Annotated in this window: 59 protein-coding genes (2 of these 59 running past the window's edge); 6 read left to right on the plus strand and 53 right to left on the minus strand. The window is 63.9% G+C overall.

What is annotated here, in order from left to right:
- Positions 1–408, minus strand: partial view of a flagellar hook-length control protein FliK gene (gene fliK / locus WN73_RS25555; RefSeq protein ID WP_028171402.1) — the start only. Its footprint begins 1230 nt before the window's first position; 408 of the gene's 1638 nt are visible here — the first part of the coding sequence; its start codon is at positions 406–408; the stop codon falls past the left edge of the window.
- Positions 409–465: 57 nt separating this feature from the next.
- Positions 466–1260, minus strand: a complete 795-nt coding sequence (locus WN73_RS25560) for an ATP12 family chaperone protein (protein ID WP_028171401.1) — start codon at positions 1258–1260, stop codon at positions 466–468.
- 76 nt (positions 1261–1336) lie between these two features.
- Here WN73_RS25560 and WN73_RS25565 point away from each other — a divergent pair, with 76 nt between their 5' ends.
- Positions 1337–1783, plus strand: a complete 447-nt coding sequence (locus WN73_RS25565; RefSeq protein WP_028171400.1) for a hypothetical protein — start codon at positions 1337–1339, stop codon at positions 1781–1783.
- A gap of 186 nt (positions 1784–1969) precedes the next feature.
- Here WN73_RS25565 and WN73_RS25570 read toward each other — a convergent pair whose 3' ends face one another.
- The 3 genes from WN73_RS25570 to WN73_RS25580 are packed head-to-tail and all read right to left on the minus strand — an operon-like array spanning position 1970 to position 5980.
- Positions 1970–3187, minus strand: a complete 1218-nt coding sequence (locus WN73_RS25570) for an RluA family pseudouridine synthase (protein WP_028171399.1) — start codon at positions 3185–3187, stop codon at positions 1970–1972.
- Between the two features lie 52 nt (positions 3188–3239).
- On the minus strand, positions 3240–4577 hold the full coding sequence (locus WN73_RS25575; RefSeq protein WP_011088123.1) for a replication-associated recombination protein A: 1338 nt from the start codon (positions 4575–4577) through the stop codon (positions 3240–3242).
- A complete protein-coding gene (locus WN73_RS25580) occupies positions 4574–5980 on the minus strand; it encodes a DegQ family serine endoprotease (RefSeq protein WP_028171398.1) in 1407 nt (468 codons plus the stop codon). Before WN73_RS25580 ends, WN73_RS25575 begins: the two co-directional genes overlap by 4 nt.
- Before the next feature lie 313 nt (positions 5981–6293).
- On the opposite strand from WN73_RS25580, the gene WN73_RS25585 reads away from it, so the two are divergent.
- Positions 6294–7925, plus strand: a complete 1632-nt coding sequence (locus tag WN73_RS25585; protein WP_028171397.1) for an OprO/OprP family phosphate-selective porin — start codon at positions 6294–6296, stop codon at positions 7923–7925.
- Between the two features lie 41 nt (positions 7926–7966).
- Here WN73_RS25585 and WN73_RS25590 read toward each other — a convergent pair whose 3' ends face one another.
- Positions 7967–8353, minus strand: coding sequence for a winged helix-turn-helix transcriptional regulator (locus WN73_RS25590; RefSeq protein ID WP_011088126.1), 387 nt, complete (start codon positions 8351–8353; stop codon positions 7967–7969).
- 133 nt (positions 8354–8486) lie between these two features.
- Here WN73_RS25590 and WN73_RS25595 point away from each other — a divergent pair, with 133 nt between their 5' ends.
- Positions 8487–9500: a zinc-binding alcohol dehydrogenase family protein gene (locus tag WN73_RS25595; protein WP_028171396.1), complete on the plus strand. Its 1014-nt coding sequence runs from the start codon at positions 8487–8489 to the stop codon at positions 9498–9500.
- Between the two features lie 106 nt (positions 9501–9606).
- On the opposite strand, the gene WN73_RS25600 is transcribed toward WN73_RS25595, so the two are convergent.
- Positions 9607–9915 carry a DUF1330 domain-containing protein gene (locus WN73_RS25600; RefSeq protein ID WP_028171395.1) on the minus strand — a complete coding sequence of 103 codons (309 nt, stop codon included), beginning with the start codon at positions 9913–9915 and terminating at the stop codon, positions 9607–9609.
- A gap of 10 nt (positions 9916–9925) precedes the next feature.
- Complete coding sequence (locus tag WN73_RS25605; protein ID WP_028171394.1) at positions 9926–10714, minus strand: SDR family NAD(P)-dependent oxidoreductase; 789 nt, start codon at positions 10712–10714, stop codon at positions 9926–9928.
- A gap of 187 nt (positions 10715–10901) precedes the next feature.
- Between WN73_RS25605 and WN73_RS25610 the strand changes: the two genes are divergently transcribed.
- Positions 10902–11879, plus strand: coding sequence for a Bug family tripartite tricarboxylate transporter substrate binding protein (locus tag WN73_RS25610; RefSeq protein WP_011088130.1), 978 nt, complete (start codon positions 10902–10904; stop codon positions 11877–11879).
- 80 nt (positions 11880–11959) lie between these two features.
- On the opposite strand, the gene rplQ is transcribed toward WN73_RS25610, so the two are convergent.
- The 31 genes from rplQ to rpsL form a co-directional block, all read right to left on the minus strand.
- Positions 11960–12376 carry a 50S ribosomal protein L17 gene (gene rplQ, locus WN73_RS25615; RefSeq protein WP_011088131.1) on the minus strand — a complete coding sequence of 139 codons (417 nt, stop codon included), beginning with the start codon at positions 12374–12376 and terminating at the stop codon, positions 11960–11962.
- Between the two features lie 191 nt (positions 12377–12567).
- Entirely contained in the window at positions 12568–13599 is a 1032-nt protein-coding gene (locus tag WN73_RS25620; protein ID WP_011088132.1) for a DNA-directed RNA polymerase subunit alpha, read from the minus strand.
- A 112-nt stretch (positions 13600–13711) separates the two neighbouring features.
- Entirely contained in the window at positions 13712–14101 is a 390-nt protein-coding gene (rpsK, locus tag WN73_RS25625; RefSeq protein WP_007603045.1) for a 30S ribosomal protein S11, read from the minus strand.
- A gap of 123 nt (positions 14102–14224) precedes the next feature.
- A complete protein-coding gene (gene rpsM / locus WN73_RS25630) occupies positions 14225–14593 on the minus strand; it encodes a 30S ribosomal protein S13 (protein WP_011088133.1) in 369 nt (122 codons plus the stop codon).
- 185 nt (positions 14594–14778) lie between these two features.
- Positions 14779–15672 (minus strand): adenylate kinase, encoded by an 894-nt coding sequence (locus WN73_RS25635; protein ID WP_028171393.1) that lies wholly within the window; start codon positions 15670–15672, stop codon positions 14779–14781.
- Positions 15673–15951: 279 nt separating this feature from the next.
- Entirely contained in the window at positions 15952–17283 is a 1332-nt protein-coding gene (gene secY / locus WN73_RS25640) for a preprotein translocase subunit SecY (RefSeq protein WP_011088135.1), read from the minus strand.
- 148 nt (positions 17284–17431) lie between these two features.
- Positions 17432–17917 carry a 50S ribosomal protein L15 gene (gene rplO / locus WN73_RS25645; RefSeq protein WP_011088136.1) on the minus strand — a complete coding sequence of 162 codons (486 nt, stop codon included), beginning with the start codon at positions 17915–17917 and terminating at the stop codon, positions 17432–17434.
- Between the two features lie 75 nt (positions 17918–17992).
- Positions 17993–18187 carry a 50S ribosomal protein L30 gene (gene rpmD / locus WN73_RS25650; protein ID WP_011088137.1) on the minus strand — a complete coding sequence of 65 codons (195 nt, stop codon included), beginning with the start codon at positions 18185–18187 and terminating at the stop codon, positions 17993–17995.
- Positions 18188–18211: 24 nt separating this feature from the next.
- Positions 18212–18805: a 30S ribosomal protein S5 gene (rpsE, locus tag WN73_RS25655; RefSeq protein ID WP_008136332.1), complete on the minus strand. Its 594-nt coding sequence runs from the start codon at positions 18803–18805 to the stop codon at positions 18212–18214.
- Between the two features lie 44 nt (positions 18806–18849).
- Positions 18850–19212 (minus strand): 50S ribosomal protein L18, encoded by a 363-nt coding sequence (gene rplR / locus WN73_RS25660; protein ID WP_007603036.1) that lies wholly within the window; start codon positions 19210–19212, stop codon positions 18850–18852.
- A gap of 11 nt (positions 19213–19223) precedes the next feature.
- On the minus strand, positions 19224–19757 hold the full coding sequence (gene rplF, locus WN73_RS25665) for a 50S ribosomal protein L6 (protein ID WP_011088138.1): 534 nt from the start codon (positions 19755–19757) through the stop codon (positions 19224–19226).
- Positions 19758–19773: 16 nt separating this feature from the next.
- Complete coding sequence (gene rpsH, locus WN73_RS25670; RefSeq protein WP_011088139.1) at positions 19774–20172, minus strand: 30S ribosomal protein S8; 399 nt, start codon at positions 20170–20172, stop codon at positions 19774–19776.
- Positions 20173–20186: 14 nt separating this feature from the next.
- Complete coding sequence (gene rpsN, locus WN73_RS25675) at positions 20187–20492, minus strand: 30S ribosomal protein S14 (protein WP_011088140.1); 306 nt, start codon at positions 20490–20492, stop codon at positions 20187–20189.
- Between the two features lie 46 nt (positions 20493–20538).
- Complete coding sequence (gene rplE, locus WN73_RS25680; protein WP_011088141.1) at positions 20539–21096, minus strand: 50S ribosomal protein L5; 558 nt, start codon at positions 21094–21096, stop codon at positions 20539–20541.
- Positions 21089–21403 carry a 50S ribosomal protein L24 gene (gene rplX, locus WN73_RS25685; protein ID WP_011088142.1) on the minus strand — a complete coding sequence of 105 codons (315 nt, stop codon included), beginning with the start codon at positions 21401–21403 and terminating at the stop codon, positions 21089–21091. Before rplX ends, rplE begins: the two co-directional genes overlap by 8 nt.
- Positions 21403–21771 (minus strand): 50S ribosomal protein L14, encoded by a 369-nt coding sequence (gene rplN, locus WN73_RS25690; protein ID WP_007603030.1) that lies wholly within the window; start codon positions 21769–21771, stop codon positions 21403–21405. Before rplN ends, rplX begins: the two co-directional genes overlap by 1 nt.
- Before the next feature lie 84 nt (positions 21772–21855).
- Positions 21856–22104 (minus strand): 30S ribosomal protein S17, encoded by a 249-nt coding sequence (rpsQ, locus tag WN73_RS25695; protein ID WP_011088143.1) that lies wholly within the window; start codon positions 22102–22104, stop codon positions 21856–21858.
- 13 nt (positions 22105–22117) lie between these two features.
- Positions 22118–22324 (minus strand): 50S ribosomal protein L29, encoded by a 207-nt coding sequence (rpmC, locus tag WN73_RS25700; protein ID WP_011088144.1) that lies wholly within the window; start codon positions 22322–22324, stop codon positions 22118–22120.
- Between the two features lie 5 nt (positions 22325–22329).
- Positions 22330–22743, minus strand: a complete 414-nt coding sequence (gene rplP, locus WN73_RS25705) for a 50S ribosomal protein L16 (protein WP_008549252.1) — start codon at positions 22741–22743, stop codon at positions 22330–22332.
- A 30-nt stretch (positions 22744–22773) separates the two neighbouring features.
- Positions 22774–23499 carry a 30S ribosomal protein S3 gene (gene rpsC, locus WN73_RS25710; RefSeq protein WP_011088146.1) on the minus strand — a complete coding sequence of 242 codons (726 nt, stop codon included), beginning with the start codon at positions 23497–23499 and terminating at the stop codon, positions 22774–22776.
- 18 nt (positions 23500–23517) lie between these two features.
- Positions 23518–23907: a 50S ribosomal protein L22 gene (rplV, locus tag WN73_RS25715; RefSeq protein ID WP_011088147.1), complete on the minus strand. Its 390-nt coding sequence runs from the start codon at positions 23905–23907 to the stop codon at positions 23518–23520.
- A gap of 10 nt (positions 23908–23917) precedes the next feature.
- Positions 23918–24196 (minus strand): 30S ribosomal protein S19, encoded by a 279-nt coding sequence (rpsS, locus tag WN73_RS25720; protein ID WP_008136357.1) that lies wholly within the window; start codon positions 24194–24196, stop codon positions 23918–23920.
- A gap of 12 nt (positions 24197–24208) precedes the next feature.
- On the minus strand, positions 24209–25042 hold the full coding sequence (rplB, locus tag WN73_RS25725) for a 50S ribosomal protein L2 (protein ID WP_011088148.1): 834 nt from the start codon (positions 25040–25042) through the stop codon (positions 24209–24211).
- 12 nt (positions 25043–25054) lie between these two features.
- On the minus strand, positions 25055–25357 hold the full coding sequence (locus tag WN73_RS25730) for a 50S ribosomal protein L23 (RefSeq protein ID WP_011088149.1): 303 nt from the start codon (positions 25355–25357) through the stop codon (positions 25055–25057).
- The gene (rplD, locus tag WN73_RS25735; protein ID WP_011088150.1) at positions 25354–25974 is read right to left on the minus strand and encodes a 50S ribosomal protein L4; all 621 of its coding nucleotides are present in this window, start codon (positions 25972–25974) and stop codon (positions 25354–25356) included. The genes WN73_RS25730 and rplD overlap by 4 nt, the downstream gene beginning before the upstream one ends.
- 1 nt (position 25975) lies before the next feature.
- Positions 25976–26692, minus strand: a complete 717-nt coding sequence (gene rplC, locus WN73_RS25740) for a 50S ribosomal protein L3 (RefSeq protein WP_011088151.1) — start codon at positions 26690–26692, stop codon at positions 25976–25978.
- Between the two features lie 52 nt (positions 26693–26744).
- Positions 26745–27053, minus strand: coding sequence for a 30S ribosomal protein S10 (gene rpsJ, locus WN73_RS25745; RefSeq protein ID WP_002712302.1), 309 nt, complete (start codon positions 27051–27053; stop codon positions 26745–26747).
- Positions 27054–27134: 81 nt separating this feature from the next.
- Positions 27135–28325: an elongation factor Tu gene (tuf, locus tag WN73_RS25750; RefSeq protein ID WP_011088152.1), complete on the minus strand. Its 1191-nt coding sequence runs from the start codon at positions 28323–28325 to the stop codon at positions 27135–27137.
- 40 nt (positions 28326–28365) lie between these two features.
- On the minus strand, positions 28366–30438 hold the full coding sequence (gene fusA, locus WN73_RS25755) for an elongation factor G (protein ID WP_011088153.1): 2073 nt from the start codon (positions 30436–30438) through the stop codon (positions 28366–28368).
- 33 nt (positions 30439–30471) lie between these two features.
- Positions 30472–30942: a 30S ribosomal protein S7 gene (gene rpsG / locus WN73_RS25760; protein WP_011088154.1), complete on the minus strand. Its 471-nt coding sequence runs from the start codon at positions 30940–30942 to the stop codon at positions 30472–30474.
- Between the two features lie 15 nt (positions 30943–30957).
- Positions 30958–31329, minus strand: a complete 372-nt coding sequence (gene rpsL / locus WN73_RS25765; protein ID WP_007603006.1) for a 30S ribosomal protein S12 — start codon at positions 31327–31329, stop codon at positions 30958–30960.
- A gap of 687 nt (positions 31330–32016) precedes the next feature.
- Between rpsL and WN73_RS25770 the strand changes: the two genes are divergently transcribed.
- Positions 32017–33264 (plus strand): FAD-dependent oxidoreductase, encoded by a 1248-nt coding sequence (locus WN73_RS25770; RefSeq protein ID WP_028171392.1) that lies wholly within the window; start codon positions 32017–32019, stop codon positions 33262–33264.
- Here the strand turns inward: WN73_RS25770 and WN73_RS25775 are convergent.
- From WN73_RS25775 to WN73_RS25840, 14 genes are all read right to left on the minus strand, one after another.
- On the minus strand, positions 33183–35210 hold the full coding sequence (locus WN73_RS25775; protein ID WP_028171391.1) for an ABC transporter ATP-binding protein: 2028 nt from the start codon (positions 35208–35210) through the stop codon (positions 33183–33185). The genes WN73_RS25770 and WN73_RS25775 overlap by 82 nt on opposite strands.
- A gap of 133 nt (positions 35211–35343) precedes the next feature.
- A complete protein-coding gene (locus WN73_RS25780) occupies positions 35344–37404 on the minus strand; it encodes an FAD-dependent oxidoreductase (protein WP_011088157.1) in 2061 nt (686 codons plus the stop codon).
- A gap of 192 nt (positions 37405–37596) precedes the next feature.
- Positions 37597–41793 (minus strand): DNA-directed RNA polymerase subunit beta', encoded by a 4197-nt coding sequence (gene rpoC, locus WN73_RS25785; protein ID WP_028171390.1) that lies wholly within the window; start codon positions 41791–41793, stop codon positions 37597–37599.
- 131 nt (positions 41794–41924) lie between these two features.
- Positions 41925–46043: a DNA-directed RNA polymerase subunit beta gene (gene rpoB, locus WN73_RS25790; RefSeq protein WP_011088159.1), complete on the minus strand. Its 4119-nt coding sequence runs from the start codon at positions 46041–46043 to the stop codon at positions 41925–41927.
- A gap of 483 nt (positions 46044–46526) precedes the next feature.
- Positions 46527–46904: a 50S ribosomal protein L7/L12 gene (rplL, locus tag WN73_RS25795; protein WP_011088160.1), complete on the minus strand. Its 378-nt coding sequence runs from the start codon at positions 46902–46904 to the stop codon at positions 46527–46529.
- A 54-nt stretch (positions 46905–46958) separates the two neighbouring features.
- A complete protein-coding gene (gene rplJ / locus WN73_RS25800; protein WP_011088161.1) occupies positions 46959–47477 on the minus strand; it encodes a 50S ribosomal protein L10 in 519 nt (172 codons plus the stop codon).
- Between the two features lie 581 nt (positions 47478–48058).
- Positions 48059–49012 (minus strand): 2-hydroxyacid dehydrogenase, encoded by a 954-nt coding sequence (locus WN73_RS25805; protein WP_028171389.1) that lies wholly within the window; start codon positions 49010–49012, stop codon positions 48059–48061.
- Positions 49013–49119: 107 nt separating this feature from the next.
- Positions 49120–49812 carry a 50S ribosomal protein L1 gene (gene rplA / locus WN73_RS25810; protein WP_011088163.1) on the minus strand — a complete coding sequence of 231 codons (693 nt, stop codon included), beginning with the start codon at positions 49810–49812 and terminating at the stop codon, positions 49120–49122.
- Positions 49813–49818: 6 nt separating this feature from the next.
- Positions 49819–50247, minus strand: coding sequence for a 50S ribosomal protein L11 (rplK, locus tag WN73_RS25815; RefSeq protein ID WP_011088164.1), 429 nt, complete (start codon positions 50245–50247; stop codon positions 49819–49821).
- 133 nt (positions 50248–50380) lie between these two features.
- A complete protein-coding gene (gene nusG / locus WN73_RS25820; protein ID WP_007602985.1) occupies positions 50381–50935 on the minus strand; it encodes a transcription termination/antitermination protein NusG in 555 nt (184 codons plus the stop codon).
- On the minus strand, positions 50935–51126 hold the full coding sequence (gene secE, locus WN73_RS25825; RefSeq protein WP_007611620.1) for a preprotein translocase subunit SecE: 192 nt from the start codon (positions 51124–51126) through the stop codon (positions 50935–50937). Before secE ends, nusG begins: the two co-directional genes overlap by 1 nt.
- A gap of 358 nt (positions 51127–51484) precedes the next feature.
- Entirely contained in the window at positions 51485–52753 is a 1269-nt protein-coding gene (locus WN73_RS25830) for a class I SAM-dependent methyltransferase (RefSeq protein ID WP_271555310.1), read from the minus strand.
- Positions 52754–52838: 85 nt separating this feature from the next.
- Positions 52839–53825 carry a lysylphosphatidylglycerol synthase transmembrane domain-containing protein gene (locus WN73_RS25835; protein WP_271555323.1) on the minus strand — a complete coding sequence of 329 codons (987 nt, stop codon included), beginning with the start codon at positions 53823–53825 and terminating at the stop codon, positions 52839–52841.
- A gap of 48 nt (positions 53826–53873) precedes the next feature.
- A complete protein-coding gene (locus WN73_RS25840) occupies positions 53874–54461 on the minus strand; it encodes an SIS domain-containing protein (protein ID WP_231166508.1) in 588 nt (195 codons plus the stop codon).
- A gap of 160 nt (positions 54462–54621) precedes the next feature.
- Between WN73_RS25840 and WN73_RS25845 the strand changes: the two genes are divergently transcribed.
- Positions 54622–55247, plus strand: partial view of an SDR family oxidoreductase gene (locus tag WN73_RS25845; RefSeq protein WP_011088169.1) — the 5' portion only. The gene runs 403 nt beyond the window's last position; the window shows 626 of its 1029 coding nt (coding positions 1–626); the start codon lies at positions 54622–54624; the stop codon falls past the right edge of the window.

Consider the following 55247-nt stretch of genomic DNA (forward strand, 5'->3'; position numbering starts at 1 on the left):
CTCGGCCGAAGCCGTTGTGACAGCAAGCTGCTCCGATGGCGTCAAGGTGTTGCGGGCGGCGGTTGCGGACGGCGCGAGCGGCGGGCTCTCTACCAGCGAAGCCGCGGCCGGCGTCAGCGTGACCTGGTCGGCCGCCGCCTCGCCTGCGCCGTTGACGACGGCGAGCCGGATCGTGCCGTCGTTCTGCGACACCGCGAGCTGAAGATTTTGTCCAGGCGACAGCGCGACTTCCGACATCACGTCGAGGGAGAGGTTTGCGATCGCGATCCGCACCAGATTGTCGGCGAGCACGCTGACCACTCTGGCGTCGACGACGCTGCCGGCCTGAAGCACGAGATCGGGCGTCGCCGCATCAGCCACGGGGCTGGCAGCACTGACGGGAACGATCGAGCTTATCGGCGTCGGCATCTCGGGGGGCCCAGGGAACGCTGGTCCCACCCTAAGGCCGCCCTCGTAAACCTCTCGTTAAGGACCTTTGACCGCAGGTACCTTCACCGCGTCTAGAACCGCCACGGCAGCCTCGAAATCCTGCGCGCGGGCGGCCCGGCGTGCCGCAGCTTCCTCGTCCACGCCCCATTGGTCGATGTTCCAGTCCTCGTCGACATGGGCGGCGGCCCAGACCTGGCCGGCATCGCGCACGCCATGAGCCAGCGCCAGCGCCAGCAGCGCCGAGCCGGTCAGGGTCGTCACCACGTGGAGCGCGGCGACCGACCAGGCGTCGCCCGGCAGCGCCGCGCGCGCGGCCTCGACCGCCTCGTCCGGCTGCTTCACATGCATGACGCCCTCGGACAGGATGAAATGCGCGCCCAGCGTCTCCGCGGCCCAGAACAGCACGGGGTCCCAATGCGTGGCCTCGCGGGCCACGAGCGCCTCGGGGTGACCAGCGCGATAGAACAGCAGGTCGGACTCGAAATATTTCGCAAGGTCGTCGCTGACGAGCTCGACGCGGTCGACCACGCCCTCGACCACGCTGTTGGCGATCCGCGTCAGCGGCATGGTCACGGGATCGATCGTCTCGCCCTGGGCCGCCCATTCGGCGGCGACCGCGTCGGCCAGCGCGCGCGAGGGGATCACGACCTGGCGGCCGGACGGCGTGCGGATCGGCCTGCCGTCGAGTGTGATGGCGAAGCCGCCTTCGGCCTCGGCGACGCCGGCCTCCTTGTAGAAGCGCTTGCGCTGCGGCGTGCGCGCGGACTGGCGGGCCGATTCCCGCGGATCGCGCGGAGACTGGCCCGCAGCTTCATCGAACAATTCACGCATCTTGGGTTTTCGGTCTCCGCGGCTGGATGCTAGGCTTTTAAGCTAAGACCTGTGGCCGATAAAGCGAGCGGCGGGCATGAGGGAACTTACGGGCATTGTCGCCCTATATGCGGGACTTGGACTGGCCGCGGCGGAGGCAGGCTTTCGTAGCCCGGAATCGCTGGTTCGCAATGTCTACGCCCATTACGGCCAGGGCGCGCCGGAACTGTCAAAAGGCCTGCCGCGGGATGGCGCCACCGCCCGGCAGTTCTTCGATTTCCCGCTGCGCAAGGCCTGGAGCACGCCGAGGGCCGAGCCCTATGATTTCCTGGTGCAGAGCCCGAGCTGGAAGCTCGGCCCGGTCGCGATCGCGGTGGCCCGCAGGCAATACGACAAGACCTATGTCGCGGCGAATTTCGACAATCACGGCCGCCGGGTGACGCTGAACTTCATCCTCGTCAACGGACCCGAGGGCTGGCTGATCACCGATGTCGAGAGCTCGCACGACAGCTTGCGGATGTTTCTGGAGCAGTTTCGGAATTGAGGGGGTAAGCCGCTCGCCAAACACCTGATGTCGTCCTGGCGAAGGCCAGGACCCATACCGCGTGATCTATCGATCGCGAGAGGTCGGAATACCGAACGAGGAGTCTTCGCCAAACCCCTCCCTGGGGTAATGGGTCCTGGCTTTCGCCAGGACGACGTCGCGGAAACTCCCTAGCCTACGGATTCACTATTCCTCCGGCGCGTTCTCGATCGGATCAAACCGGCTTGCATCGAGCCCGAGCAGATTCCACGACTGCTGCATGTGCGGCGGCAGCGGGGCGGTGGCGTCGATCACGCCGCCGCGCGGATGCGGAATGACGATGCGGCGCGCCAGCAGATGCAGCCGGTTTTGCAGGCCGCCCGGCAGCTGCCAGTTCTCGATGTTGAAATATTTGGGATCGCCGACGATGGGATGGCCGATATGCTCCATATGTGCGCGGAGCTGGTGGGTGCGGCCCGTCACCGGCTTCAGCGACACCCAGGTCAGCTTGTTGCCGGCGGTCTCGACCACGGCGTAATAGGTCACCGCGTGGCTGGCGCCCTCATCGCCGTGCTGGGCGATACGCATGATGGTGTCGTCCTCGCTCTCCTCTTTCGCGAGAAAGGTCGAGATGCGGCCCTGCTTCGGCTTCGGCAGCCCCGGCACCAGCGCCCAATAGACCTTTCGCGCCGACCGCGAGCGGAACGCGCCGGTCAGGTGCGAAGCAGCGAAACGGGTCTTCGCGATCAGGAGGCAGCCCGACGTGTCCTTGTCGATCCGGTGCACAAGCCGCGGCTTCTGCCCCTTGGAGTCGCGCATCACCTCCAGCATCTGGTCGATGTGCCGCGTCGTGCCGGAGCCGCCCTGCACCGCAAGCCCAAACGGCTTGTTAAGCACGAGGACGTCGTCGTCCTCGTAGATCGTCATCTCCTTCAGCGCCTTGAGCGTCTTCTGCGCAGCCTCCGAGAGCTCGCCGACGGCCTTGGGCGCGTCGAGCTTCAGCGGCGGGATGCGGACGCTCTGCCCCTCCTCCAGCCGGTCCTTGCTGTCGACGCGCTTGCCGTCGACGCGGAGCTCACCTTTGCGGACGACGCGCTGGATGTGGGAGAACGACAGGCCGGGAAAGCGCGCCTCGAGGAAGCGATCGACCCGCATGTTGTTCTCGTCGGCGGTCACGGTGACGGTCTGCACCTTGGTCGGCAGCAGCGCCTCGACCGGCTTTTCGGGCGCAGGCCTTTCCTGTGCAGCAGCCTTGGGCGGCCGCCGCTCGGCGCGCTCGCCCGCAAAGCGCGGCGGCTTCGTCCCCGGCTTGCCACCCGGCCGCGGTCCCGCTTTCTTTGCGGTGCGCGCCTTGAACGGACGCGAATCGTCGCGCTCGTCACGCGAACGGGGCTTTGGATTCATTCTCTTGATGCGGCGGCTCATGGCTGCCTGCGTACCCTAAAAGCCGGCTCCCGTCACGGCGAAATGGCCGTTTCTAGCGCGAGCCGCCCCGCTCCTTCCGCAGCTTGGCCCAGTAATCCAGCCGCTTCCGGATCTCCCGCTCGAAACCGCGCTCGGGCGGATCGTAGAAGGTCTGGCGGCCCAGGGCTTCCGGGAAATAATCCTGGCCGGAGAAGGCGTCGGGGGCGTCGTGGTCGTATTCGTAGGCTGCGCCGTAGCCTTCCGACTTCATCAGCTTGGTCGGGGAATTGAGGATGTGCTTTGGCGGCAGCAGCGAGCCGGCCTGCTTTGCGGTCTGCATGGCGGCCCCGAAGGCGGTGTAGACCGCGTTCGATTTCGGCGCAGTGGCGAGATAGACCACCGCTTGCGCGATGGCGAGCTCGCCTTCGGGATGGCCGAGGAAGTCGAAGGCGTCCTTGGCGGCATTGGCGATGACGAGCGCCTGCGGATCGGCAAGCCCGATGTCCTCGACCGCCATGCGCACGACGCGGCGGGCCAGGAACAGCGGGTCCTCGCCGGCATCGAGCATGCGCGCGAGGTAATACAGCGCCGCGTCGGGATCGGAGCCTCGCACCGACTTATGCAGCGCCGAGATCAGGTTGTAATGGCCATCGGCCGACTTGTCATAGATCGGGGCGCGGCGCTGCAGGATGTCCTGCAACTGCGCGGCATTGAAAATCTCGTCAGCCCGTGCAGAGCGCCAAACCTCTTCGGCAAGCGTCAGCGAGGCCCTTCCATCGCCGTCGGCCATGCGCACCAGCACCGCGCGCGCCTCCGCATCGAGCGGCAGCTTCTTGCCCTCCACCTCTTCGGCATGCGCAAACAGCTTCTCGATCGCGGCAGCATCGAGCGAGCGAAACACCAGCACACGCGCGCGCGACAGAAGCGCCGCGTTGAGCTCGAAGGACGGATTCTCGGTGGTGGCACCGACCATCACCACCGTGCCGTCTTCCATGACAGGCAGAAACGAATCCTGCTGGGCGCGGTTGAAGCGGTGCACCTCGTCGACGAACAGCAGCGTGCCCTTGCCCATCTCGCGGCGGGCACGCGCTGCGTCGAATGCCTTCTTCAGGTCGGCGACGCCGGAGAACACGGCGGAGATCTGCTCGAAATGCAGGTCGGTCGCGTCCGCCAGCAGCCGCGCCACCGTGGTCTTGCCGGTGCCGGGCGGGCCCCAGAACACCAGCGAGCCGAGCGTGCGCGTCTCCAGCATGCGCGTCAGCGCGCCGTCGGGGCCGAGGATGTGATCCTGGCCGACGACCTCCGACAACGCGCGCGGGCGCAGCCGGTCCGGCAGCGGATGCGGAGCCTCGTGATCGAGCCCCGCCGCGGCAAAGAGAGTTGGCGTCTCCTGTGGTCGCTTCGGACTCATCCGCCCAGCGTGACGTTGATCTGCTGCCCGCCGCGCACCAGCGTGATGCGCCAGATCCGCGGGCGCTCACCCGCAGCCTTTTCGAGATCGCCGGTCGTGCTGATCTTCTGATTGTTGACAGCCAGGATGATGTCGCCCTTCTGGAAGCCGACATTCGCGGCCGCGCTGTCGCCGCCGAGATCGGCGATCACGACGCCTTCGGTGTCGGCGTCCAGATGCAGCTCGTCGGCAACCGCCGGCGTGATGGTCGAGACCTTCGCGCCCTGGAACGGCGAACGCGCAGTGATGACGAGCTCGTTGCGGCCGGCGTCGGGTGCGGTCTCCAGCGCGATCGCGAGCTTGAGCGGCTTGCCGCCGCGCTGCACGTCGATCTGCGCGGAACCGCCGAGTGGACGCGTCGCGAAGCGGTAGTCGAAGGCATTGGGATCATCCACGGTCTGGCCGTCGATCCCGGTGATGAGATCGGAGGATTTCAGGCCGGCCTTCGCTGCGGGACCGTTCGAGACCACGCTCGCGACCAGCGCGCCGGTCGGCGAACGCAAGCCGAGGCTTTCGGCGATCTCGGGCGTCACCGCCTGCAACTTCGCGCCGAGCCAGGGACGCTTCACCGCCTTGCCGCCGCCCTTGGCGGAAGCGACGACCACGCGCACCATGTTGGCGGGGATCGCAAAGCCGATGCCCTGCGAGCCGCCGGAGCGCGAATAGATCGCGGTGTTGATGCCGGCAAGCTTGCCGCTCATGTCAACCAGTGCACCGCCGGAATTGCCGGGATTGATCGCCGCATCGGTTTGGATGAAGAACTGGTAGTCGGTGATGCCGACCTGCGTGCGCGCCAGCGCCGAGATGATGCCGTGGGTCACGGTCTGGCCGACGCCGAAGGGGTTGCCGATCGCGAGCACGACGTCGCCGACCAGCAGCTCGTCGGAATTGGTGAAGTCGAGCGTTGGAAATTTCTCCTTGGTGTCCTTCAGGCGCAACACGGCGAGATCGGTGCGGGGATCCTTCAGCAGGATCTCGGCCTCGAACTCGCGCTTGTCCGACAGCGACACCTTGACCTGGTCCGCGCCCTCGATGACGTGGACATTGGTGACGACGAGGCCCGACGCATCGACGATGACGCCGGAGCCGAGCGAGCGCTGCATCTGCTCGGGCTGCTGGCCGGGCACGCCGAAGAAGCGGCGGAAGATGGGATCATCCAGCAGCGGATTGCGGTTCTGCACCACCTTGGCGGCATAGACGTTGACGACCGCCGGCTGCACCCGCTGCACGATCGGCGCATAGGACAGCCGCAGCTCGGCCGGCGACGACGGGGCCCGACGGTCCTGCGCCGCTGCCGGATTGAAGTGGGTCGAAAAGCCTATGCACAATGCCGTGACGACGGCGGTCCAGGTCGATCGAAACATTCCTACCTCTTGGAAAAGACGCCGGAATATAGGCGCGTTCGCCCCCCAATAGAAGGGCGCGGGATGGCAATATTCACCCCCCTTCCGGCGCCCGCCGCATACCGGCCCGGTGTGCGAAATGGCAATTTGCCCGGCGCTACGGATTGGCATGATACGCGTCATCTTGCATGGTGATGCAAGGCGGATTCGGTTGCGGCGAATTTGCATCAGTGGGAACCACGCAACCGGACGCAGCGTCGCGGGGCAGTCATCGATCCTTCCTAGGCTCTCCGTTCGCGACTTGGGGAAGTTCGTCAAACGATGGAGGCGTAACGTGAGCAGGACAAGAATTGCAGCCACGGCGATTGGTCTCGCCGGCGTGCTGGCGGCATCGCAAGCCCAGGCCCAATCGGCCAGCAACAGCGAACAGGAGATCGCACTCCTGAAGCAGCAGCTGAAGATGCTCGAGCAGAGGCTCGACAAGCTCCAGAGCCAGACCGCAGCGAACACCGCAGCGACGGCGAAAGCCAAGGCTGAAGCCAAGGCCGAAGCAAAAGCCGAAGCGCGCTCGGAGGCGAAAGCGGTCGTCGCCAATGCCAATGCGGCGATCCCGCTCAAGGGCCCGGCGCCGGCTTCCGGCGTCGTTGTGACGATGCCGAACAACCGGCCGACCATCTGCACGGCCGACGGAGCGAACTGCGTCGCGATCACGAGCCGCGTGCACTGGGATGTCGGCGGCTACGATTATCGTCCCAATACGGCAGGCACCGTGCCGCAGAAACTCGACAGCGGCGAGAACGTCCGTCGCGCACGCATCGGCGTCGTCGGCAAGTTCCTCGAAGACTGGAATTTTGCCCTGATCTACGACTTCGGCGGTTCGGCTGACGGCTTCGGCGGCACGGGGGCCGCCGGCGCTACTCCTGTCGGCTTCCTGCCCGGCGGTGGCACATCCGGCATCGAGAACGCGTATGTGAGCTACACCGGGCTGAAGCCTTTTGGCGGCAAGATGGCGATCGAGGCCGGCATCATGGACCTTGCCTGGACCCTCGATGAGTCCTCGAGCTCCAACGACATTCCCTTCATGGAGCGCGCCTCGGTCGGCGTGATCGCGCAAAATATCGCCGCCGGCGATTTCCGTTCTGCCGTCGGCGCCCGCTGGTACAACGACGTGTTCTGGGCCGGCGCGTACGTGACGGGTCCGACCACGGGTGCGATTCACTCAGCGTCGAGCGTCTCACCTCCGGGCACCAGCGAGCAGTACGGCGCGACGGCCCGCGTTGCGGGCCAGCTCGTCAGCGGCAAGGATTATTCGCTGCATCTCGGCGGCGACGCACAGTGGCTGATTCAGCCGCCGCGCAATCTGGTCGCCAACACGCAGACGCTCACGCTCAGCGACCGGCCTGAGCTGCGAATTGACCCTACGACACTGATCTCGACCGGTGCGATTGCCAATGTCGCGGGCGCGCAGGTTTATGGTGTCGAAGCCGCCGCGACCTATGGATCGCTGTTCCTCCAGGGCGAATACTACTGGTTCAACATCGATCGCAACGCGAACACCAGCGTGCCGTTAATCGGAGCGCCAAGCCTGAAATTCCAGGGCGGCTACGCGGAAGCGGCCTACGTCTTGACCGGGGAATCGCGCAAGTACAATCCAGCGAACGCCTCCTATGGCGGCGTGAAGCCCGATCATCCGTTCTCGCTCGATGGCGGTGGCTGGGGCGCCTGGGAGATCGCCGGCCGCTATTCCACTATGGATCTGAATAATCAGCTCGCGACTGCCGCCGGCATCGCCGGCGGACGCCAGACGGTCTACACGCTCGCGCTCAACTGGTACGTCAACGGCAATGTCCGCTTCATGCTGGACTACCTGCATGGCACGGTGTCGAAGCAAGCCTCGCCGGTCTCGACCGCCGACGTCGGCTCGAAGTTCGACGCGGTCGCGATGCGCACGCAGTTTGCGTTCTGACGCAATCTTGTCCGGGAGCGGCGCAGTCCGCTCCCGGACATTCACGCTGCTCGCTTCGGCTTCTTGACCGGTTCCGCCGCCTCGGGCGCCGGCGCGCAGGACAGCCGTTGCTGATGGCTCTCGCCCCACGCCTTCAGGATGTCGATCACCGGCCTGAGGCTCTCGCCGAGCTCGGAGAGGCAATACTCCACCCGCGGCGGCACCTCGGCATAGACCTTGCGGATGACGAGCTTGTCCTCCTCCAGCGCGCGAAGCTGCTTTGTCAGCATGCGCTGGGTGATGCCGGGCATCCGGCGGCGTAGTTCGCCGAAGCGCTGGGTGCCGTCCTGGAGGTGGTAGAGGATCACGCCCTTCCACTTGCCGTCGATCAGGTCCAGCGTCGCCTCGACCGAGCAGCCGGGACGCCGGGTAAAATCTCGCCGCTTCATGCGTGTTTTCCCAATAGTATCCAAACAGGGACTATATCCCCGAATTTACAGTACTTGCCAAACCGGGGCCAGCGGGACAGTTAGCAGGCCGGGCGCACGTCACAAGCTGCGCGCTATCTGATGGAGACAAGCCATGAAGGCCGTTGGCTACAAGAAATCGCTTCCGATCGAGGATCAGGACGCGCTGTTCGATTTCGAGACCGCAAAGCCCGAGCCCAAGGGGCGCGACATACGCGTCGCCGTGAAGGCGATCTCGGCCAATCCGGTCGACTACAAGGTGCGCAAGCGCGCCGCTCCGCCCGAGGGCGAGACGAAGATCTTGGGTTATGACGCAGCCGGCGTGGTCGACGCCGTCGGGCCCGAGGTCACGCTGTTCAAGCCGGGCGACGAGGTGTTTTATGCGGGCTCGATCCTGCGCCAGGGCACCAATGCGGAATTCCACCTGGTCGACGAACGCATCGTCGGCAACAAGCCGAAGAGCCTGTCGTTCGCGCAGGCCGCCGCCCTCCCCCTCACCTCCATCACCGCGTGGGAATTGCTGTTCGACCGCCTCGGCGCGGTACCGGGCAAGAGCGTCGATCCGCGCACGCTGCTGATCACGGGCGGCGCCGGCGGCGTCGGCTCGATCCTGATCCAGCTCGCCCGCCGCCTCACGGGCCTCACGGTGCTCGCGACGGCGACGCGGCCGGAATCCCAAAAGTGGTGTCTCGATCTCGGCGCACATGCGGTGATCGACCACGGCAAGCCGATGAAGGAGCAGATCGAGAAGCTCAAGCTGCCGCCGGTGGCGCTGGTGGCGAGCCTCACCTTCACCGATCAGCACTACAAGGCGATCGCCGAGTTCATGGCGCCGCAAGGCCGGTTCGGCCTGATCGACGATCCGCCCGAGTTCACCATGAGCACGTTCAAGGGCAAGGCGATCTCGGTGCACTGGGAATCGATGTTCACGCGCTCCTCGTTCCAGACGCCTGACATGATCGCGCAGCATCATCTGCTCAATGACGTCGCCGACCTCATCGACAAGGGCGTGTTGCGCACCACGCTCGACCAGACCTTCGGCACGATCAACGCGGCCAACCTCAAGCGCGCGCATGCGCTGCTCGAGAGCGGCAAGTCGCGCGGCAAGATCGTGCTGGAGGGGTGGTAGGCGAGCACAGCGCCGCTGCCTAGGGTGGGCAAAAGCGCGCTTGCGCCGTGCCCACCATCACGCAACGGGCGCAGAAAGGTAGTGGGCACGCTTCGCTTTGCCCACCCTACGGCAGTTGTGCTCCTGGAGCGATGCCCTCGACGAACATCAACCGCCGCTCCAGCGCCGTCTGCCGCAGCTTCAACGCCTCGGCATATTCCACTGAGGCGTACCATTCGCGCGCGCGGGCCATCGTAGGAAACTCCACGATGATGATGGTCTTGGGCGGCGGGCCGCCCTCCACCACGTCGGCGGCACCGCCGCGCGCGAGGTAGCGGCCGCCATATTGCGCGATAGTCTGCGCCGCAAGCGCGCGATAGGCTTCCATCATCGCCTGATCGCGCACCTCGACCTCGGAGATCACATAAGCCGGCACGTGCGCAGCCTCAGGCAATCGTGTTGACGATACCACCCTCGGCCCGCAGCGCCGCGCCATTGGTCGCGGACGCTTCCTTCGACGCAACATAGACCACCATATTGGCAATCTCGTCGACGCTGGCGAAACGCTGGATCAGCGAACTCGGGCGATGCTGCCTGACGAAATTGGCGGCGGCCTCATCCACCGACTGACCGTTTTGCTTCGCGAGATCCTTCACGAAGGTCTCGACACCCTCCGACATGGTCGGGCCCGGCAGCACGGAATTGACGGTGACGCCGGTGCCGCGGGTGAGCTGCGCCAGCCCGCGCGCGACCGAGAGCTGGGCGGTCTTGCTCATGCCGTAGTGAATCATCTCGACGGGAATGTTGAGGCCGGATTCCGAGGAGATGAAGACGATGCGGCCCCAGTTGCGCTTGAGCATGCCCTTCAGATATTCGCGCGACAGCCGCACACCGCTCATGACGTTGACCTCGAAGAAGCGGCTCCAGTCCTCGTCCGGGATATCGAAAAAGTCCTTCGGCTCGAAGATCCCGGCATTGTTGATGAGGATGTCGACCTCGGGCAGCTCGGACACAAGCGCCTTGCAGCCCGCCGCGGTCGAGACGTCGGCAGCGACGCCGCGCACCTTGCCACCCGCCGCTTCCAGCTTGCGCACGGCGGCGTCGACCTTGTCCTGGCCGCGCCCGTTGATCACGACGCTAGCACCGGAGGCGGCGAGACCTCTGGCAATGGCGTGGCCGATGCCAGCGGTCGAGCCGGTCACCAGCGCAGTTTTTCCGGAAAGGTCGATATTCATGTAGTATCTCCATCAGATCGATGATGGGAATATCGGACGCGGCGGATCGGGCCGCAATCGGCGCTCACCAATCAGTGAGACGCCGAGCACTTTTCCTGCGACAACGTAGACACCCCACCTGAACCGCGGCTGGAACGATTATTGCTAAGCAGCACGCCGTCTCATGTGAACACGGAAGAACTATGCGATGAAGCGGACGGCTCTCACGATTTTTCTCGGACTGGTCGGCTTGATGGGCGGCAATTCGCTCGCGCCGGCTCAAACGGTCTATCCGGAGAAATCGTTGCAATTGATCGTCCCCTTCCCGCCGGGCGGCGCCTCCGACGTGGTCGCGCGCATCATCGGCGGCGAGCTGGAGACGCGGCTCGGCAAGCCCGTGATCATCATGAACCGTCCCGGGGGCGGCACCACGATCGCGGCCAAGGAAGTCGCACGTTCGGCGCCTGACGGCTACACCCTGTTCTTCAGCTCGAACTCGAGCTTCACGCTGCCGGCAGCCGTGAAGGAAAGCGTGCCTTACGACGCGGCCAAGGATTTCGAGCCGCTCGGCCAAGTCGGCAAGATCACGCTGGCGCTCGTCACTTACAAGGACAATCCCGTCAAGGACGTCGCTTCGCTCGTCGCCGAGGCGAAGGCCAATCCCGACAAGCTGTCGCTCGCATCCTTCGGCGTCGCGACCGTCTCGCATTTCGCCGGCGAGCTGTTCAAGTCGAGTGCCGGGGTCAAGATGGTCCACCTGCCCTACAAGGGCAGCGCACCGGCGATGAACGACCTCATCGGCAAGCACATCCAGTACCACGTCGACACCGTGATCGCCGTGAAGCCGCAGATCGAGGCGGGCACCGTCAAGGTGCTCGCGGTGTTCTCCGGCAAGCGCACGCCCTACCTGCCCGACGTGCCGACGCTTGCCGAGCTCGGCTACACCGGCATCGACTTCGCGTCCTGGGGCGCGGTCGTCGCGCCCAAGGGGCTGCCGCCGGCCGTTCACGACAAGCTGACGGCGGCGCTGGAGGAGATCGTCAACAGCCCTTCCGTCATCGAGCGCTTCACCACGGTCGGCTTCGAACCGGGCTTCATGCGCTACAGCGATTGGGCAGGAGCCATCGGCAAGGAGACCGCCGAGATGAAGGAGATCGCGCAAAGGGCGGGGATCAAGGAAGAATAGTCGCGCTGATCTTCGCGAGCCCCAAAAACAAAAGCGGCGCCCGAGGGCGCCGCTTTCAATTCCGTACCTGCTGAAACGGCTTACGCCGCCTCGGCTTCCTTCTCCTGCACCGGACCGGAGTCCTGGCCCTTGGCATCGACGTCGCGATCGACGAACTCGATCACGGCCATCGCGGCGTTGTCGCCGTAGCGGAAGCCGGCCTTGATGATGCGGGTGTAGCCGCCCTGGCGGTCCTTGTAGCGGGTCGCGAGCACGTCGAAGAGCTTCTTGACCTGATCCTTGTCGCGCATCTCGGAGATCGCCTGGCGGCGCATGGCCAGCCCGCCCTTCTTGCCGAGGGTGACGAGCTTCTCGACGATCGGACGGAGCTCCTTGGCCTTCGGCAGCGTGGTGACGATCTGCTCGTGCTTGATCAGCGCGGCCGCCATGTTGGCGAACATCGCCCTGCGGTGTTCGGCCGTGCGGTTGAGCTTCCGATGAACCTTGCCGTGACGCATGTAACTATTCCTTACGTTAAAACTGCCGCGACGGTTCGTCGGACATGTTGCTCAGGTGGGCTGCCTGCGTTCGCCCAGTCAGTCATTCCGGGATGGCTCGCAGAGCCGAACCCGGAATCTCGAGGTTCCGGGTTCGATGCTCCAAGGCCGCGGTTGCGCGGTCCCGTCGCATCGCCCCGGAACGACGAATCTCAGTAGTGATCCTCGAAGCGCTTGGCGAGCTCGTCGATGTTCTCCGGCGGCCAGCCCGGCACTTCCATGCCGAGATGCAGACCCATCTGAGCCAGCACTTCCTTGATCTCGTTCAGCGACTTGCGGCCGAAGTTCGGGGTGCGGAGCATTTCCGCCTCGCTCTTCTGCACGAGATCGCCGATGTAGACGATGTTGTCGTTCTTCAAGCAGTTGGCCGAACGCACCGACAGCTCAAGCTCGTCCACCTTCTTGAGGAAGGCCGGGTTGAAGGCGAGGTCCGGGATGATCTCCTGGGCGACTTCCTTGCGCGGCTCTTCGAAGTTGACGAACACGTTGAGCTGATCCTGGAGGATGCGGGCGGCGTAAGCCACCGAGTCATCCGGCGAGATCGCGCCGTTGGTCTCGATCGTCATGGTCAGCTTGTCGTAGTCGAGGATCTGGCCCTCGCGGGTGTTCTCGACCTTGTAGGAGACCTTGCGGACCGGCGAGTACAGGCTGTCGACCGGGATCAGGCCGATCGGCGCATCCTCGGGACGGTTGCGCTCGGCGGGCACGTAGCCCTTGCCGGTCGCGACGGTGAACTCCATGCGAATCTCCGCGCCCTCGTCGAGGGTGCAGATCTGGAGGTCCGGATTGAGCACGACGACGTCGCCGACGGTCTGGATGTCGCCGGCGGTGACGACGCCCGGGCCCTGCTTCTTCACGACCATGCGCTTGGGGCCTTCGCCCTGCATCTTGATCGAGATGTCCTTGATGTTGAGCACGATGTCGGTGACGTCCTCACGGACGCCAGCGATCGAGGAGAACTCGTGCAGCACGCCGTCGATGTGCACCGACTGCACCGCCGCGCCCTGGAGCGAGGAGAGCAGGATGCGGCGCAGCGCGTTGCCGAGGGTCTGGCCGAAGCCGCGCTCGAGCGGCTCGGCGACGATGGTCGCAAAACGGGCCGGATCGCTGCCGGGCGTGACCTGGAGCTTGTTCGGCCGAATCAGTTCTTGCCAATTTTTCTGGATCGTCACTGTTTCACCCATACAGGCCAGTCGAACTGCCGTTGCAGACACTGGCGTTGGAGAAAGGCCGCAGGTCGCACCTGCGGCTTCTTGCAAAAGTCATTGCGGGCGCCGATGCACCCGCAACCTCGTATCAAACGCGCCGACGCTTGCGGGGACGGCAACCGTTGTGCGGGATCGTGGTCACGTCGCGGATCGAGGTGACGGTGAAGCCTGCGGCCTGGAGCGCGCGGAGCGCCGACTCGCGGCCCGAACCGGGACCGGCGACTTCGACTTCCAGCGTGCGCATGCCGTGCTCCTGCGCCTTCTTCGACACGTCCTCGGCGGCAACCTGCGCCGCGTACGGGGTCGACTTCCGCGAGCCCTTGAAGCCCATCGTGCCGGCGGAGGACCAGGCAATCGTGTTACCCTGCGCGTCGGTGATGGTGATGGTCGTGTTGTTGAACGACGAGTTCACGTGCGCAACGCCGGAGGCGATGTTCTTGCGTTCACGACGGCGAACGCGGGTGGCTTCCTTGCCCATTGAGTACCTTTCCTGGAGATCTCAAACGCCGCCGTAGTGCCAGCGGCTACACCTGTGGAACGAAAGGCGCGTGGCGAACGGGTTATCCCCGGTTCGCCACACGCCGCGATTGGATGCGAAGACTTACTTCTTCTTGCCGGCGATGGCCTTGGCCGGGCCCTTGCGCGTGCGCGCATTGGTGTGGGTACGCTGACCGCGCACCGGCAGACCGCGACGATGACGCAGGCCGCGATAGCAGCCGAGGTCCATCAGACGCTTGATGTTGATGCCGACCTCACGACGCAGGTCACCCTCGACGAGATAGTCGCGGTCGATGACTTCGCGGATCTGAAGCACTTCGGCGTCGCTGAGCTGGCTGACGCGACGATCCACCGGGATCTTCACCTTCTCCAGAATCTCACCGGCGATCTTCTGACCGATGCCATGGATGTACTGGAGCGCGATCAGCACGCGCTTGTTGGTGGGAATGTTCACGCCGGCAATACGGGCCACGGCCTTCTCTCCTGTTGCCGGTCCTCGTCAGGACCAGGCTTTAAGTGCTTGTGTTCTCGGGCAGGTGTTCACAAACGCGAACACGACGCCCACCCCCGGTCTTCCTGGGGCCCGGCATCGTCTGAAACTATCCGACTTGGATGCGGGGCTTATTAAGGGATTCCGGGGGCTTTCGTCAACCGCCGCTAGCGCTTGGCTCGCTTTTTCGTGACCTTTTTTGCGGCCTTTTTGGCACCCTTTTTGACAGCCTTCCCGGCGGTCTTTTTGGCAGCCTTCTTTACCGTCTTCTTCGCGGTCTTCTTGACCGCCTTCTTGGCGCCCTTCGCGGCCTTCTTGGCCGCCTTTTTAGCGGATTTGGCGGTTTTTTTGGCCGTTTTCGCCGACTTCTTGGTTGTTTTGGCCTTGGCCGCCCCCTTCTTGGCCGGCGCCGTCTTGGCGGCACTCTGGGCAGTTCCCTTGGCAGTTCCCTTGCCATGCGTCTTGGGCTCGACTGCCCCGAGCGCCAGGAGCTGGCGGTGAACCGCACGGGTGACCTCGTCGATGGCCATCATGCCATCGATGGTCGAGAGCTTCCGCCGCTCGGAATAGTAGTGAATCAGCGGCTCCGTCTGGCTGCGGTAGCTGGCAAGCCGCTTGGTCAGGACCTCGGGGGTGTCGTCGAGGCGAACCTCCTCACCGCGCTCCCGCATCTGGGCGACTCGGGTCTCGACGCGACTCAGCAGCGCGCTTTCGTTGACGCGGAGCTCGATCACTGCATCGAGCTTGAGGTGCTTCTGCCTCAGCAGCTCATCGAGCGCCTCGGCCTGCGGCACGGTGCGCGGGAAACCGTCGAGGATGAAACCGTTCTTGGCGTCCGGCTGGTCGATCCGGTCGGAGATGATTCCGACCACGACGTCGTCGGGTACGAGGCCGCCGCTGGCCATGATCTCCTTGGCCTTCAGACCGACCGGCGTTCCCGCCGCCACGGCCGCACGCAGCATCTCGCCGGTCGAGAGCTGGACGATACCATAGCGCTCCACCAGCAGCTGCGCCTGGGTCCCTTTGCCCGACCCCGGCGGTCCCAGAAGTATAATTCTCATCGGCGTACGCCCCCCGGATTGGTGAGCGATACGTCGCGCACCTGTGTTTGAAGATCAAGAACAGTGCAAACCATAATCGGCGCCGCACCGCTACCCATATCATAGGGGAGCGAATACCCGGTCGCCAAGAAGGCCTTTGAAATCAGGGATTGCATCGCGCTGAGAGCAGCTCCGCCGATGCGATCGAACGGCTGGCTGGTCGTCTCTGCGGGCGCCGCGCGTTGCTCTCGCGCGGGCGAATCGGCGGCGCAGTCGCGCCGCCTTCAGAGGACGCCGCGCTTAGCGGCGGCGGCCCCGCAACTTCGACTTCCGGATCAGGCCCTCGTACTGATGGGCCAACAGATAGCCCTGCACCTGCGCCACCGTGTCCATGGTCACGCTGACCACGATCAGCAGCGAGGTACCGCCGAAGTAGAACGGCACCGAGGCGTAGGAGATCAGGATCTCGGGGATCAAGCAGACGATCGCCAGATAGATCGCGCCGAGCACGGTGATGCGCGACAGCACGTAGTCGATATATTCCGCGGTGCGCTCGCCGGGGCGAATGCCCGGAATGAAGCCGCCGTGCTTCTTCAGATTGTCCGCGGTCTCGGTCGGGTTGAACACGATCGCGGTGTAGAAGAACGCGAAGAACACGATCAGCGCGAGATACATGATCAGGAACAGCGGACGGCCGTGGCCGAGCTGGGTGGTGATCCACTGGAACCATTCCGGCCCGCTGCCCGCATTGAAGTTCGCAACCGTGGTCGGCAGCAGCAAGAGCGAAGACGCGAAGATCGGCGGAATCACGCCCGAGGTGTTGAGCTTGAGCGGCAGATGCGAGGACTGACCCTCGAACATCTTGTTGCCGACCTGGCGCTTCGGATACTGGATCAGCAGGCGGCGCTGCGCGCGCTCCATGAACACGATGAAGGCGATCACGGCGACCGCCATGATGATGACGACCAGGATCAGGCCGGTCGACATCGCACCCTGACGGCCGAGCTCGAGCATGTTGGCGAGCGCCGCGGGCAGCTCGGCGACGATGCCGGAGAGAATGATCAGCGAGATGCCGTTGCCGATGCCGCGCGAGGTGATCTGCTCGCCCAGCCACATCAGGAACATGGTGCCGCCGGTCAGCGTGATCGCCGTGGACAGGCGGAAGAACATGCCGGGGTCGCTGACGACGTTGCCGGCACCCTCAAGGCCCACCGCGATGCCGTAGGACTGGAACGCCGCCAGGATGACGGTCAGATAGCGGGTGTACTGGTTCAGCGTCTTGCGGCCGGCCTCGCCTTCCTTCTTCAGCGCCTCGAGCTGCGGCGAGACGGTGGTCAGGAGCTGGATGATGATCGAGGCCGAGATGTACGGCATGATGTTCAGCGCAAAGATCGCCATGCGGTGGATGCCGCCGCCGGCGAACATGTTGAACATGCCGAGGATGCCGCCCGCCTGGGAGCGGAACACCTGCTCCCAAATGTTGGGATCGATGCCCGGCAACGGGATGTAGGTCCCCAGCCGATAAACGAGCAGTGCGCCCAGGGTGAACCAGATGCGCTTCTTCAGTTCGTCAGCCTTGGCAAACGCACCGAAATTGAGGTTGGCTGCCAGTTGTTCCGCTGCTGAGGCCATCTTGGACTTTCTCCCGCCGCCTGTTGCGCCGTCATGCCCGCGGCCGGGCTACTTTAGCGGACGCCGGACATTATCTGGGGCTCGGCATCGATAAGTCCACGTCCCGCATGCGTAAAGGCCCGCGAGCCGCGGGCCAATGACGCAGTTGTTACGCCGCCTCGCCTTCTTCCTTGGCAGGGGCGAGGATCTTCACCGAGCCGCCCGCCTTCTCGACCGCGGCAATCGCGGTCTTGGTGGCGCCGTGCACCTCGATGTTGAGCTTGGACTTGAGCTCGCCACGGCCGAGCAGCCGCAGGCCGCCCTTGGCGCGGCGCAGCACGCCGCCCTTCACCAGGGCCTCGACGTTCACGACGCTGCCGGCGTCGATCTTCTTGGCATCGACCGCTTCCTGGAGCCGGTCGAGATTGATCTCGGCGAACTCGACGCGGAAGATGTTGTTGAAGCCGCGCTTGGGCAGACGACGATGCATCGGCATCTGGCCGCCTTCGAAACCCTTGATGCGCACGCCCGAACGCGCGGTCTGGCCCTTGCCGCCGCGGCCCGACTGCTTGCCCTTGCCCGAACCGATGCCGCGGCCGACGCGCATACGCTTTTTGCGCGAGCCGGCGTTGTCGGCGATATCGCTGAGCTTCATCGCCCTTCTCCTTGTGTCTTGCGCATGATCTTCACCGAAAACCGGCACCCGTTTTTCGGGATCATGCGCCTTTGCTTACTTCTCGTCGACGATGCGGACGAGATGGTGAACCTTCTCGATCATGCCGCGCACGGCCGGAGTGTCCGGCAGTTCGCTGGTGCGGCCGATCTTGTTGAGCTTGAGCCCGATCAGCGTCGAACGCTGCGAGTGATGGCGGCGGATCGCGCTGCCGGTCTGCTCGAGCTTGATCGTCTTTGCGGCCTTGGCCATTTGATCTACTCCGAAAAGCTTCCGTTAGTCGGCAGCCGCCTCGGCATCGCCGCCGATACGGCGCGACTGGAGGGTGGACACCTTGATATTGCGGCGGGCTGCGACCGAACGCGGCGAATCCTGGTGCTTCAGCGCGTCGAAGGTCGCGCGCACCATGTTGTACGGGTTCGAAGAGCCGATCGACTTCGCCACCACGTCCTGGACGCCGAGCGTCTCGAACACGGCGCGCATCGGGCCGCCGGCGATGATGCCGGTACCGGCCGGAGCGGCACGCAGGTAGACACGGCCCGCGCCATGACGGCCGGCGATGTCGTGATGCAGCGTGCGGCCCTCGCGCAGCGACACGCGGGTCAGGTTGCGCTTGGCGGACTCGGTTGCCTTGCGGATCGCCTCAGGCACTTCGCGCGCCTTGCCGTGACCGAAGCCGGCGCGGCCCTTCTGGTCGCCGATCACGACCAGCGCTGCGAAACCGAAGCGCTTGCCGCCCTTGACGACCTTGGCCACGCGGTTGATGTGGACGAGCTTGTCGACGAACTCGCTGTCGCGCTCCTCGCGCTCCTTGCGTTCGCGTCCGCCGCCGCGTTGATCGCGTCCACCACGTTGTTCGCGTTCTGCCATTTTTCCAATCCTTCAGAGGCTTACGCCTCAATCCTCAAATTCTGTTAGAAGCTCAGCCCGCTCTCACGCGCCGCATCGGCAAGAGCCTTGACGCGCCCGTGATAGAGGTAGCTGCCGCGATCGAACACGACTTCCTTGACGCCCTTCTCGGCGGCGCGCTCGGCCAGCAGCTTGCCGACCGCCTTCGCCGCATCGATGTCGGCGCCGGTCTTGCCGCCGTCGCGCATCGACTTCTCGAGCGAGGAGGCGGAGGCCAGCGTCTCGCCCTTCAGATCGTCGATGACCTGGGCGTAGATGTGCTTGGACGAGCGGAACACCGACAGACGCGGACGGCCACCACCGGAGCGGCGCAGCTTCAGCCGCACACTCCGCTTGCGCCGGGCATTCGTAACCTTGGCTTTCGACATGACCGGCTCCGTTACTTCTTCTTGCCTTCCTTGCGGAAGATGAATTCGCCAACATACTTCACGCCCTTGCCCTTGTAGGGCTCCGGCGGGCGGTATGAGCGGATTTCGGCCGCGACCTGGCCGACGCGTTGAATGTCGCTGCCCGTCACCGTGATTTCGGTCGGCTTCGGCACCGTGATCGTGATCCCTTCGGGGATCGTGTAGATCACGTCGTGGCTGTAGCCGAGCGCGAGCTGCAGGTTCTTGCCCTGCATCGCGGCGCGGTAGCCGACGCCGGTGATCTCGAGCTTCTTCTCGAAGCCCTTGGTGACGCCTTCGACCAGATTCGCGACCTGGGCGCGAGCGGTACCATACAGCGCCCGGGCTCGGTTGGTCTCGAGCCGCGGCTTGACCTTGATCTGGCCGCTCTCGAGCTTCACCTCGACGTCGTCATGGACGACGAACTGAAGCTGGCCCTTGGGCCCCTTCATCTTGACGGTCTGCCCGTCGACGGTCGCGGTAACACCCGACGGAACCGCCACAGGCCTTTTGCCAACACGTGACATGGATCAAAAATCCTTCTCAGAACACCGTGAAGAGGACTTCACCGCCCACATTCGCGTCGCGCGCGCTGTGGTCGGCCATGATCCCCTTCGGCGTCGACAACACCGAAATGCCGAGCCCGTTGTTGACCCGCGGCAGGTTCTTCACCGAGGCGTAAACACGACGCCCGGGCTTGGAAACACGTTCGATCTCGCGGATGACGGGCTCGCCGTCGAAATACTTCAGCTCGATCTCGATCTCGCTGCGGCCCGAGGAGTGCTCGACCGTGGCATAGCCGCGGATGTAGCCCTCGCTCTTGAGCACCTCGAGCACGTTCTCGCGCATCCGCGAGCCCGGCGTGGAGACCTTGGTCTTGGAGCGCATCTGCGCGTTGCGGATGCGGGTGATCAGATCGCTGATTGGATCGTGCGTAGACATCTAAACGACCCTCCTTACCAGCTCGACTTCACGAGGCCCGGGACCATGCCCTTGGAGCCAAGTTCGCGCAGCGCGATACGGGACAGCTTGTTCTTGCGGTAGTTCGAGCGCGGACGGCCCGACAGCTCGCAACGAAGACGCACGCGGGTCGCCGACGAATTGCGCGGCATCTCGGCGAGCTTCAGGGTCGCGGCGAACCGCTCCTCCATCGGCAACGTCTTGTCGGCGATGATCGCCTTCAACCGCTCGCGCTTCGGGGCGGCGTTCTTCACCATCCGCTTGCGCCGGTTGTTCTTCTCGATTGAACTCTTCTTTGCCATGCTTGGCTCCTGGGTATCCGCGTTTGAGAGGCTTTAGGTCAGCGTCTCACTGCCGGAACGGGAAATTGAAAGCGGTCAACAAGGCCCTCGCCTCTTCGTCGGTCTTGGCCGTGGTGCAGACGGTGATGTCCATACCGCGGGCTTCCGTGACCTTGTCGAAGTCGATCTCGGGGAAAATGATGTGCTCCTTGATGCCGAGCGAGTAGTTGCCCCGGCCGTCGAAGCTCTTCGGGTTCAGGCCGCGGAAGTCGCGGACGCGCGGCAGCGCGACCGTCACCAGGCGGTCGATGAACTCGTACATGCGGGCCTTGCGCAGCGTGACCTTGCAGCCGATCGGCTGGTTCTCACGCAGCTTGAAGGTCGCGATCGCGATGCGCGAATAGGTCACGATCGCCTTCTGGCCGGCGATCTGGGTCAGCTCGGCAGCGGCGGTCTCGGCCTTCTTGCGGTCGTTGACGGAATCGCCAACGCCCATGTTCAGCACGACCTTGTCCAGGCGCGGAACCTGCATGACGTTCTCGTAACCGAACTTCTCGGTCATCGCCGTGCGGATCTTCGCATCGTATTCCGCGCGCAGGCGCGGCGTGTAAGCAGCCTCAGCCATCGATCTCAGCTCCCGAGCTCTTGGCGATGCGGACCTTCTTGCCGTCCGCCAGAATCTTGAATCCGACGCGGGTCGGCTTTCCGTCCTTGCCGACATACGCGATGTTGGACAGTTGGATCGGCGCCTCTTTCGAGATGATGCCGCCCTCCTGGGCCTGCGTCTGCTTCTGGTGACGCTTGACCATGTTGATGCCGCGCACGAGCGCCGTACCGGCGTCGGGGCGAACCTCGAACACTTCGCCGGTGCGACCCTTGTCGCGACCGGTCAGCACGACGACCTTGTCGCCCTTGCGGATCTTCGCAGCCATCACAGCACCTCCGGCGCGAGGGAAATGATCTTCATGTGATTCTTGGCGCGCAGCTCGCGCGGCACGGGCCCGAAGATACGGGTGCCGACCGGCTCGGACTGGTTGTTGATCAGCACGGCGGCGTTGCGGTCGAAGCGGATGACCGAACCGTCGGCGCGGCGGATGTCCTTGCGGACGCGCACCACGACGGCCTTCATCACGTCGCCCTTCTTCACCTTGCCACGCGGAATCGCTTCCTTGATCGAGACGACGATGATGTCGCCGATCGTGGCGTAGCGGCGCTTGGAGCCCCCGAGCACCTTGATACACATGACACGGCGTGCGCCAGAATTGTCGGCCACGTCGAGGTTGGTCTGCATCTGAATCATTGATGCACCTCGTCCTCTTCTCTCTTGCGCCAGCCCAGCCGGCGCTCAACATTTCCCTGAAGACAGTCGGCTAAAGCCAACAGATCAGGCGCTTTTCTTGTGTTCGCCCCGGATCACGACCCAGCGCTTCAACTTCGAAATCGGCTTCGATTCCTCGATCCAAACCATGTCGCCCGGCTTGAACTCGTTGTTCTCGTCGTGCGCGTGGTAGTTCTTCGAACGGCGGATCGTCTTCTTGTAGATCGGGTGCGTGAAGCGGCGATCGACGCGCACAACGACCGTCTTGGCTGTCTTGTCGCTGACGACCACGCCCTGCAAAGTACGTTTCGGCATCTTCGTAAGCCTCTTACTTCTTCTTCGCGCGCGTCTGCGCGGCGACGGTCTTGATCCGGGCGATGTCGCGGCGAGCCTCGCGCAGGCGCGAGGTGTTCTCGAGCTGCCCGGTGGCGCGCTGGAAGCGCAGGTTGAAGCGCTCCTTCTTCAGGTTCAGGATGGCGTCATCCTGCTGGTCGGGGCTCATCGCGCGGATGTCTTCGATCTTCATCTGGGCCATGGCCATTACTCCGCAATGCGCTCGACGAAGCGCGTCTTGATCGGCAGCTTGGCGGCCGCCAGGGTCAGCGCCTCACGCGCCGTCTGGGTGTTGACGCCGTCGATCTCGAACAGCACCCGGCCCGGCTTGACGCGCGCCACCCACAGTTCCGGCGAACCCTTGCCGGAACCCATGCGGACTTCGGCCGGCTTCTTCGACACCGGAAGGTCGGGGAACACGCGGATCCAGACGCGGCCGGCGCGCTTCATGTGACGGGTCAGCGCGCGGCGAGCGGCTTCGATCTGGCGCGCGGTGACGCGCTCAGGCTCGGTCGCCTTCAGGCCGTACTGGCCGAACGCCAACGTCGCGCCCGAAGACGCAACGCCGTGGATGCGGCCCTTATGCGCCTTCCGGAACTTCGTTTTCTTAGGTTGCATCATGGCTTTAAGCCCTCAAATTCCTGTGCTGGCTCAGACCGCAGCGTTGTCGCGGCGCTGACGGCCACCACGATCACCACCGCCGCCGGTCTCGCCTTCGGCCATTCTCTTGTCCTGGGCCATCGGATCGTGCTCGAGGATCTCGCCCTTGAAGATCCAGACCTTGACGCCGCAGGTGCCGAAGGTCGTGAACGCGGTCGCAACGCCGTAGTCGATGTCGGCGCGCAGCGTGTGCAGCGGCACGCGACCTTCGCGGTACCACTCCATGCGCGCGATTTCCGCACCGCCCAGACGTCCCGAGCAGTTGATGCGGATGCCTTCCGCGCCGAGACGCATCGCCGACTGCACGGCGCGCTTCATGGCACGGCGGAACGCCACGCGGCGCTCCAGCTGCTGCGCGATCGACTCGGCCACCAGCGTCGCATCGAGCTCCGGCTTGCGGATCTCGACGATGTTGATGACGACATCGGACGAGGTGATGTCCGCGACCCGCTTACGCAGCTTGTCGATGTCGGCGCCCTTCTTGCCGATCACCACGCCCGGACGGGCCGAGTGAATGGTGACGCGGCACTTCTTGTGCGGACGCTCGATCACGATGCGGGCGACGGCCGCCTGCTTGAGCTCCTTGTGCAGGATCTCACGGATCTTGACGTCCTCGTGCAGCAGCTTGCCGTATTCCTGCTTGCCGGCGAACCAGCGGGAATCCCAGGTCCGGTTGATGCCGAGACGCAGACCGATCGGATTGATCTTTTGACCCATCGTTTTCTCCTGCGACCCTTAAGCCGCTGCTGCTTCGGCTTCGACCTGACGAACAATGATCGTCAGCTGCGAAAATGGTTTGTAGACACGGCCCGAGCGGCCACGGCCGCGGGCGGCAAAGCGCTTCATCACGAGGCCGTTGCCGACGAAAGCCTGCGCCACGACGAGATCGTCAACATCGAGGTCGTGGTTGTTCTCGGCATTGGCGATAGCTGATTCCAGGCACTTCTTCACGTCAACCGCGATCCGCTTGCGCGAAAACTGCAGGTCGGCGAGCGCAGCAGCCGCCTTCCGGCCGCGAATGAGCTGGGCGACCAGGTTGAGCTTCTGCGGGCTCACCCGCAGCATCCGGGCGACCGCCTTGGCCTCGTTCTCGGCGAGGCTCCGTTCGCGCTTAGGTTTGCTCATCGTTTAATCCTCAAGCCTTCTTGGCTTTCTTGTCACCGGAGTGGCCATGGAAGGTCCGGGTCGGCGAGAACTCGCCGAACTTGTGACCGACCATTTCCTCGTTGACGGCCACCGGCACGTGCTTCTGACCGTTGTAGACGCCGAAGGTCAGACCGACGAACTGCGGCAGGATCGTCGAACGACGGCTCCAGATCTTGATGACGTCGTGACGGCCGGACGCGCGCGCGGCATCTGCCTTCTTGAGCAGAGAACCCTCGACGAACGGGCCTTTCCAGACTGAACGAACCATGTCCGGCGTTCCTTACTTCTTCCGCTTGTGGCGGCTTAGGAGAATGAATTTGTTGGTCGACTTGTTGGAGCGGGTCTTCTTGCCCTTGGTCGGCTTGCCCCACGGAGTAACCGGGTGGCGACCGCCCGAGGTACGACCTTCACCACCGCCGTGCGGATGGTCGATCGGGTTCATCGAAACACCGCGGTTGTGCGGCTTGCGACCCAGCCAACGGTTGCGGCCGGCCTTGCCGATCGAGGTGTTCATGTGATCAGGGTTCGACACCGCGCCGATCGTGCCGCGGCAACGGCCGTGCACCAGGCGCTGCTCACCCGAGTTCAGGCGGATGATGACGTAGTCCTGGTCGCGACCGACGAGCTGGGCGTAGGTGCCCGCGGAACGGGCGAGCTGGCCGCCCTTCCCGATCTTGACCTCGATGTTGTGGATGATCGTGCCGACCGGCATGTTGCCGAGCGGCATGACGTTGCCCGGCTTCACGTCGACATAGTTGCCAGCCACCACGGAATCGCCGACCGCAAGGCGCTGCGGCGCCAGGATATAGGCCTGGGTGCCGTCTTCGTACTTGACCAGTGCGATGAACGCAGTGCGGTTCGGATCGTATTCCAACCGCTCGACGGTCGCGGGCGCATCGACCTTGTCGCGCTTGAAGTCGACGATGCGCAGGGTCTGCTTGTGACCGCCGCCGCGGAAGCGCACGGTGATGCGACCGGTGTTGTTGCGACCGCCGGAGGAATGCTTGCCTTCGGTGAGGGCCTTGACCGGCTTGCCCTTGTACAGGGCCGAACGATCGACCATGACCAGCTGGCGCTGGCCCGGCGTCGTGGGATTGAATGTCTTCAGTGCCATCGTCGTACGACCTTACAGACCGGTGGTTACGTCGATCCGGTGGCCCTCTTCGAGGGTCACGATCGCGCGCTTGGTGTTCGACTGCGAACCGAGGTTGCCGCGGAAGACCTTGGTCTTGCCCTTGCGGACCAGCGTGTTGACGCTCTTGACCTTGACGTCGAACAGCTTCTCGATCGCTTCCTTGATCTGCGGCTTAGTCGCCTTCGCGGCCACCTTGAACAGGACCTTGTTGTGCTCGGACGCCAGCGTCGCCTTTTCGGTGACGACCGGAGCAACGATCACGTCGTAGTGGCGAGGCTCAATGTTCTTCGTCATTTGAAGCGCGCCTCCAGCGCATCGATGGCGGCCTTGGTCAGAACGAGCTTCTGACGGCGCAGGATGTCATAGACGTTGATGCCCTGGATCGGCAGCACGTCCATGTTAGGGATGTTGCGAGCCGCGGCGGCAAAGCCGTTGTTGAGCTCGGCGCCGTCGATGATCAGCGCGTTGGTCAAGCCCAGACCCGAGAAGTGACCGAGCAGCGCCTTGGTCTTGGCGGCTTCCAGCGCGGCCTTGTCGATCACCAGCAGATCACCGTCCTTGGCCTTGGCCGACAGCGCATGCTTGAGAGCCAGCGCGCGGACCTTCTTCGGCAGGTCGGTGGCGTGCGAACGCACCACCGGACCGAAGGCGCGGCCACCGCCACGGAACTGCGGCACGCGGGCCGAGCCGTGACGAGCACCGCCGGTGCCCTTCTGCTTGTACATCTTCTTGCCGGTGCGCCAGATCTCGGCGCGGCCCTTGGCCTTGTGGGTGCCGGCCTGGCGCTTGTTGAGCTGCCACTGCACGCAACGCGCAATGATGTCCTGGCGCGGCTCGAGACCGAAAATGGCGTCGGAAAGCTGGACCGAGCCGGCTTCCTTACCTTCGAGGGTGGTGACCTTCAATTCCATCTCACGCACCCTCCTGCTGGGCCGCAGCCTCGGCTTCGCCACCCGCAACCTTGAACTTGCCGGGCTTCGGAGCTTCCTTCGGCAGCGGCTTCTTGACGGCGTCGCGCACGCGGATCCAGCCGCCCTTGGAGCCGGGAACGGCGCCTTCGACGAGGATCAGGCCGCGCTCGACGTCGAGCTGAACGACTCGAAGGTTGAGCGTGGTGATGCGGTCGACACCCATGTGGCCGGGCATCTTCTTGTTCTTCCAGGTCTTGCCGGGATCCTGACGACCACCGGTCGAACCGATCGAACGGTGCGAGATCGACACACCGTGCGTGGCGCGCAGACCGCCGAAGTTCCAGCGCTTCATGCCGCCGGCGAAGCCCTTACCGACCGAGGTGCCGGTGACGTCGACGAACTGGCCAACCACGAAATGATCGGCCTGGATCTCGGCGCCGACCGGGATCATGGCATCCGCGGTGACGCGGAATTCCTCGACCCGGCGCTTCGGCTCGACCTTGGCGACCGCGAACTGGCCGCGCTCCGCCTTGGGCATGTAAACGGTCTTGCGGCTGCCAGAACCGAGCTGGAGCGCGACGTAACCGTTCTTCTCTTCGGTACGGTGGCCTACGACCTGGCAATTGCCGAGCTTCAGCACGGTCACGGGGATATGTTCGCCGGCCTCCGTGAAGACCCGCGTCATCCCGACCTTTTGTGCGATCACTCCGGAGCGCATCGGCTTGCTTCCTGTTCTTTCTGTCCGCTTACGCGAACGGGATCCAAAAATCTTAGAGCTTGATCTCGACGTCGACACCGGCGGCCAGATCGAGCTTCATCAAAGCATCGACGGTCTGCGGGGTCGGATCGACGATGTCGAGCAGGCGCTTGTGAGTGCGCATCTCGAACTGTTCGCGGCTCTTCTTGTCGACGTGGGGCGAACGGTTGACGGTGAACTTCTCGATGCGGGTGGGCAGCGGAATGGGTCCGCGGACCTGCGCGCCGGTGCGCTTCGCCGTGTTCACGATCTCGCGGGTCGACGTATCGAGGATACGATGGTCGAACGCCTTGAGACGGATACGAATGTTTTGGCCGTTCATTGCCGTGGTCTCTCTTCAGTGGGTGGCGAATAGCGAATAGCGAATGTCACCATTCGCTACTCGCCGATCCCTATTCTCGTATTACTCGATGATCGAGGCGACGACGCCGGCGCCGACGGTACGACCGCCCTCGCGGATCGCGAAGCGGAGCTTCTCTTCCATCGCGATCGGCACGATCAGGTGCACTTCCATCGCGATGTTGTCGCCCGGCATCACCATCTCGGTACCTTCCGGCAGATGCACGACACCGGTCACGTCGGTGGTGCGGAAGTAGAACTGCGGACGGTAGTTGGTGAAGAACGGGGTGTGGCGACCGCCCTCTTCCTTGGTGAGGATGTAGGCCTCAGCCTTGAACTTGGTGTGCGGCTTGACCGAACCCGGCTTCGCCAGCACCTGGCCGCGCTCGACGTCCTCGCGCTTGGTGCCGCGGAGCAGAGCGCCGATGTTGTCGCCGGCCTGGCCCTGATCGAGCAGCTTGCGGAACATTTCGACGCCGGTGACGGTGGTCTTCTGGGTCGCACGCAGACCGACGATCTCGATTTCCTCGCCGACCTTGACGATGCCGCGCTCGACACGGCCGGTCACCACGGTGCCGCGGCCCGAGATCGAGAACACGTCTTCAACCGGCATCAGGAACGGCTGGTCGATCGGACGCTCCGGCTGCGGGATGTACTCGTCGACGTTGCGCATCAGCTCGAGGATGGCGTCGTGGCCGAGCTTCTTGTCCGAATCTTCGAGAGCGGCGAGCGCCGAGCCCTTGATGATCGGGATCTTGTCGCCCGGGAATTCGTACTTCGAGAGCAGTTCGCGGACTTCGAGCTCGACGAGCTCGAGCAGCTCCGGATCGTCGACCATGTCGCACTTGTTGAGGAACACGACGAGCGCGGGCACGCCGACCTGGCGGGCGAGCAGGATGTGCTCGCGGGTCTGCGGCATCGGGCCGTCAGCGGCCGACACGACCAGGATCGCACCGTCCATCTGGGCGGCGCCGGTGATCATGTTCTTCACGTAGTCGGCGTGGCCGGGGCAGTCGACGTGGGCGTAGTGGCGGTTCTTGGTCTCGTACTCGACGTGCGCGGTCGAGATCGTGATGCCGCGCGCCTTCTCTTCCGGCGCCTTGTCGATCTGGTCGTACGCGGTGAACGTTGCACCGCCGGTCTCGGCGAGGATCTTGGTGATCGCCGCGGTCAGCGACGTCTTGCCATGGTCGACGTGACCGATGGTGCCGATGTTGCAGTGCGGCTTGTTACGTTCAAACTTTGCTTTGGCCATTTGACTCTCCGTTCAATCGTCAGCTTGAGACCGACGACAATCAGGCAAACTTCTTTTGGACTTCTGCCGACACGTTGGCCGGCGCTTCTGCGTAGTGATCGAACTGCATGGTGAAGGTTGCGCGCCCCTGGCTCATCGAGCGCAGGTTATTCACGTAACCGAACATGTTCATGAGCGGCACCATCGCGTTGATGACGTTGGCGTTGCCGCGCATGTCTTGACCCTGGATCTGACCGCGCCGGGAATTCAGGTCGCCGATGACCGAGCCGGTATAGTCTTCCGGGGTCACCACTTCGACCTTCATGATCGGCTCGAGCAGCACGGACTTGCCCTTCTGCAAGGCTTCGCGGAATGCCGCGCGCGATGCGATTTCGAAGGCGAGCGCCGACGAGTCGACGTCGTGGTACTTGCCGTCGACGAGCTGAACCTTGACGTCGACCACGGGGAAGCCCGCGACGACACCAGAGCTCATCACGCTGTTGAGGCCCTTTTCGACGCCGGGGATGTATTCCTTCGGAACCGCACCGCCGACGATCTTGGACTCGAACTCGTAGCCCTTGCCGGGCTCGTTCGGCTCGACCACGATCGACACTTCCGCGAACTGACCGGTACCGCCGGTCTGCTTCTTGTGGGTGTACTTGACCTCGGCCTTCTTGGTGACGCGCTCACGGAACGCAACCTGCGGCGCGCCGATGTTGGCGTCGACTTTGTAGGTGCGCTTGAGGATGTCGACCTTGATGTCGAGATGGAGTTCGCCCATGCCCTTGAGGATGGTCTGGCCGGACTCCTGGTCGGTCGACACGCGGAAGGACGGATCCTCCGCCGCGAGCTTGGCCAGCGCCACGCCCAGCTTCTCCTGGTCGGCCTTGGACTTCGGCTCGATCGCGATCTCGATGACCGGCTCGGGGAATTCCATCTTCTCCAGGATCACCTGCTTGTCGGGATCGCACAGCGTGTCACCGGTGCGCGCTTCCTTCAGGCCGGCCAGGGCGACGATGTCGCCGGCATAGGCTTCCTTGATGTCTTCGCGGTTGTTCGCATGCATCAGCAGCATGCGCCCGATGCGCTCCTTCTTCTCGCGGGTCGAGTTCACGACGCCGGTGCCGCTCTGCAGAACGCCGGAGTAGATGCGGCAGAAGGTGATGGTGCCGACGAACGGGTCGTCCATGATCTTGAACGCGAGCAGCGCGAGCGGCTCCTTGTCGTCGGCCTTGCGCACGACCTCGTTGCCGCGGTCGTCGGTGCCCTTGATCGCGGGCACGTCGATCGGCGACGGCAGGTAGTCGACGACGGCGTCGAGCAGCGGCTGCACGCCCTTGTTCTTGAAGGCCGAGCCGCACAGCACGGGATAGAACGCGCCGGTCAGCACCGCCTTGCGGATCAGGCGCTTCAGGGTCGCTTCGTCCGGCTCGTTGCCGTCGAGGAAGGCGGCCAATGCGTCGTCGTCGAGCTCGACGGCGGCTTCCACCATCTTCTCGCGGTATTCCTTGGCCTGCTCGACGAGGTCTTCCGGAATGTCGACATAGTCGAACTTCGCGCCGAGCGATTCATCGTTCCAGACGATGCCCTTCATCTTCACGAGGTCGACGAGACCCTTGAAGTTGTTCTCGGCACCGATCGGAAGCTGGATTGCGATCGGCTTGGCGCCGAGGCGGTCAACGATGTCGGCCAGACACTTGAAGAAGTCGGCGCCGGTCTTGTCCATCTTGTTGGCGAAGACGATGCGCGGAACCTTGTACTTGTCGCCCTGGCGCCAGACGGTCTCGGTCTGGGGCTCGACGCCCTGGTTCGAGTCCAGCACGCAGACGGCGCCGTCGAGCACGCGCAGCGAACGCTCGACTTCGATGGTGAAGTCGACGTGGCCGGGAGTGTCGATGATGTTCAGGCGCTTGCCGGCCCAGAAGGCGGTGGTCGCAGCCGAGGTGATCGTGATGCCACGCTCCTGCTCCTGCTCCATCCAGTCCATCGTCGCGGCACCTTCGTGCACTTCGCCGATCTTGTGGCTCTTGCCGGTGTAATAGAGGATGCGCTCGGTCGTCGTGGTCTTGCCGGCGTCGATATGCGCCATGATACCGAAATTACGGTAGTCCTCGATGGCATGTTGGCGGGGCATGGGTCGTTCCTTGCGAGTCCGAGTGTGTCGCCGTTACCAGCGATAGTGCGAGAAGGCGCGGTTGGCTTCCGCCATCCGGTGCACGTCTTCACGCTTCTTGACGGCGTTCCCCCGGTTATTCGATGCGTCCAAGAGCTCCGCCGAGAGCCGCTCGGTCATCGTCTTCTCGTTGCGCTCGCGCGCGGCCGAGATCAGCCAGCGAATGCCCAGGGCCTGCCGGCGGGTCGAACGAACCTCGACCGGAACCTGGTAGGTCGCGCCGCCGACGCGGCGGGAGCGAACCTCGATCGTCGGCATGACGTTCTCGAGCGCCTGCTCGAACACGCCGAGCGGGTTCTGCTTGGTCTTGGTTTCGATGATGCCGAGTGCACCGTAGACGATGCCTTCGGCGACCGACTTCTTGCCGGCGTACATCACCGAGTTCATGAACTTCGTGATCACGATGTTCCCGAACTTCGGATCCGGGAGAACTTCGCGCTTTTCCGCTGAGTGGCGACGAGACATGGACGTGGTTCCCGCTTACTTCGGACGCTTGGCGCCGTACTTCGAACGACGCTGCTTACGGTTCTTGACGCCCTGGGTATCCAGAACGCCGCGGAGGATGTGGTAGCGCACGCCGGGCAAGTCCTTGACGCGGCCGCCGCGGATCATGACCACCGAGTGCTCCTGGAGGTTATGGCCCTCGCCGGGGATGTAGCCGATCACCTCGAAGCCGTTGGTCAGGCGCACCTTGGCAACCTTACGAAGCGCCGAGTTCGGCTTCTTCGGGGTCGTGGTGTAGACGCGGGTGCAAACACCACGCTTCTGAGGCGACTGCTGCAGCGCCGGCACCTTCTTGCGCGACTTCTGCACTTCCCGCGGTTGAGCGATCAGCTGGTTGATCGTCGGCATCCTGGCCTTACCCTTTGTTCTGCCGCGGCCCCTTCCGGGTCCGCTGTCTTGCCGCGGCCCGTTGCCGGAACCGCAAATTCGTTTCGAGCCACCCGCTCGATGGGCCCGCCTTCCGCGGAACAATCCGCACAAAGCGAAATTGCGCCAACCGCTCCATCACCGAGCGGAAAGCGTTACGACGCCACAGAGGACCGCAGTTTCCGGGTCAATCAGCGTAAAGCTGTGGCCCGCGCACTGAGGTCATGCATCCGAATTCGATCTCAAGAGAACAAGCTCAAGAGAACTAGAATCGCACTGGCATTGCCTAGCTATGATCGACAGCGTTTGAGCGGCATTCGTCGAGGTTGGTGCCCGTCTTCAACGATCCCTTGTGGATCTAATCCTTGGGGATCAACGGGTGGCCCGTTCCGACGTTGGCGATGCTCACCGCCTGTCGTTAAGTGAGGCGCTTTCTATAAGTGGGAATCGATCAAGTCAAGGCGAAACGACAGTCACAAAGCGCTTCTCGCGCCTATGGAATTCGCCCGTTTGCCGCCCTCACCGCGCTTCCATGATGTGGGAACGACGAGCCCATTCCGCTAGCCCTAGATCTATTTGTGCCCGGGTGAAATATACTTTTATAACCCGCGCTAAGGCTTTTTTTCCTGTTGATGCGTCAAACTGCCGCCTTCGGCGGGGATTGGCGCCATGCGGTACACCGACATTGCCATTATCGGCGGGGGATTGTCCGGCTCAACCGCCGCCGCAATGCTCGGCCGCGCCGGCATTTCGACGGTGCTGATCGATCCGCATGAGAGCTATCCGGCGGACTTTCGAGTCGAAAAACTCAGCGGCCACGAGCAGGTCGAGCGATTCCTGAAGACCGGAATCGCAGAATCAGTGCTGGGCCGCGCGACCTTTGCCGGCGAGAACTGGATCGCCCGCTTCGGCCGCCTGCTCGACAAGGCGCCGAGCCGGCAGTTCAACATCCTCTACGATTCGCTGGTCAACGCGGTCCGCGACGAAATCCCTGCCACCGTCGAGCGCGTCTGCGCCAAGGCCCTGGCGGTCGAGACCAGTCCGGAGCGGCAGAAGATCACGCTCGCCAACGACGAGACGATCTCGGCCCGCCTGGTCGTGCTCGCCAACGGCCTGAACGTCGGCCTGCGCCACCAGCTCGGCATCGCCCGCAAGGTCATCAGCGCCTGCCATTCGATCTCGATCGGGTTCGACGTGATGCCTGCGGGTCGGAATTCGTTCGACTTCCCGGCGCTGACCTATTTCTCGGAGCGGCCGAGCGACCGCACCCCCTACATCTCGCTGTTTCCAGTCGGCACGCGGATGCGCGCCAATCTGTTCGTCTACCGAAGCTTCGACGATCCCTGGCTGCGCGAGCTGCGCCGTGCACCAGCTGAGACGCTGGACGCCACCCTGCCCCGGCTCAAGCGCATCACCGGCGCCTTCGACATCCCCGGTGAGCTGAAGGTCCGCCCGGTCGATCTCTACGTGAACGACCCTCGCGGTCAGCCCGGAATCGTGCTGGTCGGGGATGCCTTCGCGACCTCGTGCCCCGTCGCCGGCACCGGCTGCGACAAGGTCTTCACCGACGTCGAGCGGCTCTGCAACGTCTACATCCCGCAGTGGCTTTCCTCCGACGGGATGAATGCGGCCAAGATCGCCGGCTTCTACGCCGATCCGGTCAAGCAAGCTTGCGATCAATGGTCGGCGGCGAAGGCGTTCGACTTCCGCTCAGTCTCGATCGCGACGAGCCCTTACTGGACGGCGCAGCGCTGGGCGCGCTTCATCGCCTGGTCGGCTCAAGGGCTGCTGCGGCCGCTTGGAGGAGCGTTCCATCTGGAGCCGAACTTCCTCGGTCACTCCTCCTCGTCGTCCTCGTCCTCATCATCCTCGAGGTCGTCTTCATCCTCGTCATCGTCGCTGTCGTCGTCGGCCTGAGCCACAGCGCCATGCGGCTGGTGGATCTGGTCGTTCCACAGCTTGCGATAGGTACCGTTCCTGGCGAGCAGTTCGGCATGCGACCCGCGCTCGATCGCCCTGCCCCCTGAAATCACGATGATCTCGTCCATCTCGACCACCGAGGTCAGGCGGTGGGTCGACCAGATCATGGTGCGGCCCTTGGCGACCTTGAGCAGCGTGCGGTTGATCGCGGCCTCCGTGGTCTGGTCGAGCGCCGAGGTGGCTTCGTCCAGCAGCAGCACGGACGGGTTGCGGATGATCGCGCGCGCGATCGCGATGCGCTGGCGCTGGCCGCCCGACAGAGTATCGCCGCGCTCGCCGACCGGCGTGTCGTAGCGTTGCGGCAGGCTCATGATGTAGCGATGGATCTCGGCCTTCTTGGCCGCCTCCTCCACCTCCGCGTCGGTCGCGCCCTCCTTGCCGAGCCGGATGTTCTCGCGGATCGACATGTTGAACAGCATGTTCTCCTGGAACACCACCGCCATGCTCCGGCGCAGCGAATCCAGCGTCACCTTGCGGACGTCGACGCCGTCGATGGTGACGCGCCCCTCGTCGGGCACGTAGAGCCGCAGGATCAGGTTGAGCAGCGTGCTCTTGCCGGAGCCCGAGGGGCCGACGATGGCGATGCTCTTGCCGACATTGAGCTTGAGGCTGAGATTGTCCAGCACCGGCGTCTGGCTGCCTTCGTACTGGAAGGTGACGCGGTCGAAGGTGATGTCGTGGGTAATGCGCGGCAGATCGGGCGCGCCGGCACGATCTGCCCCGCGCGTCGGCTCGTCGAGCAGCTCCTGGATGTGCCGGATCGCGGCGGCCGAGGAGATCGACACCGGGATGAAATGCATCACATGGGCGATGTTGTAGGAGACCTCCCAGAACGCGCTCTCGAAGGTGACGAAGGTGCCGATGGTGATCTGGCCCTTGGTCGCCAGATACGCACCGATTGCCAGCACAACGAGATGCAGGAGCAGCACCGAGATGGTGACCGTCCGCTCCACCATGGTCGACAGGAACGCGGCTGAGGCGATCCTGTTGCGGGTTTCGTCGTTGCGGAAGGTGAAGAAGCCGAACATCCGGCGTTGCAGGCTGAACGCCTTGATCACGGCCTGCGCCGCCACGTTCTCCTGCACCATGCCGAGCAGCGCGGATTCATTGAGCTTCTGCTCGTAGTTGGCCTGCACCGCCTTCGGCGTGAGCATGCGCGGCCCGATCAGCGTGATCGGAAATACCAGGAGCGCGACCACCGCGAGCTGCCAGTTCAGGAACACCATCAGGATGATGCCGGCGAACAACTCCAGGAACGGCAGCGCCGCGCTGTTGGCGAAGGTCTTGACCGAGCCCTCGAAGGCCGCGAGGTCGACGGAAAAGCGCGACAGGATCTCGCCGCGCTTGGTGCGGCCGAAATAGGCCGCCGGCAGGTCCTGGACGTGCTCGAACAGGTGCTTGCGGACGTCGGAGATGATGCAGGCCGCGAGCCGCGCATCCCAGCGCTCATACCAGACCGCCACGATCGAGGTGAAGATGCCGGCGGCCGCGAGCACGCCGAGGATCTTGTACAGCGCCTGGAAATCCTCCTCGCCGAGCGCGTCGTCGATCAGGAACTTCAGGCTGAGCGGCATGATGACGTTGAACAGCGTCTCGACGACGACGCCGAACGCCACGAACGACAGCATCCGCTTGTAGCTGGCCAGATAGGGCTTGACGAAACCCAGGATGGTGGCGAGCGCGCCGGCGGCCTCGCGCGCGGTAAAGACGACGAGGTCCTCGTCCTCGTCGTCGTCATCGAGCTCCAGCTCGTCATCCTCCTCGTCCTCGTCGTCCTCGTCGTCTTCGAGGTCCGGCTTGGCGGTGGGGGCAAGCTTGTCGAGCTCGGCCGCCTCTTCCACGGGGGGCTTCTGTTTGTCGGGAGAAGGAGGCTTGGACGCCATGAAACCAACGGATGCTGACGGCCGGCATGACCGCAGAGAAAGCAGGAAATAGCGGCAACCGCTATTGCACTGATTCTATGCGATCAGAATGAATTCGGCAAAGCAATTGGCGAATCCGGTCCGATCGTTGCGGCTAGTCGTCGTCCTCGTTTTCGACCTTGTCGAAGAAGGAGTAGCGCAGACTGTCGGCGTCGGCATACCACTGGCCCGGCCCCTTGTTGGCGGCGAGCGTCGCCTCCCAGAGCGCATCGGTGCAGTCCCTGCGGTGCATCGACAGATCGAACCCATTGCCGAAGAACAGTTCGGACCATTCCCACCAGGTGCCGAGCTTCTTGACCCCGCGCAGGAGGTCGTAGCGGTCGATCACGGCCGAGGCCATGTCCGAGGTGATCGAGCCGAACACGAGGCCGGTCTTGACGACGCGGTTGAGCTCGCGGATCGCGCGGACTACCTGCTTCGGGGAAACGTGGCAAAGACTGGTCTCGAACACGAAGTCGAAGGCGCCGTCCTTGAACGGCATGTCGGTGATCGAGCCGAGCTTGTTGTATTTCTTCAGCGCCTTCGGCGTTTTGGCGTGGATGGCGCGGTTGTTCTCGATGCCGAAGGCATCGATGCCGCGCTCGCGCAGCGCGCCAACCAGCTCGCCACTGGCCGAGCCCGCGATCAGCAGCTTCGCGCCCTTGGCCTTGCCCCAGACGATACCGATCAACTTGGTCAGGTAATCGGGATCGGTGAAATGGCGCCACGCCTCGCTATAGGGGCCGAGGCCGCGATAGTTCTCGAAATAGTCGCGATCGATCCTGTCGGAGAGCGGCTTGTCGTCCTGCGCGCGCTCGCGGCGCAGGCGCATCATCTCGGTGAGGATAATGTCGGTCGCCGCGTCCGAGGAGTCGAGCAAGCCGTTCAGCGTCGAGTCGAACAGATAGTCGCCGACCACGACGATGCCGGGATGCTCCTTCGGCTCGGGCCGGTGGTTGGTCATGACGTCGCGCACCGGCAGGCCGCCGGGAATCGCGTTCACCGACGACAGCCAGCGGTGGATCTTGCCTTCCATGAAATGCGCGCGCGCATCGCCGAGCGAGGCCGGCAGCGATTTCAGCGCGGCGTCGATCAATTCCTGGTCCGACAGGTTGGCGAAGGCCAGCGCGTCGGAGCCGGGAATGAGCCAGTTCAACACGCCGTGCTTGCCGACGTCGTGGCGCGCGCCCTCATTGTAGACGCAGCAACCGCCGAAGGCCTCCGACATGAACCAGGCGCCGGCAATCTTGTCGCCCCAGAACGGCGTGTCGAACAGGATCGAGACGCGCAGATAATGCGCCGGACGGTCGAAATACGAGACGTGCTTGACCATCGACTTGCGGAGCTGCTCGCCTTCCCAGCCCATGGTCGCGAGCCAGGAATGCGGCAGGCAGACCAGCACGAGATCGAAATCGCGCGTCTCCGGCCCCTTGCCGTTCATCATCTTGAGCTGGTAGCGGCCGGTCGGCGCCTTGCCGACGGCGAGCACGCGGTGATTGAGCTGGATGTCGGCATTGACCTCCGACTGCAGGCACTCGATCAACTGCTCGTTGCCGTTCTGGATCGAATAGAGGCCGATATAGCCGTCGACATCCATCAGGTAGTTCTTGAGCGCGTTGAGGCCATTGGTGTTGTGGCTCTCGGTCGCGATGTCGGAGCGCGCCATCACCTTGAAGAAGCGCTTTGCGGTCTCGTCCTCGACCTCCTCGTCGAGCACCTGCTCGGCGGTCTTGTAGGCCCAGGGATTCTCGTTGTCGTGCGCGCCGACGCCCTCGTAATATTCGATCGGCGACATCGCCTCGGTGCAGCGCTTGCGGAACGCCTCGATCGCGGCCGCGGTCTTGGCGCCATATTTGCGGCGCATGCCCGGCACGTCGTTCAGCAGCTCGCCGCCGAACTGCACCTGCTCGGCATCCATCGGAATGGTCTGAAGCCCGAAATGCTGGATCAGCTCGCGCAGCGGATCCGGACCGGTCATCGAGTAGTCGTAGATCTCGGCAACGCCGGCCTCGTACATCGCCGGCGCCGAATCGAATTTGCGGGTGACGATCTTGCCGCCGAGCCGATCGGACGCCTCGTAGATGGTGACGCGGCAGAGGTCGCCGAGCTTACGCTTCAGATACCAGGCGCTCATCAGCCCGCCGGGGCCGCCGCCTACGATTGCGAGATCAAGCATGTGAGTTCCGTGGTCTCCGGCCCTGCCCCCGTCACGGGACCACCGGTCTAAACTCCCCTAGCAGAAGCGCTTTTACGCCTGAAGGAAAGATGAACAAAGGTTGATCCTGCACCGCAACAGGGAAACAAAGCAGCAAAAAGGCCGGCTTGCGCCGGCCTTTTCATTGTCCTCGGTATTCCTACGGATGAACGATCATTCCGCAGGCGGCAGCGCAGGAAGCTCCGCTTCCGGCGCCGGCGACACGACGGCCGCCTGCTTCTCGCGCTCGTCCAGGATCAACTTGTCGCGCTTCATCGCGACTTCGCGGATCTTGGCCATGGAGGCGCCGGTGCCCGCCGGGATCAGCCGGCCGACGATGACGTTCTCCTTGAGGCCTTCGAGCGGATCGACCTTACCGTTGACCGCCGCTTCCGTGAGGACGCGGGTGGTCTCCTGGAACGAGGCCGCCGAGAAGAAGGAGCGGGTCTGGAGGCTCGCCTTGGTGATGCCGAGCAGAACCGGCGTCCCCGTGGCGATCTTCTTGCCCTCTTCCTTGGCCTTCTCGTTGAGCGCGTCGAACTCGATCTTGTCGACCTGCTCGCCGGAGATCATGTCCGTGTCGCCCTGGTCGGTGACTTCCACCTTCTGGAGCATCTGACGGACAATCACCTCGATGTGCTTGTCGTTGATGAGCACGCCCTGGAGCCGGTAGACCTCCTGGATCTCGTTGACCAGATAGGCCGCGAGTTCCTCGATGCCCTTGACCGCCAGGATGTCGTGCGGCGCCGGGTTGCCTTCCACGATGAAGTCGCCCTTTTCGACGACGTCGCCGTCCTGAAGGTGGATGTGCTTGCCCTTCGGGATCAGGTACTCGCGCGGCTCGTCGGTCTTGTCCATCGGCTCGATCGAGATGCGACGCTTGTTCTTGTAGTCGCGCCCGAACCGGATGGTGCCCGCGATTTCGGCGATGATCGCCGCATCCTTCGGACGCCGTGCCTCGAACAGTTCCGCCACCCGCGGCAGACCGCCGGTGATGTCACGCGTCTTGGCGCTTTCGGTCGAGACACGGGCGAGGATGTCGCCCGGCGCAACCTTGGCTCCGATGTCGACCGAGAGAATGGCGTCGACCGACAGCATGTAGCGGGCATCGCCGCCACGGGCGAGCTTGAGCACCTTGCCGTCCTTGCCCTTGACCACGATGGCCGGACGCAGGTCCGAGCCGCCGCGGGTCGAGCGCCAGTCGATGACCACGCGCTTGGCGATGCCGGTGGCTTCGTCGAGCGTTTCCGAGATCGACTGCCCCTCGACCAGATCCTCGAAGCCGATGGTACCTTCGACTTCGGTGAGCAGCGGACGGGTGTAGGGATCCCACTCGACGATGCGCTGGCCACGCTTGACCATGTCGCCCTCGTCGACGTGCAGGCGCGAGCCGTACTGAATACGGTGCGTCGCGCGCTCGGTGCCGTCGGCATCGACGATCGCCACCACCATGTTGCGCACCATCGCGATCAGGTGGCCTTCGCTGTTGCGGGCGATGGCCTTGTTCCGGATCACGATCTTGCCGTCGAAGTTGGATTCGACGAACGACTGCTCGTTGAGCTGCGCCGCACCACCGATGTGGAAGGTGCGCATGGTGAGCTGGGTGCCCGGCTCGCCGATCGACTGCGCCGCGATGACGCCGACCGCTTCGCCGTGGTTGACCGGCGTGCCGCGGGCGAGGTCGCGGCCGTAGCACTTGCCGCAGATGCCGTTGACGAGTTCGCAGGTCAGTGCCGAGCGGATCTTCACCTCCTGGACGCCACCCTGGTGGATGGCATCGAGGTGGCTCTCTTCCATCAGCGTACCGCGCTTGATGATCACCTTGCCCGAGCTGTCACGCACGTCTTCGCAGGCCGTGCGTCCGAGGATGCGCGAGCCGAGCGAAGCGACTACGGTGCCGGCATCGACGATGGCGCGCATCTTGATGCCGAGCTTGGTGCCGCAGTCGTCCTGCGTGATGATGCAGTCCTGCGCGACGTCGACGAGACGACGGGTCAGGTAGCCCGAGTTCGCGGTCTTCAACGCGGTGTCCGCGAGGCCCTTGCGGGCGCCGTGGGTCGAGTTGAAGTACTCGAGCACCGAGAGGCCTTCCTTGAAGTTCGAGATGATCGGCGTCTCGATGATCTCACCCGACGGCTTGGCCATCAGGCCGCGCATGCCGGCGAGCTGGCGCATCTGGGCCGGCGAACCGCGGGCACCGGAGTGAGCCATCATGTAGATCGAGTTGATGTCGGCATCGGCTCCGCTCGCCGTCTTCTTGGTGGCGGAGATCTCCTTCATCATCGCCTTGGCGATTTCTTCCGTGGCCTTCGACCAGGCGTCGACGACCTTGTTGTACTTCTCGCCATGGGTGATCAGGCCGTCGTTGTACTGCTGCTCGAAGTCCTTCGCCAGCGTACGGGTGGTGTCGACGATCTTCCACTTGCCGTGCGGCACGACCATGTCGTCCTTGCCGAACGAGATGCCGGCCTTGAACGCGTTGTAGAAGCCGAGCGCCATGATGCGGTCGCAGAAGATCACCGTCTCCTTTTGGCCGCAGTGACGGTAGACCTGGTCGATCACGCCCGAGATCTCGCGCTTGGTCATCAGCTTGTTGATGATCTCGTACGAAATCCGCGGGTTCTTCGGCAGCAGATTGCCGAGCATGACGCGGCCCGCGGTGGTCTCGATCCAGCGCGTCGAGACCTTGCCGGTCTCGTCCATGCCCTGCCACCGATACTTGATCTTGGTGTGGAGGTGGATGACCTTCGCGTGCAGCGCGTGCTCGAGCTCGGCCATGTCGCCGAAGATCTTGCCCTCGCCGGGCAGGCCTTCGCGCATGATCGAGACGTAGTAGAGACCGAGCACGATGTCCTGCGACGGCACGATGATCGGCTGGCCGTTCGCGGGATGCAGGATGTTGTTGGTCGACATCATCAGGACGCGCGCTTCCAGCTGCGCTTCAAGCGACAGCGGAACGTGCACGGCCATCTGGTCGCCGTCGAAGTCGGCGTTGAACGCGGCGCAGACCAGCGGATGCAGCTGGATCGCCTTGCCCTCGATCAGCACGGGCTCGAACGCCTGAATGCCGAGACGATGCAGCGTCGGCGCGCGGTTGAGCAGCACCGGATGCTCGCGGATCACCTCGTCCAGGATGTCCCAGACCTCGGGCCGCTCCTTCTCGACCAGCTTCTTGGCCTGCTTCACGGTGGTGGACAGGCCCTTGGCGTCAAGCCGCGAATAGATGAACGGCTTGAACAGCTCGAGCGCCATCTTCTTCGGCAGGCCGCACTGATGCAGGCGCAGCTCGGGACCGACCACGATCACCGAACGGCCCGAATAGTCGACGCGCTTGCCGAGCAGGTTCTGGCGGAAGCGGCCCTGCTTGCCCTTGAGCATGTCGGCGAGCGACTTCAGCGGGCGCTTGTTGGCGCCCGTGATGACGCGGCCGCGGCGGCCGTTGTCGAACAGAGCATCGACCGCTTCCTGAAGCATGCGCTTCTCGTTGCGGATGATGATGTCGGGCGCGCGCAGCTCCATCAGCCGCTTCAAGCGGTTGTTGCGGTTGATGACGCGGCGGTAGAGGTCGTTGAGGTCCGAGGTCGCGAAGCGGCCGCCGTCCAGCGGCACCAGCGGACGCAGGTCCGGCGGGATCACCGGAACCACGGTCATGATCATCCATTCCGGCTTGTTGCCGGAGTGGCGGAACGCTTCGACGATCTTCAGGCGCTTTGCGAGCTTCTTGTGCTTGATGTCGGAGTCGGTCTCCTGCATCTCGACGCGCAAGGAGGCCTCGAGCTTCTCGAGGTCCATGCCCTTGAGCAGCTCGCGGATCGCTTCGGCGCCGATCATGGCGGTGAAGGAATCCTGGCCGTACTCGTCCTGCGCCTTCAGATACTCGTCTTCCGACAGCAGCTGACGGTCCTTCAGCGCGGTGAGGCCCGGCTCCAGCACGACGTAGTATTCGAAGTAGAGGATCCGCTCGAGATCCTTCAGCGTCATGTCGAGCAGGAGGCCGATGCGCGAGGGCAGCGACTTCAGGAACCAGATGTGGGCGACCGGGGCTGCGAGCTCGATATGGCCCATGCGCTCGCGCCGCACGCGCGACAGCGTGACCTCGACCGAGCACTTCTCGCAGATGATGCCCTTGTACTTCATGCGCTTGTACTTGCCGCACAAGCACTCGTAGTCCTTGATCGGCCCGAAGATGCGGGCGCAGAACAGGCCGTCGCGCTCGGGCTTGAAGGTACGGTAGTTGATGGTCTCCGGCTTCTTGATCTCGCCGTAGGACCAGGACAGAATCTTCTCTGGAGACGCGATCGAGATCCGGATCTGGTCGAAGACCTGAGCCGGAGTCGTCGGATTGAAGAGATTCATAATTTCTTGGTTCATCGTCTTCTCCTCGCGTGCCGGTCGCCTCCGGCCGCAAATTCGAAAATCACTCAAGCGGGGCGCCCTGCCCTCAAGGCATTGGGAAGGGGCACCGATGCCCGGCCGCTAAAGGCCGGGCATGAAAGGTCGAATTACTCGGCCGCTTCCGACGTCGGCGCCGGTCCCATCTTGGAGTTGTGCAGGTCGACGTTGAGGCCGAGCGAGCGCATTTCCTTGACCAGCACGTTGAACGATTCCGGAATACCGGCCTCGAACGTGTCGTCGCCGCGCACGATCGCCTCGTACACCTTGGTGCGGCCGGCGACGTCGTCCGACTTCACCGTCAGCATCTCCTGGAGCGTGTACGCCGCGCCGTAAGCCTCGAGCGCCCACACCTCCATTTCGCCGAAGCGCTGGCCGCCGAACTGCGCCTTGCCGCCCAGCGGCTGCTGGGTAACGAGCGAGTACGGACCGATCGAACGCGCATGGATCTTGTCGTCGACCAGATGGTGCAGCTTGAGCATGTAGATGTAGCCCACCGTCACCTTGCGATCGAACGGATCGCCGGTGCGGCCGTCATAGACGGTCGACTGACCCGAAGCGTCGAGACCGGCAAGCTTCAGCATCTCCTCGATGTCGGCTTCCTTGGCGCCGTCGAACACCGGCGTCGCGATCGGCACGCCGCGGCTCAGATTGTGGCCGAGCTCGATCAGTTCGTTGTCGTTGAGCGACTTGATCGTCTCGTCCTCGCCGTAGACCTTCTTCAAGGTTTCCTTCAGCGGCTTGATGTCCTGCTTCGACAGGTAGGCATCGACCGTCTGGCCGATGCGCTTGCCGAGGCCGGCGCAAGCCCAGCCGAGATGGGTCTCGAGGATCTGTCCGACGTTCATGCGCGAGGGCACGCCGAGCGGATTGAGCACGATGTCGGCGTGCGTGCCGTCTTCGAGGAACGGCATGTCCTCGATCGGCACGATCTTCGACACCACGCCCTTGTTGCCGTGGCGGCCGGCCATCTTGTCGCCGGGCTGGATCTTGCGCTTCACGGCGACGAAGACCTTGACCATCTTCATCACGCCGGGCGGCAATTCGTCACCGCGTTGAAGCTTCTCGACCTTGTCGAGGAAGCGCTGCTCGAGCCCCTTCTTCGACTCGTCGTACTGCTTCCGCATGGCCTCGATCTCGGCCATCAGCTTGTCGTTCGGCGACGCGAACAGCCACCACTGCGACTTCGGGTACTCCTCGAGCACCGCACGGGTGATCTTGGTGTCCTTCTTGAAGCCCTTCGGACCCGCAATGCCCTGCCGCCCCTCGAGGAGCTCGGCAAGACGGTTGTAGACGTTGCGGTCCAGGATCGCCTGCTCGTCGTCGCGGTCCTTGGCCAGACGCTCGATCTCTTCCCGCTCGATCGCCAGCGCACGCTCGTCCTTGTCGACGCCGTGGCGGTTGAACACACGCACTTCCACGATCGTGCCCTGCACGCCCGGAGGAACGCGCAGCGAGGTGTCGCGAACGTCGGAGGCCTTCTCGCCGAAGATGGCGCGCAGGAGCTTTTCTTCCGGCGTCATCGGGCTTTCGCCCTTCGGCGTGATCTTGCCGACCAGGATGTCGCCGGCGCGCACTTCCGCGCCGATGTAGACGATACCGGCTTCGTCGAGGTTCTTGAGCGCTTCTTCCGAGACGTTCGGAATGTCGCGGGTGATTTCCTCAGGCCCGAGCTTGGTGTCGCGGGCCATCACCTCGAACTCCTCGATGTGGATCGAGGTGAAGACGTCTTCCTTCACGATCCGCTCGGAGAGCAGGATCGAGTCTTCGAAGTTGTAGCCGTTCCACGGCATGAACGCGACCAGCACGTTCCGGCCGAGCGCGAGCTCGCCGAGATCGGTCGACGGACCGTCCGCGATGATGTCGCCCTTCTTGACGATGTCGCCGACCTTCACCAGCGGACGCTGGTTGATGCAGGTCGACTGGTTGGAGCGCTGGTACTTCATCAGCCGGTAGATATCGACGCCCGACTTGGTCGGATCGAGATCTTCGGTGGCGCGGATCACGACGCGGGTGGCGTCGATCTGGTCGATCACGCCCGAGCGGCGCGCCGCGATCGCGGCGCCCGAGTCACGGGCAACGACGCCTTCCATGCCGGTGCCGACGAACGGCGCCTCGGCGCGAACCAGCGGCACCGCCTGGCGCTGCATGTTCGAGCCCATCAGCGCGCGGTTGGCGTCGTCGTTCTCGAGGAACGGGATCAACGCCGCGGCGACCGAAACGAGCTGCTTCGGCGACACGTCCATGTAGTCGACCTTGTCCGGCGTCACCGGCAAGACTTCGCCGGCGTGACGGCAGACCACGAGGTCTTCGGTGAAGCGGCCCTTCGGGTCGAGCGGCACGTTGGCCTGCGCGACCGTGTAGCGGCCCTCCTCCATCGCCGAGAGGTACACGACCTCGTCGGTGACGCGGCCGTCCTTGACCTTGCGGTACGGCGTCTCGACGAAGCCGTACTTGTTCACGCGCGCGAAGGTCGCGAGCGAGTTGATCAGGCCGATGTTCGGACCTTCCGGCGTCTCGATCGGGCAGATGCGGCCGTAATGCGTCGGATGTACGTCGCGCACCTCGAAGCCGGCGCGCTCGCGGGTCAGACCGCCCGGTCCAAGCGCCGACAGGCGACGCTTGTGGGTGATCTCCGACAGCGGGTTGGTCTGGTCCATGAACTGCGAAAGCTGCGAGGAGCCGAAGAACTCGCGCACCGCGGCAGCCGCGGGCTTCGCGTTGATCAGGTCCTGCGGCATGACCGTGTCGATGTCGACCGAGGACATGCGCTCCTTGATGGCGCGCTCCATACGCAGCAGGCCGATGCGATACTGGTTCTCCATGAGCTCGCCGACCGAACGCACACGGCGGTTGCCGAGATGGTCGATGTCGTCGATCTCGCCCTTGCCGTCGCGAAGGTCCACCAGCGTCTTGATGACGGAGAGGATGTCTTCCTTGCGCAGCGTGCGCTGGGTGTCCGGCGCATCGAGGTCGAGGCGCATGTTCATCTTGACGCGGCCGACCGCGGAGAGGTCATAGCGCTCGGCGTCGAAGAACAGCGACTGGAACATGGCCTGCGCCGAATCCAGCGTCGGCGGCTCGCCCGGACGCATCACGCGGTAGATGTCGAACAGCGCGTCCTCGCGCGTCATGTTCTTGTCGGCCGAGAGCGTGTTGCGGATGTAGGCGCCGACATTGACGTGATCGATGTCGAGCAGCGGCAGTTCCTTGTAGCCCTGCTCGTTGAGGGCCTTCATGTTCTTGTCGGTGATCTCCTCGCCGGCCTCGGCGTGGATCTCGCCGGTCTTCGGATTGACGAGATCCTCGGCGAGGTAGTTGCCGACGAGCTCCTCATCCGACAGGCGCAGCGCCTTCAGCCCCTTCTCCTGGAGCTGACGGGCGGCACGGACGGTGAGCTTCTTGCCGGCCTCGAGCACGACCTTGCCGGTGTCGGCGTCGATCAGGTCGTTGATGGTCGAGTAGCCGCGGAAACGGTTGGCGTCGAACGGAACGCGCCAGCCTTCCTTGGTCCGCTTGTAGAGGATCTTCTTGTAGAACGTGGACAGGATCGCCTCGCCGTCAAGGCCGAGCGCGAACATCAGCGACGTCACCGGAATCTTGCGGCGACGGTCGATACGCGCATAGACGATGTCCTTGGCATCGAACTCGATGTCGAGCCAGGAGCCGCGATACGGAATCACGCGGGCGGCGAACAGCAGCTTGCCCGACGAATGGGTCTTGCCCTTGTCGTGGTCGAAGAACACGCCGGGCGATCGGTGCATCTGCGAGACGATGACGCGCTCGGTGCCGTTGACGATGAAGGTGCCGTTCATCGTCATGAGCGGGATGTCGCCCATGTAGACGTCCTGCTCCTTGATGTCCTTGACCGACTTGGCGCCGGTTTCCTCGTCGATATCGAACACGATGAGGCGCAGCGTCACCTTGAGGGGCGCCGCGAAGGTCATGCCGCGCTGGCGGCACTCGTCGACGTCATACTTCGGCTGCTCGAACTCGTAGCGGACGAATTCCAGCATCGAGGTGCCCGAGAAGTCGGAGATCGGAAACACCGAGCGGAACACCGCCTGCAGACCCTCGTCGAGACGCCCGCCCTGGGGTTCGTCGACCATCAGGAACTGATCATAGGACGCCTTTTGAACCTCGATGAGGTTCGGCATCTCGGCGACTTCCTTGATGTGTCCGAAGAACTTGCGAACGCGTTTGCGACCGGTGAATGTCTGCTGCGCCATCGTGGCCTCTCATTTCGTCGCCCGCTCTGGGCGCGCCGTCCAGGACGCAGCTGCCGCCGCTCCCCGGGTTGAATTTTTCGAACCCGTTTTGGGGACCAAAAATCCAGATTCAGGCCGTCATGTCCTGAATCTGTTCTTCAGACCTTCAAAACGCAAAACGACGCGCGGGGCGCATAGGCACGCCCGCCCGTCACAACGATTGTCTTCACGGACTGCAAAAGCCCGAAATAGCCTGCTCTCCCAACGGCTTACAGGGAAATCCCGCATCCCTGCCCACCGCGCTTTCGTGCTGCCGACCCGATATGGGGCGACAATAGTGCAGATTCGAGGGGTAAACCCTCAAATCCCCACACTTTTTCGTGTTCGGCCCGCGTCGGGACGTTCCGTCGCACGCCTTTTGCATCCGGCCCACCCCCGCGAGGGTGGACCAAGATCCCGGGCTTAGCTGATGCTCGCCCGGGATCTCGCGCCAGTAAGCGTTGCTTACTTGAGCTCGACCTTCGCGCCAGCCTTCTCGAGCTGGACCTTGATCTTCTCGGCTTCGTCCTTGTTCACGCCTTCCTTGACAGGCTTCGGCGCGCCCTCGACGAGGTCCTTTGCTTCCTTCAGGCCGAGGCCGGTGATGGCGCGAACTTCCTTGATGACCTCGATCTTCTTCTCGCCGGCGCTGGCGAGGACGACCGTGAACTCGGTCTTCTCTTCCGCCGGAGCGGCGGCAGCGCCACCACCAGCCGGGCCGGCCACGGCGACAGCCGCGGCAGCCGAAACGCCCCACTTCTCTTCGAGGAGCTTCGCGAGTTCGGCAGCTTCGAGCACGGTGAGGCTCGAGAGGTCGTCAACGATCTTCTGCAAGTCAGCCATTGTTCAGTTTCCTTACGTGTAAGTCTGGTTCGGGTTTGAGTTTTGCGAAGGGCGTCAGGCCGCTTCGCCCTTTGAGGCATGAGCCTGGATGACACGCGCGAGCTTGCCCGCGGGCGCGTTGGCGAGCTGAGCGAGCTTGGTCGCCGGGGCCACAATCAGGCCGACGATCTTGCCGCGCAGTTCGTCAAGCGACGGCAGCGAGGCAAGCGCCTTCACGCCGTCGACATTCAGGACGGTCTTCCCCATCGAGCCGCCGACGATGACGAACTTTTCGTTCGCCTTGGCGAATTCGATGGCGACCTTTGGCGCCGCTACCGGATCGTTCGAAGTGGCGATCACGGTCGGTCCCTTCAGCATGGGGCCGATGGCAACGACGTCAGTGCCTTCAAGAGCAATTTTGGCGAGACGGTTCTTCGAGACCTTCACCGAGGCACCCGCCTGCTTCATCTGCTGGCGCAGCTTCTGCATCTGGGCGACGGTGAGGCCGGAATATTGAGCAACGACCGCGACGCTCGTGGTCTTGAAGACCCCATTGAGCTGTTCGACCGCTTCTTTTTTTGCCGCTCGTTCCACAGCAAGCTCTTTCCGGTTGGCGGTCATCGCGAAAGCGGGACCGCCGGGTTGCACCCATCGTCCCGCCCAAACCTGAACCTCAGGGGGCAAACCCTTCGGACACGCCGGGCAAGACGACAATTCAAAGCCTGCCCTCCGGGAGCCCGCTAGAGCCCACGGCGTGTCGAGGTCCGAACCAGACCCGTTCCGCAAGCCAGCCCTTAGAGCTGGATGCGAAGTGAAATCCGGTCTTCACCCGTCTATGCAGGCCATGCGATTAAGCCGTTGAGAAATCGAAATTTCCCGCGGGCGCCTGCAGTCTTGGACAGGACAAGGTCAGCCGGCGAACCGCCCGACCCCTGCCCGCATTCCACCAACCGACGGGTTTTCCTTCCTTTTCCGGCAAATCCTTGCGGACGTCCTGAAAAGGAATGATCTCCTGTCTTGTCGGGTTTTCGGAATGCGTGCACGAACGCGCCAGCCGAGGCCGGCACGTCCGGAGGCGGTTCTTTAACCGCTCCGGGCCTGCTTGCCAAGAGCAAAATTCACACCAGTTCCAATCCGTTGCCGGGCGGGCTTGAGATGGCCCAACAAGGACCGATTCAGGCCGATTTGACCGCGTAAGGCAGCGGCTTGCCCGCGAAGAACGCGGTCAAGTTCGCAAGTACACAGTTCTGCATGGCGACGTGCGAGTCCAGGGTGTGGCCGCCGATATGGGGGGCGAACACGACGTTCGGGAGCGCGGTCAGCGCGTCGGGCCTGTGCGGTTCCTGCTCGAAGACGTCGAGGCCGGCGCCGGCGATGGTCTTGTCGGTCAGCGCCGCAACCAGGGCCTTCTCGTCGATGACGGAGCCGCGGGAGATGTTGACGACATAGCCGTCCGCCCCGAGGCGCCCCAGGATATCGGCGTTGACGACGTGCTGTGTCTCGGCCCCTGCCCGGACCGCGATCATCAGCACGCTGCACCAGTCGGCGAGCGCCTCCAGCGTCGGGAAATATTGATAGGCCAGATCGTATTTGCTGCGGCTGAAATAGCCGACCTCGCTCTCGAAGGCGGCGCAGCGCGCGGCGATCTTGCGGCCGATCTCGCCCATGCCGTAGACGCCGATACGGCGGCCGGGCATGCCGGCCTGCGGACGCATCATCGGCGAGGGCTTTGACGCGGCCCAATCGCCACTGCGGACATACTGGTCGGCGACCAGGATCCGCCGCGTCGTCGCCAGCATCAGGGTCATCGCGATATCGGCAACCGAGGCCGCATTGGCCCCCGGGCTGTGGCCGACCGCGATGTCACGCGCGGCGGCCGCTTTCAGGTCGACGCCATCATAGCCGGTGCCGTAGCAGACGATGGCGCCGAGATTCGGAAACAGGTCCATCGCCTCGGCCCCGAGCGGGGTGCCGCCCCCAGTCAGCATCGCGCGAATGCCGCCGAGCTCGTCCGCCGAAAACACCTCCCGCACGGGCTTGCCGCCGGTGTCGAGCATCTCGAACCGCTCGGCGAAGCGCGCCATCATCGTCTTGGGGAAGCGCGAGTAGATCAGGACCTTGTCAGCCATTGTTCTCGTTTCCAGTGAACGCCGCCACAAACGAAGAGGGGCGGAATCGGTTGCCCAATTCCGCCCCTCGCCTCGTGCAATTTCCAAACCTCTAGCCGAGGCAAACCTTAGCCGAGAATGGTGCCCGGCTCGACCTTCACGCCGGGGCCCATCGTCGAGGACACCGCAACGCGCTGGATGTAGGTCCCCTTGGAACCGGCCGGCTTCGCCTTGGAGACAGCGTCAGCCAGGGCCTTGATGTTCTCGACCAGCTTCTCCTCGGAGAACGAGGCCTTGCCGACGCCGGCCTGCAGGATGCCGGCCTTCTCGACGCGGAACTCGACCGAGCCGCCCTTGGCACCCTTCACCGCACCGGTGACGTCCATGGTCACGGTACCGATCTTCGGGTTCGGCATCAGGCCGCGCGGGCCCAGCACCTTACCGAGACGGCCGACCAGCGGCATCATGTCGGGGGTGGCGATACAGCGGTCGAAATCGATCGAGCCGTTCTGCACCTTCTCGACCAGGTCTTCGGCGCCGACGACGTCGGCACCTGCCGCCTTGGCCTCATCGGCCTTGGCGCCACGGGCGAACACGCCGACGCGCAGCGTACGGCCGGTGCCGTTCGGCAGGGTTACGACGCCACGGACCATCTGGTCGGCGTGACGGGGATCGACGCCGAGATTGATCGCGACCTCGATGGTCTCGTCGAACTTCGCCTTCGCGCGTTCCTTGACCATCTTGATGGCTTCCGCGAGCGGGTAAAGCTTTTCGCGGTCAACACCTTCGCGGGCTTTGTTCAAACGCTTTCCGATTGCCATGACCGCTTACCCCGCCACTTCCAGACCCATCGAACGGGCAGAGCCCTCGACCATCTTCATGGCCGATTCGATGGTGTCGCAATTCAGGTCCTTCATCTTCTTCTCGGCGATCTCGCGCACCTGCGCCTTGGTCACCTTGCCGGCCTTGTCGCGGCCCGGCGCCTTCGAGCCGGACTGGATCTTGGCGGCCTGCTTGAGGAAGTAGGACATCGGCGGCGTCTTCATCTCGAAGGTGAAGGAACGGTCCGCATAGATGGTGATGATCACCGGGATCGGGGTGTTCTTCTCTTCCTTCTGGGTCTGGGCGTTGAACGCCTTGCAGAACTCCATGATGTTGAGACCGCGCTGACCAAGCGCGGGACCGATCGGGGGCGAAGGATTCGCCGCACCGGCCGGGACCTGAAGCTTCAGGTATCCGGTCACTTTCTTTGCCATGTATCACTCCTGTTGTGCCGGCATGTCGCCGGCGGTTTCAGGTTCGTGGTCTGGGTCGGATGCGGCTGGCAACCGCCCTCTCCCTCCCACGGCCTCTCTTTGCGCGAAGCCTTCGGCTTCACGCGCGACCCGATCAGACCTTCTCGACCTGACCGAATTCCAGCTCGACCGGCGTGGCGCGGCCGAAGATCGACACCGCGACCTTCACGCGCGAGCGCGCCTCGTCGATTTCCTCGACCACACCCGAGAACGAGGCGAACGGGCCGTCGGCCACGCGCACGTTCTCGCCGATCTCGAACGACACCGACGCCTTCGGCCGTTCCACGCCTTCCTGCACCTGGTGCAGGATGCGCATGGCCTCGGCTTCCGAGATCGGCATCGGCTTGTTTTCCGCGCCGAGGAAGCCGGTCACCTTCGGCGTGTTCTTAATCAGATGAAACGCCTCGTCGGTCAGCTTCATCTTCACCAGCACGTAGCCCGGGAAGAACTTGCGCTCGGCGTCGATCTTGCGGCCGCGACGCACTTCCGTGACCTTCTCGGTCGGAACCAGCACCAGCTCGAACAGCTCCTCGAGCCCGCGCTGCTTGGCCTGCTCGCGGATCGATTCGGCGACCTTCTTCTCGAAGTTCGAATAGGCGTGGACGATGTACCAGCGCTTGTCGGACAATTGAGCGGTTGCTGTAGCCATCAGTGAATGCCCAAGAGGAAGGTAATGAGGTAACGGATGATCTGGTCGGCGGCGAAGAAGAAGATCGAGGCCACAGCGACCATGACGAACACCATGATGGTGGTGATCGTGGTCTCGCGACGGGTCGGCCAGGTGACCTTGGCGGTCTCCGAGCGCACTTCCTGCAAGAACTTGAACGGGCTGACTGCCATCGTTTGATGTCCAACGTCCGTCGACAGACGCGAATGAATTTCAGGGATCCGAACAGCCGCCGTTGGCCCAGCCCTCTGTCTCGAAGGATGAGCCGGAAACCGGGCTCGATTGTTCGGGGGATTTCAAAGCCGCGCCGGAGATCCGCGTCTAACGGGCCGGCTGCAGGTGGCGGGTATCTACTGCGAACGGGGCCAAACGTCAAGGTCACGGCTCACCCGTCCAGCGTCCCTCGTCCCCGGACGGCCTACGGCAGAGCCCATGCGAATCAACGGTTTACCGGGCCGGGTCGAGCGTCCTCCTGACGCTCGGACCGACCTCACCACCCGCCTCACGCTGACGGCGCCCGCAGGAGGCGCGTCAACCGGCCCGGTCGACCATGGAAATGCCCGGCAACGGCACCACGAACTTTCCGCCGTCAGCGAAATAACCGGCATGCTTGGCCCGGATCGGGTCGACGTAGCGCCAGGCGAACACGACGACGAACGCCGGCTTGCGCTCGTAAAGGGCGGCGGGCGGCAGGATCGGGATGTCGTAGCCGGGGCCGGCCATCACGTTCCCCTTCTTGGGATCGTCATCCACCAGGAAGTCGATCTTGCTCTCCAGGCCGAACTGCGGAAGCAACGTCGTGGTGCCGACGGAGACGCCATAGCCGGCGACAGATTGACCGCGCGCATGGGCGGCATCGGCCATCGCGACCAACTCGTCGCGAATCGCCGCGATCCGCTTCACATAGGGCGCATAATAGGCCGGCTGATCGACGCCGAGCCGGTCTTCCTCGGCGATGAACCGCGCGACCTCCGCCGACGGCTTCTTCGCGCCGCCGGCGCGCTGCACCGTCACGCGGATCGAGCCACCCTTGGTCCAGATGTGCTGGACGTCGATCACTTCCATCCCGAGCCGCGCGAAGAAGCGCGTCAGCGGCTTGATGTTAAAATACGACAGATGCTCGTGATAGACGGTGTCGAGCAGGTTCTTCTCGGTGACGTCGACGCCGTATTGCGTTTCGAAGACGAACAACCCGTCCGGCGCAAGCACGTCACGGACCCCGATCACCAGCGGATCGAGATTATCGACATTCGCGATCATGTTGTTGGCGATCACGACGCTTGCCGCACCGTGGCTTTTCAGGATGCGGTGCCCGACAGCGTCGGTGAAGAAATCGCCGATGGTCTCGATGCCCGCCTCAGTCGCGCGCCGCGCGATGTCGACGGCGGGATCGACGCCCAGCACCCGCATGCCACGCTCCTTGAAGAAGCCGAGCAGCGATCCGTCGTTGCTGCCGAGTTCGACCACCAGCGAGCCCGGCGCGATTCCGAAGCGGCTGACGACGTCGCTGGCATAGCCTTCGAAATGCTGCCGCAGGCCGAGCGAGAGCGAGGTCGTGTAGACGTAGTTGCGGTACTGGACCTCCGGATTGCCGACATGGAGAATCTGGAGGTGGCCGCAGTCCCTGCACAGATGCAGCGCCATCGGCACCGCGGCCCTGAAGACGGGATCGTCAACGCTGGCGTCCGGCACCTGGAAGTTCGGCGTGCCAATGGGCATGCCGGCCATCGGGACGACCAGCTCTTGCTTGTCCGAGTGACAGAGGCGGCAGGTATGACGGACGTAGAACAGGTTTTTCATCGTGGAACCGGAAAACGGAGAGATGCGCGCAGGTGGGGCAATCCCACCCTGTGAAGATCAGATGGACAGAACTGGTTCAAGCGGGTCAAGGGTGGCTCGATACCTCCTCGGCCTTCGCCAGCCCGTAGTTCGGTGATTCTTCCGCAGCCTTCGCCGCCTTGTCCGCGGAATACGAGCCGCGCTCCGGACTTGCCAGCCAGATCACGCCGCCTGCAAGACCGATGACCACGCTGACGGCACCCAGCAGGAGCGAAACCGACAGCGCCTCCTCGGAAGGAACGCCCGCAAGGCCAAGGCAGGCGACCATGGCCCCCTCGCGAACGCCCCAGCCGCTGATCGAGATCGGAACGGCCGTCAACAGCACCACCGGCGGAATCAGGATGCCGGCGTCCAGCACCGAGAGCTGCGCTCCGACGCCGCGCGCCAGGACGTAGCAGGCCGCTGCCGTCACGAGATGGATGAGGAGCGCCGATCCGAGCAGCAAACCGCGGCACTCGGATCGCACGAGAAGAAACCTGACGAGCGTTCCGAACCGGACGAAGCTTGCGATCGCGGGAAGCGCGATGAGACGCTTCGGCAGGCGATCGAGCGTCAACAGGACCACGGTGCCGGCGACACCCGCCAGCGTCAGCCCGCCGATCGCCAGGATCGCGGCCTCGTTGGACACGCGCGACATCAGGAGCGGCAATCCCGCCGCCATCAGCACGATCAGCCCGATCAACGCCGTGAAACGGTCTGCGGCAACCCCCTTGACCGCCTCCGGCCACTGCACGCCACGCTGGCGCAGCAGCCATATCCGAACCGCGTCACCGCCTACCGACGACGGCAGCACCTGATTGAACCAGAGGCTGATCATGAGGATCCGCCAGCCGGCGAACCAGTCCAGCGACACGCCGAGCGCACGCATGATCAGCTCCCACCGGCCGTTGAGCACGAAGGTCTGAAAGAAGATCAGCGCCAGCGCGAGAGCGAACAGGAAGGGGTCGACGGAGACGAGATGAGTCCGCAACCGGCCCAGATCGAGGCCGCGCGCGATATAGGCCAGCACCGCGATCGACAGCAACAGCTTCACCGAAAACAAAGCTGTCTGTTTAAAGCGCGACTGCATCCGATACCCGCCTCAGGACGCCGGGTATTCCGCGCGACCGATGACGAGGTCGATCGCGGCCATCATCCAGAACTGGTGCGTGGTCTCGACAATGTTGTAGCTGCGGCTGTCCACCCAGAAATTGACGTCGCCGAGATTACGCAGGGGATTGTCCGCATTCATGCCCGACATCGTAATCACATCGAGCTTCATCGAACGCGCCTGCGCGACCGCATTGAGAATGTTCTTCGAGCGCCCCGACGAACTGATCGCAACGAGGCAGTCGCCGGCGCGGGCGCTCAGCCGCACGGCGTGCGCGATCCAGTCCTCAAAACCGTAGTCGTTGGCGAGGCACGACATCATGCTTGCATCGCTGAAGCACAGCGCAGGCACCGATGCGTTCTTTGCGAGGTCGATCGCCAGATGCGAGGCGATGCCGGCCGAGCCGCCATTACCGATGAAGATGACTCGACCGCCCTGCTCGCGCGTGCGCAACCAGGCCGTGCGAGTGGCAGAGATGCCGGCAAAAACACCGTCGTCAATCGCCGTCGCGCGATGAAGGCGTCCGACGTAATCGTCGAGGAAAGCCTTGTGATCGGGATCGAGAGATTCGGCGGGCATGGCGTGACGGCTCGACTGCAACATGACGCCCTGATACCGGCTATTACTAGCGATTGCAAAGGTATAATACTTGCAAAAGTTGCGACCGACTGTTAGTCGGCTTCAGGGTTTCACTCAACATTGGCGACGCCCGCAGGGCATTCGCGCTACGGATGTTCCTATGAAATGCATCGTCACTGGCGGCGCCGGTTTCATCGGCAGTCACCTCGTTGATCGCCTCCTCGATGACGGCCACGAGGTGATCGCGCTCGACAATTTCGTCATCGGACGTTCCGAAAATCTGTCGTCGCGCGCCGATTCGAGCCGGCTGAAGATCGTCCGTGCCGACGTCACTGACCGCGAGTCGATCAGCCCGTATTTCTCCGGTATCGATTGGGTGTTTCACCTCGCGGCACTCGCCGACATCGTTCCCTCGATCGAATCGCCGATCCCGTATCACCGCGCCAATGTCGACGGCACGGTCAACGTTCTCGAGGCTGCGCGGGAGGCAGGCGTCAGCCGCTTCGTGTATGCGGCGTCGTCGTCCTGCTACGGCATCCCCGACATCTATCCGACGCCGGAGAGCGCCGAGATCCGGCCGATGTACCCCTACGCGCTCACCAAGAATCTCGGCGAGCAGTGCGTCATGCACTGGTGCCAGGTCTACAAGCTTCCGGCGGTGGCGCTCCGTCTGTTCAACGTGTTCGGGCCACGCCATCGCACCACGGGGACCTATGGTGCCGTGTTCGGCGTGTTCATGGCGCAGAAGCTCGCCGGCAAGCCTTTCACGGTGGTCGGCGACGGCGA

This window comes from Bradyrhizobium sp. CCBAU 45394, from assembly GCF_028128655.1.
GTDB classification, from domain to species: Bacteria; Pseudomonadota; Alphaproteobacteria; order Rhizobiales; family Xanthobacteraceae; genus Bradyrhizobium; species Bradyrhizobium diazoefficiens.

What these genes read in the sequence shown, in the direction of transcription:
- WN73_RS25560 (WP_028171401.1), bottom strand. Translation starts at nt 1,260, where the DNA reads ATGCGTGAATTGTTCGATGAAGCTGCGGGCCAGTCTCCGCGCGATCCG.
- WN73_RS25565 (WP_028171400.1), top strand. Translation starts at nt 1,337, where the DNA reads ATGAGGGAACTTACGGGCATTGTCGCCCTATATGCGGGACTTGGACTG.
- WN73_RS25570 (WP_028171399.1), bottom strand. Translation starts at nt 3,187, where the DNA reads ATGAGCCGCCGCATCAAGAGAATGAATCCAAAGCCCCGTTCGCGTGAC.
- WN73_RS25575 (WP_011088123.1), bottom strand. Translation starts at nt 4,577, where the DNA reads ATGAGTCCGAAGCGACCACAGGAGACGCCAACTCTCTTTGCCGCGGCG.
- WN73_RS25580 (WP_028171398.1), bottom strand. Translation starts at nt 5,980, where the DNA reads ATGTTTCGATCGACCTGGACCGCCGTCGTCACGGCATTGTGCATAGGC.
- WN73_RS25590 (WP_011088126.1), bottom strand. Translation starts at nt 8,353, where the DNA reads ATGAAGCGGCGAGATTTTACCCGGCGTCCCGGCTGCTCGGTCGAGGCG.
- WN73_RS25595 (WP_028171396.1), top strand. Translation starts at nt 8,487, where the DNA reads ATGAAGGCCGTTGGCTACAAGAAATCGCTTCCGATCGAGGATCAGGAC.
- WN73_RS25605 (WP_028171394.1), bottom strand. Translation starts at nt 10,714, where the DNA reads ATGAATATCGACCTTTCCGGAAAAACTGCGCTGGTGACCGGCTCGACC.
- WN73_RS25610 (WP_011088130.1), top strand. Translation starts at nt 10,902, where the DNA reads ATGAAGCGGACGGCTCTCACGATTTTTCTCGGACTGGTCGGCTTGATG.
- rplQ (WP_011088131.1), bottom strand. Translation starts at nt 12,376, where the DNA reads ATGCGTCACGGCAAGGTTCATCGGAAGCTCAACCGCACGGCCGAACAC.
- WN73_RS25620 (WP_011088132.1), bottom strand. Translation starts at nt 13,599, where the DNA reads ATGGGTGAAACAGTGACGATCCAGAAAAATTGGCAAGAACTGATTCGG.
- rpsK (WP_007603045.1), bottom strand. Translation starts at nt 14,101, where the DNA reads ATGGGCAAGGAAGCCACCCGCGTTCGCCGTCGTGAACGCAAGAACATC.
- WN73_RS25635 (WP_028171393.1), bottom strand. Translation starts at nt 15,672, where the DNA reads ATGAGAATTATACTTCTGGGACCGCCGGGGTCGGGCAAAGGGACCCAG.
- secY (WP_011088135.1), bottom strand. Translation starts at nt 17,283, where the DNA reads ATGGCCTCAGCAGCGGAACAACTGGCAGCCAACCTCAATTTCGGTGCG.
- rplO (WP_011088136.1), bottom strand. Translation starts at nt 17,917, where the DNA reads ATGAAGCTCAGCGATATCGCCGACAACGCCGGCTCGCGCAAAAAGCGT.
- rpmD (WP_011088137.1), bottom strand. Translation starts at nt 18,187, where the DNA reads ATGGCCAAGGCCGCAAAGACGATCAAGCTCGAGCAGACCGGCAGCGCG.
- rpsE (WP_008136332.1), bottom strand. Translation starts at nt 18,805, where the DNA reads ATGGCAGAACGCGAACAACGTGGTGGACGCGATCAACGCGGCGGCGGA.
- rplR (WP_007603036.1), bottom strand. Translation starts at nt 19,212, where the DNA reads ATGTCGAAAGCCAAGGTTACGAATGCCCGGCGCAAGCGGAGTGTGCGG.
- rplF (WP_011088138.1), bottom strand. Translation starts at nt 19,757, where the DNA reads ATGTCACGTGTTGGCAAAAGGCCTGTGGCGGTTCCGTCGGGTGTTACC.
- rpsH (WP_011088139.1), bottom strand. Translation starts at nt 20,172, where the DNA reads ATGTCTACGCACGATCCAATCAGCGATCTGATCACCCGCATCCGCAAC.
- rpsN (WP_011088140.1), bottom strand. Translation starts at nt 20,492, where the DNA reads ATGGCAAAGAAGAGTTCAATCGAGAAGAACAACCGGCGCAAGCGGATG.
- rplE (WP_011088141.1), bottom strand. Translation starts at nt 21,096, where the DNA reads ATGGCTGAGGCTGCTTACACGCCGCGCCTGCGCGCGGAATACGATGCG.
- rplX (WP_011088142.1), bottom strand. Translation starts at nt 21,403, where the DNA reads ATGGCTGCGAAGATCCGCAAGGGCGACAAGGTCGTCGTGCTGACCGGT.
- rplN (WP_007603030.1), bottom strand. Translation starts at nt 21,771, where the DNA reads ATGATTCAGATGCAGACCAACCTCGACGTGGCCGACAATTCTGGCGCA.
- rpsQ (WP_011088143.1), bottom strand. Translation starts at nt 22,104, where the DNA reads ATGCCGAAACGTACTTTGCAGGGCGTGGTCGTCAGCGACAAGACAGCC.
- rpmC (WP_011088144.1), bottom strand. Translation starts at nt 22,324, where the DNA reads ATGGCCCAGATGAAGATCGAAGACATCCGCGCGATGAGCCCCGACCAG.
- rplP (WP_008549252.1), bottom strand. Translation starts at nt 22,743, where the DNA reads ATGATGCAACCTAAGAAAACGAAGTTCCGGAAGGCGCATAAGGGCCGC.
- rpsC (WP_011088146.1), bottom strand. Translation starts at nt 23,499, where the DNA reads ATGGGTCAAAAGATCAATCCGATCGGTCTGCGTCTCGGCATCAACCGG.
- rplV (WP_011088147.1), bottom strand. Translation starts at nt 23,907, where the DNA reads ATGAGCAAACCTAAGCGCGAACGGAGCCTCGCCGAGAACGAGGCCAAG.
- rpsS (WP_008136357.1), bottom strand. Translation starts at nt 24,196, where the DNA reads ATGGTTCGTTCAGTCTGGAAAGGCCCGTTCGTCGAGGGTTCTCTGCTC.
- rplB (WP_011088148.1), bottom strand. Translation starts at nt 25,042, where the DNA reads ATGGCACTGAAGACATTCAATCCCACGACGCCGGGCCAGCGCCAGCTG.
- WN73_RS25730 (WP_011088149.1), bottom strand. Translation starts at nt 25,357, where the DNA reads ATGACGAAGAACATTGAGCCTCGCCACTACGACGTGATCGTTGCTCCG.
- rplD (WP_011088150.1), bottom strand. Translation starts at nt 25,974, where the DNA reads ATGGAATTGAAGGTCACCACCCTCGAAGGTAAGGAAGCCGGCTCGGTC.
- rplC (WP_011088151.1), bottom strand. Translation starts at nt 26,692, where the DNA reads ATGCGCTCCGGAGTGATCGCACAAAAGGTCGGGATGACGCGGGTCTTC.
- rpsJ (WP_002712302.1), bottom strand. Translation starts at nt 27,053, where the DNA reads ATGAACGGCCAAAACATTCGTATCCGTCTCAAGGCGTTCGACCATCGT.
- tuf (WP_011088152.1), bottom strand. Translation starts at nt 28,325, where the DNA reads ATGGCCAAAGCAAAGTTTGAACGTAACAAGCCGCACTGCAACATCGGC.
- fusA (WP_011088153.1), bottom strand. Translation starts at nt 30,438, where the DNA reads ATGCCCCGCCAACATGCCATCGAGGACTACCGTAATTTCGGTATCATG.
- rpsG (WP_011088154.1), bottom strand. Translation starts at nt 30,942, where the DNA reads ATGTCTCGTCGCCACTCAGCGGAAAAGCGCGAAGTTCTCCCGGATCCG.
- rpsL (WP_007603006.1), bottom strand. Translation starts at nt 31,329, where the DNA reads ATGCCGACGATCAACCAGCTGATCGCTCAACCGCGGGAAGTGCAGAAG.
- WN73_RS25770 (WP_028171392.1), top strand. Translation starts at nt 32,017, where the DNA reads ATGCGGTACACCGACATTGCCATTATCGGCGGGGGATTGTCCGGCTCA.
- WN73_RS25775 (WP_028171391.1), bottom strand. Translation starts at nt 35,210, where the DNA reads ATGGCGTCCAAGCCTCCTTCTCCCGACAAACAGAAGCCCCCCGTGGAA.
- WN73_RS25780 (WP_011088157.1), bottom strand. Translation starts at nt 37,404, where the DNA reads ATGCTTGATCTCGCAATCGTAGGCGGCGGCCCCGGCGGGCTGATGAGC.
- rpoC (WP_028171390.1), bottom strand. Translation starts at nt 41,793, where the DNA reads ATGAACCAAGAAATTATGAATCTCTTCAATCCGACGACTCCGGCTCAG.
- rpoB (WP_011088159.1), bottom strand. Translation starts at nt 46,043, where the DNA reads ATGGCGCAGCAGACATTCACCGGTCGCAAACGCGTTCGCAAGTTCTTC.
- rplL (WP_011088160.1), bottom strand. Translation starts at nt 46,904, where the DNA reads ATGGCTGACTTGCAGAAGATCGTTGACGACCTCTCGAGCCTCACCGTG.
- WN73_RS25805 (WP_028171389.1), bottom strand. Translation starts at nt 49,012, where the DNA reads ATGGCTGACAAGGTCCTGATCTACTCGCGCTTCCCCAAGACGATGATG.
- rplA (WP_011088163.1), bottom strand. Translation starts at nt 49,812, where the DNA reads ATGGCAATCGGAAAGCGTTTGAACAAAGCCCGCGAAGGTGTTGACCGC.
- rplK (WP_011088164.1), bottom strand. Translation starts at nt 50,247, where the DNA reads ATGGCAAAGAAAGTGACCGGATACCTGAAGCTTCAGGTCCCGGCCGGT.
- nusG (WP_007602985.1), bottom strand. Translation starts at nt 50,935, where the DNA reads ATGGCTACAGCAACCGCTCAATTGTCCGACAAGCGCTGGTACATCGTC.
- secE (WP_007611620.1), bottom strand. Translation starts at nt 51,126, where the DNA reads ATGGCAGTCAGCCCGTTCAAGTTCTTGCAGGAAGTGCGCTCGGAGACC.
- WN73_RS25830 (WP_271555310.1), bottom strand. Translation starts at nt 52,753, where the DNA reads ATGAAAAACCTGTTCTACGTCCGTCATACCTGCCGCCTCTGTCACTCG.
- WN73_RS25840 (WP_231166508.1), bottom strand. Translation starts at nt 54,461, where the DNA reads ATGCCCGCCGAATCTCTCGATCCCGATCACAAGGCTTTCCTCGACGAT.